43 protein-coding genes are annotated in these 54,762 nt (G+C 63.5%); 23 read left to right on the forward strand and 20 right to left on the reverse strand.

Annotated elements, in window-relative coordinates:
* Nucleotides 1-55: 55 nt before the first annotated feature.
* From VMR39_RS24065 to VMR39_RS24085, 5 genes are all read right to left on the reverse strand, one after another.
* On the reverse strand, nt 56-1,408 hold the full coding sequence (locus VMR39_RS24065) for a S41 family peptidase (RefSeq protein ID WP_325419954.1): 1,353 nt from the start codon (nt 1,406-1,408) through the stop codon (nt 56-58).
* Between the two features lie 217 nt (nt 1,409-1,625).
* Nucleotides 1,626-2,861 carry a murein hydrolase activator EnvC family protein gene (locus tag VMR39_RS24070; RefSeq protein WP_325419956.1) on the reverse strand — a complete coding sequence of 412 codons (1,236 nt, stop codon included), beginning with the start codon at nt 2,859-2,861 and terminating at the stop codon, nt 1,626-1,628.
* A 112-nt stretch (nt 2,862-2,973) separates the two neighbouring features.
* On the reverse strand, nt 2,974-3,396 hold the full coding sequence (locus VMR39_RS24075; protein WP_325419958.1) for a 23S rRNA (pseudouridine(1915)-N(3))-methyltransferase RlmH: 423 nt from the start codon (nt 3,394-3,396) through the stop codon (nt 2,974-2,976).
* 71 nt (nt 3,397-3,467) lie between these two features.
* Nucleotides 3,468-3,830, reverse strand: a complete 363-nt coding sequence (gene rsfS, locus VMR39_RS24080) for a ribosome silencing factor (RefSeq protein ID WP_325420037.1) — start codon at nt 3,828-3,830, stop codon at nt 3,468-3,470.
* Between the two features lie 39 nt (nt 3,831-3,869).
* Nucleotides 3,870-4,556: a nicotinate-nucleotide adenylyltransferase gene (locus VMR39_RS24085; protein ID WP_414712587.1), complete on the reverse strand. Its 687-nt coding sequence runs from the start codon at nt 4,554-4,556 to the stop codon at nt 3,870-3,872.
* A 435-nt stretch (nt 4,557-4,991) separates the two neighbouring features.
* Here VMR39_RS24085 and VMR39_RS24090 point away from each other — a divergent pair, with 435 nt between their 5' ends.
* From VMR39_RS24090 to VMR39_RS24110, 5 genes are all read left to right on the forward strand, one after another.
* Nucleotides 4,992-5,822, forward strand: coding sequence for a 23S rRNA (adenine(2030)-N(6))-methyltransferase RlmJ (locus VMR39_RS24090; protein ID WP_325419962.1), 831 nt, complete (start codon nt 4,992-4,994; stop codon nt 5,820-5,822).
* A gap of 171 nt (nt 5,823-5,993) precedes the next feature.
* Entirely contained in the window at nt 5,994-6,314 is a 321-nt protein-coding gene (locus VMR39_RS24095; RefSeq protein WP_084438946.1) for a hypothetical protein, read from the forward strand.
* 243 nt (nt 6,315-6,557) lie between these two features.
* Complete coding sequence (locus VMR39_RS24100; RefSeq protein ID WP_325419965.1) at nt 6,558-7,817, forward strand: TCR/Tet family MFS transporter; 1,260 nt, start codon at nt 6,558-6,560, stop codon at nt 7,815-7,817.
* An 85-nt stretch (nt 7,818-7,902) separates the two neighbouring features.
* On the forward strand, nt 7,903-9,462 hold the full coding sequence (gene guaA, locus VMR39_RS24105; RefSeq protein WP_325419967.1) for a glutamine-hydrolyzing GMP synthase: 1,560 nt from the start codon (nt 7,903-7,905) through the stop codon (nt 9,460-9,462).
* A gap of 292 nt (nt 9,463-9,754) precedes the next feature.
* The gene (locus VMR39_RS24110; protein ID WP_325420039.1) at nt 9,755-11,011 is read left to right on the forward strand and encodes a tyrosine-type recombinase/integrase; all 1,257 of its coding nucleotides are present in this window, start codon (nt 9,755-9,757) and stop codon (nt 11,009-11,011) included.
* On the opposite strand, the gene VMR39_RS24115 is transcribed toward VMR39_RS24110, so the two are convergent.
* Complete coding sequence (locus tag VMR39_RS24115) at nt 11,001-11,261, reverse strand: helix-turn-helix transcriptional regulator (protein ID WP_325420041.1); 261 nt, start codon at nt 11,259-11,261, stop codon at nt 11,001-11,003. The two genes, VMR39_RS24110 and VMR39_RS24115, sit on opposite strands and share 11 nt — an antisense overlap.
* 431 nt (nt 11,262-11,692) lie before the next feature.
* Between VMR39_RS24115 and paoC (VMR39_RS24120) the strand changes: the two genes are divergently transcribed.
* Nucleotides 11,693-13,885, forward strand: a complete 2,193-nt coding sequence (gene paoC, locus VMR39_RS24120) for an aldehyde oxidoreductase molybdenum-binding subunit PaoC (RefSeq protein WP_325419969.1) — start codon at nt 11,693-11,695, stop codon at nt 13,883-13,885.
* Between the two features lie 668 nt (nt 13,886-14,553).
* Here the strand turns inward: paoC (VMR39_RS24120) and VMR39_RS30555 are convergent.
* The 5 genes from VMR39_RS30555 to VMR39_RS24145 form a co-directional block, all read right to left on the reverse strand.
* Complete coding sequence (locus tag VMR39_RS30555; protein ID WP_414712588.1) at nt 14,554-14,859, reverse strand: ArdC-like ssDNA-binding domain-containing protein; 306 nt, start codon at nt 14,857-14,859, stop codon at nt 14,554-14,556.
* Nucleotides 14,860-15,148: 289 nt separating this feature from the next.
* Nucleotides 15,149-16,741: a carboxylesterase/lipase family protein gene (locus tag VMR39_RS24130; protein ID WP_325419971.1), complete on the reverse strand. Its 1,593-nt coding sequence runs from the start codon at nt 16,739-16,741 to the stop codon at nt 15,149-15,151.
* 240 nt (nt 16,742-16,981) lie between these two features.
* A complete protein-coding gene (locus VMR39_RS24135; protein ID WP_325419973.1) occupies nt 16,982-19,363 on the reverse strand; it encodes a TonB-dependent receptor in 2,382 nt (793 codons plus the stop codon).
* A 135-nt stretch (nt 19,364-19,498) separates the two neighbouring features.
* Nucleotides 19,499-22,573 carry an alpha-L-rhamnosidase gene (locus tag VMR39_RS24140; RefSeq protein WP_325419975.1) on the reverse strand — a complete coding sequence of 1,025 codons (3,075 nt, stop codon included), beginning with the start codon at nt 22,571-22,573 and terminating at the stop codon, nt 19,499-19,501.
* A 49-nt stretch (nt 22,574-22,622) separates the two neighbouring features.
* Entirely contained in the window at nt 22,623-26,252 is a 3,630-nt protein-coding gene (locus VMR39_RS24145; protein WP_325420043.1) for a family 1 glycosylhydrolase, read from the reverse strand.
* Nucleotides 26,253-26,475: 223 nt separating this feature from the next.
* On the opposite strand from VMR39_RS24145, the gene VMR39_RS24150 reads away from it, so the two are divergent.
* Nucleotides 26,476-27,102 (forward strand): TetR/AcrR family transcriptional regulator, encoded by a 627-nt coding sequence (locus VMR39_RS24150; protein ID WP_325419977.1) that lies wholly within the window; start codon nt 26,476-26,478, stop codon nt 27,100-27,102.
* Nucleotides 27,103-27,173: 71 nt separating this feature from the next.
* On the opposite strand, the gene VMR39_RS24155 is transcribed toward VMR39_RS24150, so the two are convergent.
* Nucleotides 27,174-29,456 carry a TonB-dependent receptor gene (locus tag VMR39_RS24155; RefSeq protein WP_325419979.1) on the reverse strand — a complete coding sequence of 761 codons (2,283 nt, stop codon included), beginning with the start codon at nt 29,454-29,456 and terminating at the stop codon, nt 27,174-27,176.
* Between the two features lie 124 nt (nt 29,457-29,580).
* Between VMR39_RS24155 and VMR39_RS24160 the strand changes: the two genes are divergently transcribed.
* From VMR39_RS24160 to VMR39_RS24190, 7 genes are all read left to right on the forward strand, one after another.
* On the forward strand, nt 29,581-30,492 hold the full coding sequence (locus tag VMR39_RS24160) for a LysR family transcriptional regulator (RefSeq protein WP_325419981.1): 912 nt from the start codon (nt 29,581-29,583) through the stop codon (nt 30,490-30,492).
* Between the two features lie 82 nt (nt 30,493-30,574).
* Entirely contained in the window at nt 30,575-31,690 is a 1,116-nt protein-coding gene (locus tag VMR39_RS24165; RefSeq protein ID WP_325419983.1) for an FAD-dependent oxidoreductase, read from the forward strand.
* Nucleotides 31,691-31,708: 18 nt separating this feature from the next.
* The gene (locus tag VMR39_RS24170; protein WP_325419985.1) at nt 31,709-32,611 is read left to right on the forward strand and encodes a VOC family protein; all 903 of its coding nucleotides are present in this window, start codon (nt 31,709-31,711) and stop codon (nt 32,609-32,611) included.
* Between the two features lie 17 nt (nt 32,612-32,628).
* A complete protein-coding gene (locus tag VMR39_RS24175; protein WP_325419987.1) occupies nt 32,629-33,786 on the forward strand; it encodes an alpha/beta hydrolase family protein in 1,158 nt (385 codons plus the stop codon).
* Complete coding sequence (locus tag VMR39_RS24180) at nt 33,783-34,262, forward strand: hypothetical protein (RefSeq protein WP_325419990.1); 480 nt, start codon at nt 33,783-33,785, stop codon at nt 34,260-34,262. Before VMR39_RS24175 ends, VMR39_RS24180 begins: the two co-directional genes overlap by 4 nt.
* A gap of 23 nt (nt 34,263-34,285) precedes the next feature.
* Nucleotides 34,286-35,065, forward strand: a complete 780-nt coding sequence (locus VMR39_RS24185) for a cyclase family protein (protein WP_325419992.1) — start codon at nt 34,286-34,288, stop codon at nt 35,063-35,065.
* Between the two features lie 4 nt (nt 35,066-35,069).
* Nucleotides 35,070-36,026, forward strand: coding sequence for a fumarylacetoacetate hydrolase family protein (locus VMR39_RS24190; RefSeq protein ID WP_325419994.1), 957 nt, complete (start codon nt 35,070-35,072; stop codon nt 36,024-36,026).
* 83 nt (nt 36,027-36,109) lie between these two features.
* Here VMR39_RS24190 and VMR39_RS24195 read toward each other — a convergent pair whose 3' ends face one another.
* From VMR39_RS24195 to VMR39_RS24220, 6 genes are all read right to left on the reverse strand, one after another.
* Complete coding sequence (locus VMR39_RS24195) at nt 36,110-36,517, reverse strand: (R)-mandelonitrile lyase (protein ID WP_325419996.1); 408 nt, start codon at nt 36,515-36,517, stop codon at nt 36,110-36,112.
* 28 nt (nt 36,518-36,545) lie between these two features.
* Nucleotides 36,546-37,538 carry an aldo/keto reductase gene (locus VMR39_RS24200; RefSeq protein WP_325419998.1) on the reverse strand — a complete coding sequence of 331 codons (993 nt, stop codon included), beginning with the start codon at nt 37,536-37,538 and terminating at the stop codon, nt 36,546-36,548.
* Nucleotides 37,539-37,542: 4 nt separating this feature from the next.
* Nucleotides 37,543-38,130 carry a flavodoxin gene (locus VMR39_RS24205; RefSeq protein WP_325420000.1) on the reverse strand — a complete coding sequence of 196 codons (588 nt, stop codon included), beginning with the start codon at nt 38,128-38,130 and terminating at the stop codon, nt 37,543-37,545.
* Nucleotides 38,127-39,278: an aldo/keto reductase gene (locus VMR39_RS24210; RefSeq protein ID WP_325420002.1), complete on the reverse strand. Its 1,152-nt coding sequence runs from the start codon at nt 39,276-39,278 to the stop codon at nt 38,127-38,129. The genes VMR39_RS24205 and VMR39_RS24210 overlap by 4 nt, the downstream gene beginning before the upstream one ends.
* Before the next feature lie 130 nt (nt 39,279-39,408).
* Nucleotides 39,409-40,245, reverse strand: a complete 837-nt coding sequence (locus tag VMR39_RS24215; protein WP_325420004.1) for an oxidoreductase — start codon at nt 40,243-40,245, stop codon at nt 39,409-39,411.
* Nucleotides 40,246-40,306: 61 nt separating this feature from the next.
* Nucleotides 40,307-41,707 carry an MFS transporter gene (locus tag VMR39_RS24220; protein ID WP_325420006.1) on the reverse strand — a complete coding sequence of 467 codons (1,401 nt, stop codon included), beginning with the start codon at nt 41,705-41,707 and terminating at the stop codon, nt 40,307-40,309.
* A 120-nt stretch (nt 41,708-41,827) separates the two neighbouring features.
* On the opposite strand from VMR39_RS24220, the gene VMR39_RS24225 reads away from it, so the two are divergent.
* Nucleotides 41,828-42,718, forward strand: a complete 891-nt coding sequence (locus tag VMR39_RS24225) for a LysR family transcriptional regulator (protein ID WP_325420009.1) — start codon at nt 41,828-41,830, stop codon at nt 42,716-42,718.
* 24 nt (nt 42,719-42,742) lie between these two features.
* Here the strand turns inward: VMR39_RS24225 and VMR39_RS24230 are convergent, their stop codons facing one another.
* Nucleotides 42,743-43,636 carry a LysR family transcriptional regulator gene (locus VMR39_RS24230; RefSeq protein ID WP_325420046.1) on the reverse strand — a complete coding sequence of 298 codons (894 nt, stop codon included), beginning with the start codon at nt 43,634-43,636 and terminating at the stop codon, nt 42,743-42,745.
* 200 nt (nt 43,637-43,836) lie between these two features.
* Here VMR39_RS24230 and VMR39_RS24235 point away from each other — a divergent pair, with 200 nt between their 5' ends.
* From VMR39_RS24235 to moaA, 8 genes are all read left to right on the forward strand, one after another.
* Nucleotides 43,837-45,036, forward strand: a complete 1,200-nt coding sequence (locus tag VMR39_RS24235) for a (R)-mandelonitrile lyase (protein ID WP_325420011.1) — start codon at nt 43,837-43,839, stop codon at nt 45,034-45,036.
* Nucleotides 45,037-45,071: 35 nt separating this feature from the next.
* Complete coding sequence (gene paoA / locus VMR39_RS24240) at nt 45,072-45,704, forward strand: aldehyde dehydrogenase iron-sulfur subunit PaoA (RefSeq protein WP_325420013.1); 633 nt, start codon at nt 45,072-45,074, stop codon at nt 45,702-45,704.
* Nucleotides 45,701-46,654, forward strand: coding sequence for a xanthine dehydrogenase family protein subunit M (locus VMR39_RS24245; RefSeq protein ID WP_325420015.1), 954 nt, complete (start codon nt 45,701-45,703; stop codon nt 46,652-46,654). Before paoA ends, VMR39_RS24245 begins: the two co-directional genes overlap by 4 nt.
* On the forward strand, nt 46,651-48,873 hold the full coding sequence (gene paoC, locus VMR39_RS24250; RefSeq protein ID WP_325420017.1) for an aldehyde oxidoreductase molybdenum-binding subunit PaoC: 2,223 nt from the start codon (nt 46,651-46,653) through the stop codon (nt 48,871-48,873). The genes VMR39_RS24245 and paoC (VMR39_RS24250) overlap by 4 nt, the downstream gene beginning before the upstream one ends.
* 19 nt (nt 48,874-48,892) lie before the next feature.
* Nucleotides 48,893-51,097 (forward strand): aldehyde oxidoreductase molybdenum-binding subunit PaoC, encoded by a 2,205-nt coding sequence (paoC, locus tag VMR39_RS24255; RefSeq protein WP_325420019.1) that lies wholly within the window; start codon nt 48,893-48,895, stop codon nt 51,095-51,097.
* Nucleotides 51,098-51,185: 88 nt separating this feature from the next.
* Entirely contained in the window at nt 51,186-52,181 is a 996-nt protein-coding gene (locus VMR39_RS24260) for an XdhC family protein (protein ID WP_325420021.1), read from the forward strand.
* An 80-nt stretch (nt 52,182-52,261) separates the two neighbouring features.
* Complete coding sequence (locus VMR39_RS24265; RefSeq protein ID WP_325420023.1) at nt 52,262-53,050, forward strand: YkgJ family cysteine cluster protein; 789 nt, start codon at nt 52,262-52,264, stop codon at nt 53,048-53,050.
* Between the two features lie 54 nt (nt 53,051-53,104).
* Nucleotides 53,105-54,106 carry a GTP 3',8-cyclase MoaA gene (gene moaA / locus VMR39_RS24270; protein WP_325420025.1) on the forward strand — a complete coding sequence of 334 codons (1,002 nt, stop codon included), beginning with the start codon at nt 53,105-53,107 and terminating at the stop codon, nt 54,104-54,106.
* A 148-nt stretch (nt 54,107-54,254) separates the two neighbouring features.
* Here the strand turns inward: moaA and moaD are convergent, their stop codons facing one another.
* Nucleotides 54,255-54,506 (reverse strand): molybdopterin converting factor subunit 1, encoded by a 252-nt coding sequence (gene moaD, locus VMR39_RS24275; RefSeq protein WP_325420027.1) that lies wholly within the window; start codon nt 54,504-54,506, stop codon nt 54,255-54,257.
* Nucleotides 54,507-54,762: the final 256 nt, after the last annotated feature.

Below are 54,762 nucleotides of genomic sequence, written 5' to 3' on the forward strand. Positions count from 1 at the left end.
CTCGCCATGCTTTCGTCATGCTGAACTTGCAGGGACTTAACGCCCTGCCGGGAGATTATTTCGCCCCCGGCTTGCGCGCCGCCACCTGCGTCTGGGCGATCGTCGCGCCGGGCGTCCCGGCCAGACGCGAAATCGTCTTGAGCGCATAGTCGAGCTGGAAATCCTCCACGCCCTTCTTCTTCAACTCCTCGGCCGACATGGCGAAGCGCGGATCGTCCTTGGCATCCTCTTCCAGCGCCTTGTCGTCGGTCTTGATCTCGTTGATCAGGTGACGGCGCAGGTCGCTTTCGCGGAACTTCGGCCGGTTCTTGTAATCCGGGTCGGACAGTTGTGGCACGCGGATGTCGGGCTGGATACCGCCTTCCTGCACGCTGCGGCCCGACGGCGTGTAATAGCGCGCGGTCGTCAGCTTCAGCGCCGTGGTGTTGCTGAGCGGCAGCATCGTCTGGACGCTGCCCTTGCCGAAGCTGCGCTCGCCCATCACCAGCGCACGATGCTGGTCCTGCAACGCGCCCGCGACGATCTCCGATGCCGACGCAGACCCCGCATCGACCAGCACGATTACCGGCAGACCCTTCGCATCGTCGCCCGGCTTGGCGTAGTAACGCTCGACATCGCCCTTGGCCCGGCCGCGCTGCGACACGATCTCGCCCCGTTCCAGGAAGCTGTCGCTGACGCTCACCGCCTCGTCCAGCAGGCCACCGGGGTTGGAGCGCAGGTCGAGGATATAGCCGGTGGGCTTGTGGCCCAGGCTCTTGTCGATGCTGCGGATCGCCGACCGCACGTCCGCCCCGGTATTGGCCGAGAAGCTGACGATGTTGATGACGCCGATATTGTTCTTCACTTCCCATTTGACGGGCTTGAGCTGAATGATCTCACGCGTCAGGGTGAGTTCGATCGGCTTGTCGCGACCGGCGCGGACCAGCGTCAGCTTCAGCGACGTGCCCGGTGCGCCGCGCATCTTGTCCACCGCCTCATCGAGCGTGCCGCCATAGATCAGTTGCCCGTCGATATGGGTGATGTAGTCGCCGGCCTTGATCCCCGCGCGCCAGGCTGGGGTATCCTGCGTCGGCGCGATCACCTTGACCGCACCATCCTCCTGCGTGACCGACAGGCCAAGGCCGCCATAGCTACCCTCGGTCTGGGTGCGCAGATTCTGGAAATCGCGCGCGTCGAGGAAGCTCGAATGCGGGTCGAGACTGGCCAGCATCCCGTCGATCGCGCCCTTGATCAGCTTTTCGTCGTCGACCTTTTCCACATAGTCGCTGCGGACTTTCTGGAACACGTCCATGAATTCATCGAGCGCCTTGTAGCTCGATGCCTCCCCATCGGCGAGCGCGGCAGTAGTGGCAGGAATGAGCGCAAGCGCCCCGAGCGCAACCGCGCCCTGGAGGAAGGTGGATTTCATGGCTGTCCTTGGAGTCCGCATCAATGCCCCGATATACGCCGATTCGCGGCCCAACGCAAAAGCGCGCTTCGACCAATGTCGCTGAGCAACGATGAGCGTCGGGTGAATGGCCGGAGGCTGTTGGCCCATGTCCGTTCGTTTCGCGCGAAGTCGAGAAACGCACCCGCCACGTTGACCACTTCTCGATGCGCTCGAAGCGAACGGAACAGGGGGCTCCTCAGCCCAGCCCCACGAGTGGCACGATATCCACCGGCCGGCCGTTGCGGCGCAGTTCCACGGTGATGTTGGGCCGTTCCGCGCCGGTGATGCCGACCGGGTCGCCCTGCCGTACGCTGTCGCCGACCTGCGCGGTCACGCGGTGCAGGCCGGTGATGAGCGTAGTCCAGCCCTGCCCATGGTCAATGATCAGGATCTGGCCATAGTCGCGATAGGGGCCGGCGAAAGCGACGCGGCCGGCTGTCGGCGCGATCGCCTGCGCGCCGGGTTGCGTCACAAGGGTCAGCCCGCGCGACCGCACACCACTGTCATTGACCTCGCCCATGCCGGTGACGAGCTGACCGATCACCGGCAGGCGATAGGGCGGCGGGCCATTGGTGGCGGCTTCGCGTTCGGGGGCGGGTGCGCCCGTCCGGTCGGGGCGGGCAGGGCGGAGTAGGGGGCCGGACAGGGCGGCCAGCCGCTCGCGCAGGTCGCCCGCTTCCTCCAGCCGGTCCATCAGGTCGACTATGTCGCGCGCCCGCTCGCCGAGCGCTAGCGCGCGCTCGCCTTCCAGTCCCGCATTGGCGCGATAGTCGCGCGCGGCGACGCGCTTCTGCGCCTCCAATGTGGCGAGCGCGGCCTGCTGCTGCCTGCGGTCGCCCTGCGCCTGGGTCAGGGCGTCGGCCGCCTGCTGGGCGGTCGCGCGCAGCTTGCGGCTCTGCTCCAGTTCGGCGCGCAGACCGGCGGTACGTTGCTGGATCACCGGCAATATCTGCCCCAGCACGGCGCGCATATGGACGGCGTCGCTCACCGATCCGGGCTGCACCAGCGCGAGCGTCAACGGCCGCCGCGCCATCATCTGGAGCGCGGCGGTCAGGCGCACGACCGGCTCCTGTTTGGCGGCAAGGCGCTCGGCCTGTGCGCGCTGCATCCGGTTGATGATGGCGATACGGGCCTGCGCCGCCTGGATATCCGCTTCCGCCTGCTGAATGCGCGCGGCGACGGCGGCGGCGCGGCGGCGGGCCTGTTCGGCCGCGTCGCGGGCGGCGCTCGCCTGCTGCTCCAGCCGGGCGGAACGGTCGCGCGCCTCGTCCGACTGGCGGCGGGCATTCTTCAGCGCCTGCTGCTCCTGCGCCAGCGTCGTGCCCGCCGTACCCGACAGGATGATCGCGTCGCCGTCCGCAGCCGGCAGGCGCGTGGCCGCAAGGGCCATCAGCCCCGCCAGTCCGCCTGCAATGAGGATGGTGCGCTTCAACCGATGCCCCGCTTCATTTGCCCCTGACTAGGCATAACCGCAGTGTGTGTCGAGCATGGTCGAAGGGTGGTGCGAAAGCTTCTCGACAGGCTCGAAGCGAACGGATCAGGGGTCAGCCTTCGCGATGATAGGGGTGGTTCGAAAGGATCGAGCAGGCGCGCCACAACTGCTCGGCCAGCATCGCGCGAGCCATCATGTGGGGCCAGGTCATCGCGCCGAAGGCGATCAGCAGGTCGGCATTGGCCCGCTCGGCATCGTCGAAGCCGTCCGCCGCGCCGATCAGGAAACGGCATTCGCGCGTGCCCGCATCGCGCCAGCCCTCGATCCGGCGGGCAAAGTCCATCGATCCGAGCTGCCTGCCCTTTTCATCCAGCATGACCGTGACGGTGCCGGGGCCGATCGGCGGCACTTTGCCGCCGCGATCGGGCATCTCGGTGATCTTGTGCGGCATGGTCAGCCGCTTGACATAGCGGTCGACCAGATCGCCTTCTGGGGAACGCCCGATCTTTCCGCGCGCGATGATGTGGAGGAGCATGGCTCCCCTCTAACCTCTCATCGCGCGTCTGTCGAAGGGGCACGTCCCCTCCGCGTCCTAACAGGCCCGGTTCAGGCGTTGCCCGCGACCGGCGCGTCGACGAAGCCCCACATCCGTTCCAGATTATAGAAGCTGCGCACTTCCGGCTTGAACAGGTGGACGATCACGTCGCCGGCATCGATCAGCACCCAGTCGGCGACCGGAAGGCCCTCGACCCGCGCGGAGCGGCCCGTTTCCTTCTTGATCCTCTCGGCAAGGTGCTGGGCCATCGCCGCAACCTGGCGCGACGAACGGCCGCTCGCGATCACCATGTGATCGGCGATGCTGCTCTTGCCTTCCAGGGGGATGGAGATGGTTTCCTGCGCCTGGTCGTCGTCGAGCGACTGCATGACAAGGGCGTGCAGGGCGGCCACGGTATCGGCATCGGGGGCCATATCGTTGGCAGGGGCGAGGTTAGTCAATTAAACTCCAATCTAGACGATCAACCGGCGCGTGAGCGGATCGCGCACACACGTTGCTTCATATTCGCGATGCCAGAGGGGGTCCGCCTGCCGCAGCAGGGTCGCCGATCTTGGATCAGGGCGAAAGCGCAATAGCACGAGCGCCGGTGGTCTCCAATTCGTCCAGTCTGCACTCTGGCGCGCGGACCGGACGAAGCGCCGCAGCCAGGCCATGGCCGTAGAGCCACGGGCAGCGTCATCATAGCCGGGACGGGCGATTACGGCAATGGGCATCTGTCGCGCAATGCCGCGCCAGTCCCTCCATTGGGCGAATTGCGCCAGATTGTCGGCGCCCATCAGCCAGACGAAGTCGTTTCGCGGATAACGCCGGACGAGCGCGCGGAGCGTGTCCACGGTATAGCGGGTGCGCAATTGCCGCTCGATCGCGGTGGCGCGAATCGGGGCGCGACGGGCGACTTTCCGGGCATGGGCGAGGCGGGTGGGGAGCGGTGCCATCCCCTTGGCGGGCTTCAATGGATTACCGGGCGAGACCAGCCACCAGATCTCATCCAGACCCAGCGCTTGCCTGGCAAACAGGGAAATGGCGCGATGCCCTCCATGTGCGGGATTGAAGGAGCCGCCAAGCAGGCCGATGCGAGTCATGGCATCGCCATGCCAGCGAGGCGGCGAAGTGGCAAGGAGTGGGAAATGGCTCGTCAATACATGGCGGAAAGAGGGGCGGAAGCGAAATAACGTTCTTCTTGCCGTCATCCCTGCGGAGGCGGGAGTCCATTTCCCCAGCCTTGTGCTTGGGGTGAGGTTAGCAGATGGGTTCCCGCGTTGGCCTGCGGCCGCCTTTCGGGGCGCGAGAATGGCGAAAAGGGTGGCGAGGCGACTAGCTGCCTTCAGTGAGACAAGCGGCAATACCTGGCACTGAGTGGTGAAAAATCACTTGGCAATATACGCGCGACGACCGACCGACAGCCAACCGCCACTTGCAATCAATACCCATGCCACAACCAGATGGACAGCTATCTGTTTCTACTGGCCAGCAAGCTGCCGTTGCGCAATCGGTCAATAGCGGCGCGGCCATAGCTTCGCTTTGCAGAACGTCCAGCACCTCGTAAAGGCAGATCGTCAGGATTTTGAATCACAATGAATTATCGCCATTCCTTCCATGCTGGCAATAGCGCCGATGTCGTAAAGCACAGCCTTTTGATCGCCTTGGTGCAGGCCTTGCAACACAAGCCGGGCCCGCTGACTCTGATCGACACCCATGCCGGCTGCGGGCTGTACGACCTTGGCGGCGACGAAGCCCAACGTACCGGCGAAGCCACGCAAGGCGTGCTACGGGCCTTTGCGGACCCGAACCCGTTGCTGGACGACTACCGCGCCACCGTGCAGGCGGTGAATGTGGGTGGCGAACCGCGCCTTTACCCCGGCTCGCCGCAGATTCTGGCGCAGCTTTTGCGTCCGCAGGACGTCCTGATCCTCAACGAAAAGCACCCGGAAGACGCTTACACACTGCGCGGCGTGATGCGGGGCACAAGCGCGGCCGTGCATGAACGCGACGCTTACGAACTTTGGCTGGCTATGGTGCCGCCCCGCACCGCGCGCGGCGTGGTGGTGGTGGACCCGCCCTACGAGCAGACGGACGAACGCGCGCGCATCACCGCCACCCTCGCCGCCGCTCACCGCAAATGGGCGCATGGCGTGACGGTGATCTGGTTTCCGCTGAAAGACCGCGGCACCCATTGGCAGTGGACGCAGAAGTTACGCAAGCTTGGCATCCCGAAATTTCTGCGGGTCGAGCATTGGCTATATGATAGCGAGCAACCCGACATCTATAACGGCGCGGGTCTCTTCATTATCAATCCGCCCTATGCTTTCACGCAGACCCTGCCGCCAATGTTGGAAGCATTGCGCGCGGCGTTAGCGCCCGAAGGGCATAAGGGCGAGATCATATCCGATTGGTTGGGCGATTAAGATAAACCCTCCCCCCCTTTTCCCAGAAGGGGGATTGCCGCGCTTAGCCTGTGCGGCGTTGGTGACGGACTCAATCATATGTCTGTTCGCACGGTATGGCGACTGAGGACGTCGAGAAAAGCCTGCGATACCATGGATGGAGTATCGCTGCTGACATGCTAAGGGGATGACATGTTTCAAGCACCCGGCCGCAGCGGCACTGTCGAGATCGACGGTTTCAAATATGATTGGGAACTCCTGAGCGAGCCTCAATTATCCTCTTCCGATGGCTGGAAGGGCATGACCGTCTCTCTGCGCCAGAGAGACATGCCGCGCCAAGCCGTGCTGGAATTTCCGGCACCCAAGCGCCTGATGAGAGGATTGCCGAAAGGACGTTTGCACATCAACGATGCGATTGCTTCGCGAGGCGTGCGGGCTGCATTATCGGCAGGATGGGAACCTGCATCGCGAGGCAAACCCACGGTTTTCATGGTCGATGCCAACGGTGACTAAGGGGGCGTAAATCGGACAACCCCGTCATCGCATATATACATGGAGTCGGGGGGGGCATCGTGCCATTCGTCCGCTCATGCACCAACTTCTGGTCGTTCCCGGACCAGCCTCCTGACACTATCGCGAAGGCCGATTCCGCCTGCAAATCCAACGTACTTCCAATGCAGGATTTTTCCTGATCTATTTTCCGCCGCAATCGGCCGAAAATGGCCAACGACAGTGTGAACTTCGGTGGCGTGACCCTTGGCAACCCCTTCCTGTCGCGATAGCCCCGCCGCCATGACCGCCGCCGCTTCCCCCCGTCGTACCGCCGCGATCCTCTTCATCCTGATCACGGCGCTGCTCGACGTCATGTCGATGGGAATCGTCATCCCGGTGCTGCCCCAGTTGATAGAAACCCTGTCCGGCTCCGATGCGGCGGCGGGCATGTGGAACGGGCTGTTTGTCGCGCTTTGGGCGGGGATGCAGTTCCTCTGTTCGCCGATCATCGGTTCCCTCTCCGACCGGTTCGGGCGGCAGCCGGTGATCCTGATCTCGGTCGCTGGGCTGGCGCTCGATTATGTGCTGATGGCGCTGGCCCCCAATCTCTGGTGGCTGGCGCTCGGCCGCATCCTGGCCGGCATCACCTCGTCCAGCTTTACCTCGACCTTCGCCTATATGGCCGACATCACCCCGCCGGAGGGGCGGGCAAAAGGCTATGGTCTGATCGGCGCGGCCTTCAGCGCCGGCTTCGTCGCCGGGCCGTTGATCGGTGGCCTGCTGGGGGAGATTTCGCACCGCGCGCCCTTCTGGGCGGCCGCCGCACTCTCTGGCCTGGCCTTCCTTTATGGTTTCTTCGTGCTGCCCGAATCCCTCGCGCCGGAAAAGCGCATGGCGTTCAGCTGGCGGCGCGCCAATCCGTTCGGCGCGCTCCGGCTGCTGCGGTCGCATCCTGAACTGTCCAGCCTCGCGGTGGTGAATTTCCTCCTCTATTTCGCCCATCACCTCTTCTCCGCCGTGTTCGTGCTCTATGCCGGCGACCGCTATGGCTGGGGGGCATGGCAGGTCGGCACGCTGCTGGCGCTCGTCGGCCTGATGGACATGGGGGTGCAGGGACTGCTGGTGGGGCCAGTGGTGAAGCGGCTGGGCGACCGCACCACCATGGTCGTCGGTCTCGCCTTCGGTGCGCTGGGCGTCGCGGCGATGGGTCTTGCGCCCACTGGCTGGCTGTTCGTCGCCGCCATGTTCCCCAACGCGCTCTGGGGGCTGGCCATGCCGACCATCCAGTCGCTGATGACCCGGCATGTGTCGGAATCCGAGCAGGGCCAACTCCAGGGCGCGAACAACAGCGTCGGCGCGATCGCGGGCATCGTCTCGCCGCTTTTTTTCGGCGCAGTCTATTCGCTCTCGGTCGGGGTCAGGCCGACCCTGCCCTTCATCGGCAGCGCCTTCGTCATCGCCGCTCTCATCCTTGCCGGCGGCGCGCTGATGGGCTGGCGCGCGGGGCGCCAATTCCAGTCATAGCCATTCACGGCTTAGCTGGACATATGGGGACGCTGCGACTAACCGGGCGCGAATCCCTTCCACCGCTCGACATAAAGGCGATTCGATGACGCTGCCCCTTCAGGATAACATCCTAATCGTGGATTTCGGCAGCCAGGTGACGCAGCTCATCGCCCGCCGCGTCCGCGAAGCCGGCGTCTATTCCGAGATCGCTCCCTTCAACACTGCCGCCGAAGCCTTCGAACGGCTGAAGCCCAGGGGCATCATCCTTTCGGGCGGCCCTTCGTCGGTGATGTGGGAAAACAGCCCGCGCGCGCCGCAGGCCTTTTTCGACGCTGGCATCCCGATCCTGGGCATCTGCTATGGCCAGCAGACGATGATGCAGCAGCTGGGCGGCAATGTCGAAGGCGGCGAAAGCGGCGAATTCGGCCGCGCCTTCATCGAAGTGAAGCAGGGCTGCGCCTTGTTCGACGGCCTGTGGACGCAAGGTGAAAAGCATCAGGTCTGGATGAGCCATGGCGACAAGGTGACGCAGCTCGCGCCGGGCTTCGAGGTCGTCGCGACCAGCGAGGGTGCGCCCTATGCCGTCACCGCGAACGAGGACAAGCGCTTCTACGCCACGCAATTCCATCCCGAAGTCGTCCACACCCCGGACGGCGCCAAACTGCTTGCCAATTTCGTCCGCCATGTCTGCGGCCTCGCCGGTGACTGGACCATGGCCGAGTTCCGCGCGACCAAGATCGCGGAAATCCGCGAACAGGTCGGCGAAGGCCGGGTCATCTGCGGCCTGTCCGGCGGCGTCGACAGCGCCGTGGCCGCCGTCCTGATCCACGAAGCGATCGGCGACCAGCTGACTTGCGTGTTCGTCGACCATGGCCTGATGCGCCTGGGCGAAGCCGAGCAGGTGGTCAGCCTGTTCCGCGAACATTATGGCATCAAGCTGGTCCATGTGAACGCGGAGGAACGTTTCCTCGGCGGCCTCGCCGGCCTCACCGACCCGGAAAAGAAGCGCAAGTTCATCGGCGGCGAATTCATCGCCGTGTTCGAGGAGGAAGCCGCGAAGATCGGCGGCGCCGACTATCTGGCGCAGGGCACCCTTTATCCCGACGTGATCGAATCGGTCTCCTTCACCGGCGGTCCCTCGGTCACGATCAAGTCCCACCATAATGTCGGCGGCCTGCCCGAACGCATGAACATGAAGCTGGTCGAGCCGCTGCGCGAGCTGTTCAAGGACGAAGTCCGCGTACTCGGCAAGGAACTGGGCCTTCCCGACATCTTCGTCGGTCGCCATCCTTTCCCCGGCCCCGGCCTTGCCATCCGCATCCCCGGCGAAGTGACCAAGGAACGCTGCGACATTCTGCGCAAGGCGGACTTCATCTATCTGGAGGAAATCCGCAACGCGGGCCTTTACGATGCGATCTGGCAGGCCTTCGCCGTGCTGCTGCCTGTCCGCACCGTTGGCGTGATGGGCGACCACCGCACCTATGACAGCGTGTGCGCCGTGCGCGCTGTCACCTCGACAGACGGCATGACCGCCGACATCTACCCCTTCGACGCCGCCTTCCTGAGCCGCGTCGCGACCCGCATCATCAACGAGGTCAAAGGCATCAACCGCGTGGTTTACGATTATACCTCGAAGCCGCCGGGCACAATCGAGTGGGAATGATTCTGAGCCCTCTAGAGGTGCTCAAAACTACACCAGAGCAGACACTAAGTATCTGATAAAAAATAATTTTCTTCCAGACACATTCGACGACAATCGGTGGGAAGGCTTCGCGTCTAACGACCACCTTGACGGTCTTGGCTGCTCTTGTGTCATACGAAAATGCTCGATACCGTCAGGGTCAACACAGCCCTGACGGTATTTTTTTCACCTTAATCACCTGAAAAGACATGCTTTTCCGGGCAGGAGAGGTGCGTTTTGGGGCTGACGGTATTTTCATAGCGGAGATATGCCGATGCTCACTGATGCAGCCATTAAATATCTGAAATCAAAAGACAAAGCCTACAAGGTTTCCGACCGCGACGGCATGTATGTTCTTGTCGGAACCAGCGGCACGATCTCGTTTCGCCTGGACTATCGAATTAACGGCCGGCGAGAGACTGTGACCTTCGGGAAATACGGGCCATCAGGGCTATCGCTGGCAAGAGCGCGCGAGAAATGCATCGACGCCCGGCGGATGATCTCCGAAGGGGTCTCACCGTCCCTTGAGAAGCAGAGGGAGAAGCGACGCCTCAAGGAAGCGAAGAACTTCGGGGAATTCGGTGAGAAATGGTTGAAAATGGCACCTATGGCCGACAGCACGCGAGCAATGCGGCGGTCAGTCTGGGAGCGCGAGTTGCTGCCTGTCTGGCGTACTCGTTTGCTCACAGAAATTACCCCCGGCGACCTGCGTGCCCACTGCTTGAAGATCGTCGACAGGGGAGCTCCTGCCACTGCCATACATGTCCGCGATATCCTCAAGCAGATATATGGTTTCGCAATCCTTCATGGCGAGAAGGTCGCCAATCCTGCAGAGGAGGTAGGCCCGTCATCGATCGCGACTTTCACACCGAAAGATCGGTCTCTCTCGCCCTCTGAAATCCGGGTTTTGTTCAAGGTCATCGAGAAAATTCCCACGCTCCCGACCATCCGGCTGGGAATGAGATTCTTCCTTCTCTCGATGGTGCGAAAGAGCGAACTTCAGGATGCGGTATGGGACGAGGTCGATTTTGAGAATGCCGTTTGGTCGATACCCAAGGAGCGGATGAAGCGGTCCAAGGCGCACAACGTCTACTTATCCACACAAATGCTCGACATCCTGATCGCGCTCAAAACATGCGCGGGTAACTCCAGATATCTCCTGCCGTCGCGCTATGATGCCGATGCGCCGATGTCTCGCGCTACATTCAATCGGGTAACCTACTCCGTTGTGGAGCAAGCAAAAAAGGATGGATTGCCGCTCGCCCCGTTCACGGTTCATGACCTTCGTCGGACCGGTTCCACCCTGCTCAACGAGCTCGGCTTCAACAGCGATTGGATCGAGAAGTGCCTCGCTCATGAGGACGGTCGCTCGTCGCGCGGGGTCTACAACAAAGCGGAATATGAGCTTCAACGCCGGCATATGATGCAAGAGTGGTCGAATACAGTCGAGGCCTGGATTTCCGGTCAACGATATGCCCCGGTCGTGCTCCCGCCTGATGCCCCACTTCTCGAGCTTGACCCTAGCCTTTGACAGGACGGGTCCGCCTATGACGGACATCAACAAGCTGGGCGCGGCGAATCGGCCGCGCCCGGCGATCCGCAAGCCAAGCCTCGACCTCCGCAAGGTTCCAGACGACGGTTCGCGGCGACAGGGCATAACGGCGGGGAAACTCGCCTCGCTGCTCCATCTCGAATATGGTGCTGTCCGCCAACGGCACCATCTCTCGCAGTTGCTGTCGCCGAATGGTGCGGGTGTATCCTGTGGGTTCCTGCTTTGGCATGCTTTCCTCCGCATTGGTCGAATGGTTTCGATAGAAATCGGAGAAACTTAAGGCTTTCAATCCCATCACGGTCCCCATCGCAGTCTGGCGCAGGAAAACAGGCTGTGGCGTAGTTTGGGGAATAGAAGGATTGCCTGGCGTTCGTCTCAAGTGGAATTCGCCAGAGCACCTCGTTTCGGCAATGCATTGTCTCATCCATTTATGAAGTTTGGTCATGAGGACATATCGCTGCGGTCATTTCTCTCATCGCGCCCTCGCGCGTTAGCCTCCACAGACTGCCATTGGAGAAATCCAATCAGTTGATCGGCGGCCGAAGCTGATCCGCGAGCCGGTCGCTGGAGGAATCGCCGGCTGGATCGGTCACCGAGCATGCAGGCTCTTTCGAGGTGAAGGCGAGCATGTGATGCCGCCAATTTGGAGACCAATCTGGCATGAAATTCGACACGCCTGCAGGTCCCAATCCGATCGATCGAATGAGGGTCGTGGGCCAACCCTACGCGCGTATCGATGGCCGGCTCAAAACGACTGGTGCCGCGCCCTATGCTTTTGAACGACATGATGTAGCCAAGAACATCGCATATGGGCATGTGGTGGGCGCCGCGATCTCAAAAGGGCGCGTCTCCCGTCTGAACGTCAGCGATGCTCTGGCAGCATCTGGCGTGCTCGCTGTCGTCACCGGCGAAAATGCCGGGAAGCTCGGCATTGGCGAATTCATCAAGGCGCCTGCTCTCGCTGCCCCGCAAGTGGCCCATTATCATCAGGCTATTGCATTGATCGTTGCGGAAACACTGGAACAGGCGCGAGCGGCAGAAACTCTGCTCCGGGTCGAATATGAAAGGTCTGCGGGCTCCTATGACCTTGCTCACGTGCCTGCTACTGGCACGTCCCGCATGGCACCAGATGCCGCCCGCGGAGATTTTGCGTCAGCGTTCGATGCAGCTCCTGTGAAGATCGATCGTCAATATACGACTCCTGATCAGAGCCATATGATGATGGAGCCCCACGCAACGATCGCGGCTTGGGACGGTGATCGACTCACATGTTGGACTTCGGTGCAGACAGTCGATTGGGGCCGGCGCGACCTTGGGCAGATATTGGGTATCCCCAAAGAGAACATCAGGATCAGTTCGCCATATATTGGTGGGGGCTTCGGTGGGAAGGCAACCGCGATGTCGGACGTGGTGCTGGCATCTTTGGGCGCGCGTGCAGCGGGAAGGCCCGTCAAGGTTGCGCTAGCGCGCACCCTCATGGTCAACAATACGGTCCACCGGCCCGCAACCATCCAGCGGGTACGCATTGGTGCCGATCAAGAAGGCAAAATACTCGCGATTGGGCATGAGACCGTGTCGGGGAATCTGCCAGGGCATTTCTTCACCGAGCCGGCGGCGATCCAGACGCCATCTTTATATGCTGGTGAGAATCGAATGGTGCGCGCTCGTCTTGGCGCGCTGGATTTACCCGAAGGAAGTTCGATGCGCGCGCCCGGCGAGGCCCCGGGTATGATGGCACTCGAGATCGCCATGGATGAACTTGCCGAGGCGCTGAACCTGGACCCAGTGGAACTTCGCATCCGGAATGATGCCAAGGTTCATCCCGGCGACGGTAAGAGGCCTTTCTCGACGAGGCAACTGGTGCCGGCATTGCGGACTGGAGCCGAACGGTTTGGATGGTCACGACGCCGTCCAAAGCCAAGCCAGCTTCGAGATGGGCGCTGGCTAGTAGGAATGGGCGTTGCCTCCGCAATTCGTGGTGCACGCACACGAACGTCCGGCGCCCGCGTCCGTCTGACCTCTAACGGTCGGATTGTGGTCGAAACGGACATGACCGATATCGGCACCGGCAGCTACACGATCATAGCCCAGACTGCTGCGGAGATGATGGGCGTGAACCTTGAGCAGGTCGACGTCCGACTTGGAGACAGCGATTTTCCGGTCACCGTCGGATCAGTAGGACAGCGTGGCGCCACCAGCTCAACTTCGGGTGTCTATGCGGCCTGCGTGAAACTGCGGGAAGCCATCGCCACACGATTGGGCTTGAACGAGAGCGACGTCTCCTATGAAGATGGTGCGGTGCTCAGCGGGAATCGTCGCATCGACCTGGCACAGGTCGGCAAAGACGGTGAACTGGTGGGCGAGGACAGCGTCGAGTTTGGCGATGCCCTGGCCAAACTCTATGCCCAGGAAGCGTTCGGTGCACATTTCGTCGAGGTTGGTGTCGATGCCAATACCTTCGAGGTGCGCATCAGGCGGATGCTGGCCGTCTGTGCCGCCGGCCGCATCCTCAATCCAAAAACTGCAAGAAGCCAGGTTATCGGCGCTATGACCATGGGGGCTGGAGCCGCTCTGATGGAAGAATTAGCCGTCGACAAACGGTTTGGATATTTCGTCAATCACGACCTCGCATCATATGAAGTGCCGGTTCATGCCGACATTCCCGATCAGCAGGTCATATTCCTGGAAGAAACTGACGGAACGATCTCCCCGATGAAAGCCAAGGGCGTAGGCGAGCTGGGGCTTTCCGGCGTGGCGCCGGCGATCGCCAATGCGGTCTACAATGCAACCGGCATCCGCGTGCGCGATTACCCGATCACGCTCGACAAGTTGATCGCGAGCCGCCGGGCATGACGGTTTTTCGAACTGCTCCTCGGTTGCTGCCGCTCGCATTTCTTAGGGAAGAAGGTTTTGCCAGAAAATTACCCTCCAGGACTCACCTGCGGGTCGCCAACGATTGTGAGAGTCGAAGGCCCTCGCCTTAACAAGAAAGGACGCATCGCGAGAACTGCAAGTTGGGAAGGCACTTGCGGTCGGGCAAAAGTAAATCATGGAGCGATACAGGCTTCTCGATAGCTTCGCGGCTTCGTTGATGGATGCTGCGAGCATCGACGTTTTAGGGGAAACGTTGGCCAAGATCGCACGAGAGATTGGCTTCTATTATTCGCAATTGCTGAGCATATCTGTTACGCTGCTTCCAAGTCGAACGGAGCCAGCCTGACCAATGCCTGTGCCTCTGGAAGGCCTTGAACCAGAATAAAAAATCACTCAATGGACATGATGGCGCCAGGGACGAAAAAGAGCGTTGGTTTCCCAACGCCCTGTAAATTCGCTCGGTCGGTACCCGATCTCCAGTAATTTCGTCCTTACGACGTGGCCACTGGCGGCGCTGCCCGATCCTGCACCCTCTTGCGAGCGTGCTTCATATTTAGGGACCGCAAGGCGTAAATACGGTCCGGATGGGGATTTTACAGCCAGCGTGCCCCGAAAAGTCAAGGTTCAGCTTAAGGGGCTCATCAGCGTTAGCCCAGCCATATCGGTTCGTCTGGAAGCCGCATCGGATGCAGCTTATGGTTGAGATTTTCCTCCGCCATCAGGAACTGCAGATTGCCCGGACGCAGCGAGAGACGTGCGGACAGCAAGCCCCGCTCGATGGCTGCGCCCCAGAGGATGAGGATATTGATGCCCGAATAGGTCCGGGCCGTCAGCGCATTGCGGGGCAAGCCGGGAGCCAGACGCCCGGCTTCGAAACCCGTCTGGCTGGAAGCCCAGGGCTGGACCCACGGAAAACGTCCCTCCTCCAGCTGCGCGATGATCCTTGCGGTCACCTCGTCATAAAGGTTGATCCGGTCGGGCTGGGCATTTTCGGCGCGATTCTTGCCCCGCGCGCGGCACGCGCGGCGTCCGCTGGCCGGACCGCAGGTGCGACATCCGCGCCAGCGATCGTCACCGCATGGACCAGACCCGTTTGGGGGGCTGGGCGACGCGCAGCGGCGTAGAGCGCGGCCGGCTCCGCCGGGGCGCCCGTATCAGCTTGGGATCTTGCCCGTCAGAAGACCGTCATGCAGGCAAGCCGCTGGCGACATCCTCATCATCTCGATGCGATCCCACTTCCCGTCAGTCCGGAATGTAGGACTGCGCCTGGAAGGTCTCGTTCACCTGCTCGGCAAGATCGAGACGATCCTTGTTGAAGTCCGTTTCGACCCGGGGCCCGTCATTGGTGAACACAAGGGCCTTTTCGTTGGGCCCAGGCTGGAACTGCGGCCAGCTCAAACCGCCAGCGCTGCCAGGGTCCGAGTTCCGGGCGAAATTGGTCCAGTAGGTCATCATCGCATCGGAGACCTGAAGGTCCATGTCCGTAGGGTCGAACCGTCGTGCGGTCGGGCTCTGGAGCGTACCGAAAATATAGGGAATATCGTCGCCATGAGCCGGAGCGCTCATTTCGCCACGCTTTGCCCTGGGGGTATAGTCGAAGACATAGCTCCAGGTGTTGCGCCCGTTCCGGGCATGATAGCGGCTGAGATAGCGGGCCGGCTCGGTATGATCGAGGTCGCTGGCAAGCTGGAGCGCCGCCTTACCGTCGTCGCCGCCATAGAGCGCGACTGCGCGCTCGCGAAGAGCCCCTGTGCGCACGAAGGTGGTTTCGGGGCGCTCCATGAGCGGCGGGACGTTACAGCGCTCGCACTTCGTGCGGCCGATGATCTGCGGGACAGGCGCCTCGCGGCCGGCCCTGTATGCGGACGCTATGGGTTCGGGAAGAAGCGTCCCGTCGATCATCGACCCAGGCAGGGACGTGACGGCGATCTTGAACTTTTCAGGCGCAATGGCGCGCAGGGCCTTCAGGGCCTCGGGCCCGGTGCCCTGCACGCCCAGCTGCTCTGCAAGGGCGAGCCCTGCCTTCTCTCCCGTCAGCGTCGCCCGCCCGCGAAGCGGCACCATCCTGTTCTGGCCTTCCAGGCCATAGTTGCGCCCGAGTCCCGATTGCGTGATGGCCTTGGCGAACAGGCCTTTCGCGCTCGGCGTGACCATCAGCGTGTTGACGATCTGCGCGCCCGCGCTGAACCCGAATATCGTCACATTGCCGGGATCCCCGCCAAAGTCTGCGACATTGGCACCCACCCATTTGAGGGCGGCAACAGCATCCATCAGCGTGAAGTTTCCGGTGAGACCGTCCGGATTTTCCGCCGAGAGGGCCGGATGGGCGAAGACGCCCAGATGACCGAGCCGGTAGTTGAGGGTGACGAGTATCACACCCTTGCGCGCCAGATAGCGGCCGTCAGTGGCGCTGCCCGACCCGAATACCATGCCCCCGCCATGATACCAGACCATTACCGGTAGCCTGGCGCCGGGCTTCGTCCCGGCCGGCCGCCAGATGTTGACGAAGAGGCAATCCTCCGAAGTGGCGGCCGATGCCGCTTCCCCGCGAGCCGGCTGGGGACATATGGCTCCGGCCTTGGTTGCATCGCGCACGCCGGACCAATGGACCGGCGCCCGCGGCTCGCGCCAGCGAAGATCGCCGACCGGGGGCGCGGCATAGGGTATGCCCATGAAATATTCGACGCCGTCTACGGCGGCGCCGCCGATCTCGCCCTGCGCGATCGACGCACGAACCGGGTCTGCGGCCCGCGCCTGTCCGACGCTGGCCGCTGCGAGCGCAAGGAGACAGCCTGACTTCAGTAGGGCGCCTGCCCCCGATCTATCTGGTCGCATTCTACACCCATCCCCTCCGCCTGCGGCGTTATATGTTCCGTATTTGGGAACATTTGATTGTAAATGCGATTTTGTTGCAGGGCTTCGATTAAGTCAATAAGGCTTTGCCATCGCACTATCAGGATCATGCATGCCCGGCAGGCGGATGGCCCTGACCGGGACGATATTGCAGGTGCCCGGATACGGCGTTTCAGTGTGACGGACGGACGATCCACGCACCGCCGTCCGCCTCTCCTGGGGCTATTGCCATGCCTTGAACGTCAGTCCGAACATCTGCGGATCCGAAGGCGTACCGAGGATAAGTCCCGAATTGCCCGCCTGGACGGTCAGATTCTGGATATAGTCGCGATCGAAGAGGTTGCGCGCGAAGATGTCGATCTCCCATCCCTTCTCGGAACGGTAGCCCACAAGCGCATTGGTCACATTATAGCCCTTGATCCAGGTATAGCGCGAAAGGCTCGGGTCGCCGAAATAGCCGCTGCGCGCGCTTGTGTCGGCATGAAGTATGAACGCACCGTCCGAACCGACCGGCAGGCGATAGTCGATGCCGACCGTGCCGGCCCAGCGTGGCAGACCCGAGAGACGCTGCCCGGTGAGGGTGCAGGCCGTCGTTCCTGCCCCCTGAAGCTCGAGCGGACAGGGACCGGCCGGATAGTCGCTATATTCGCCATGGGCATAGGTGCCCGCCGCGCGGACTGTGAGGCCCGGTGCCAGCAATGCCGTGGCATCGACCTCCACCCCCTTCACGGTCACCTTGGGGATATTCGAGAGATAGCCGCGCAATGCCACCGTCTGGGCACTGTCGACGATCGTCGCCTGGAAATCCTCGACATCCGTCCAGTAGCCGGCGAGATCGAAAACGAGACGCCGATCGAGCAGGCTCGCCTTGATGCCGGCCTCGTAGGTCGTGTTCTTCTCCGGCCTGATGACCGCAGTCGAGAGCGCCGGCTGGTTGAGATTGTCGAGGGGAAGACCCGACATGTTGATGCCGCCCGATTTGAACCCGCGCGCAAAGCTCGCATAGGCCATCAGCGCGTCCGTCAGGCTCCAGGCGAGGTTGACGCGCCCCGACAGGCTGCCGTCCTTGTCGCTCGCAGCATAGCTTTGCGGCCGCAGGACCGAGAGCTTGGCATTGATGAGAGCCATGTTGGTCGTGGCGAGACCGCCCGAGACGGTGCTGCTATACTCCCCCTCCTTCTCCTCATAGGTGTAGCGCAGTCCGCCGGTCAGGGTGAGCCGGTCGGCGAGCCTGTAGTTGAGCTCGCCAAATGCCGCATAGCTGTCCGTCACGAAGCGCGTGTGCCCGTCCGTGCCGTAACCGTCGAGCAGGTTGCCGGGCACGGGTGTATTGCCGGCCCCGGTCGTGGGCCCGATCAGCCAGTAGGCGGCCAGCGGGCCGTAGATGCTGATCGGCCGGCCGGTGATCTTCTGCCGGAAATAATAGAGTCCCAGCACATAGGAGAGGCGCCGGTCGCCGTTCGAGGCGAGGCGCAGCTCCTGGCTGTACTGATCCTGGCGTGAGGGAATATGCTGCGACATCTGGATCGGAAGGCCGGTATAGTCGCGGTCGTTTTCCGCATCCCAGTTCCAGAAGCGCCAGGCCGTGACGGATGTCAGCGTGGCACCGCCCAGATTCCAGTCGGCGATGGCGGAAATGCCCCCTTCGCTGGTCCGCACGTCGAGCGGACCGTCGATATCCGTGATCCGATCATAGGGATTGCGACTGGGCGGCGCATAATTCTGTCCGGCCGCCAGCGCGGGAAACTGACGGGACGGATTGCGCAGGCTCTCGCCCACGCGCAGGAAGACCTGGGTGCAGCAGTCGCTCTGGAAATTGGCGAAATCCGCCGAAAGCCGAAGCGAGAAGTCGGCTCCCGGCGTGAACAGCAATTGTCCTCGCACGGCCTGATTGCCGATCCCGTTATGATCCCGGCCGTCGTGCACGTTGCGGATCACGCCGTCCCTGCGGGTCACCAGTCCGGAAATGCGGCCGGCGAGAAGACCATCGATCAGCGGCCCCGATGCGGACGCCTTGGCCTGGACGAAATTTCTCTCGCCCACCGAGAGCTCCTCTCGTGCCTCGGGGACGAAGCTTGGAGCGCGGGTCGTGATGTTTATCGCGCCTGCCGTCGTATTCTTGCCGAACAGCGTTCCCTGGGGGCCGCGCAGCACCTCGATCTGTTCGATGTCGGTAAAGTCGAAGGCCGCAGTGGCCGGTCGCGCATGATAGACCTGATCGACGTAGAAGCCCACGCCCGGCTCGAGCCCGTCATTGGCCTGGCTGACCGCGACGACGCTGGAACCCAGGCCCCGGATGGTGAAGGCGGTGTTGCGGGGGTTGGCCGAACTATAGTTCAGCGTGGGCACGAGCTGGCTGAGCTGTCCGGTATTGACGGTATAGCTGCGGTCCAGATAGTCGCCGCCGACCACCGAAATGGCGGCCGGCACCTGCTGTGCATCCTCAGCGCGACGTCGCGCCGTGACGATGATGGGTGAAAGACCGCTGGCTTCGGCACGCCCGCTCTCGTCGGCCGGGGGCGTTTGAGCGATAGCCTGACCGCCGTGGAAGAGCGCTCCTGCAAGAATGATGGCGATGGAAGGCCATGTACGTATCGGCTGCATTTCGATCCCCCCTGACGACGCATTGCTATATTTCAGTGGATATAGCGCCTATCGCGTCGCGATCGAGGAGAGAAGCTCGCTTTCCCCATAGAGGTTATGACCGCAGGTCATGAATGATGGCCAGGCCGACGACCGCTAGAAGCTGATCCGGTGCACGCCTGGACCAAATAACCTGTCGCCCGAGGACAGGCGAAGCTCTGCTGTGGAATTGGCGGGGACCACGATATCGAGCGTGCCTGCACCCGACGCGACGCGCCAGCCAATCTCGATCGGCCCGCGTACCGTCTTCACCGAGGCGCGGCATCGCGATACCCGTTCATCGAACAGGGGCGCTATGCGAAACCGCTTAAAGCCCGGCTCGATCGGTTCGATGCCCGCCACACGCCGGTAAAGGAAGCCGCAGACGGCGCCCAGGGCATAATGGTTGAACGAATTCATGGCGACGTCACCGGTATCGCCATTCCACCGTTCCCAGATCGTCGTCGCCCCCTTGCGCACCATATAACCCCATGAGGGAAAGCCGGTGCGCAGCAGAAGATCCCAGGCGAGCCGGTCTTCGCCAGCCGCCGCCAGCGCGTCCAGCGCAAGCGGGGTGCCGAGGAACCCGGTCGACAGCAAGGTGCCGCGCCTGCGAATATCCCCGGCCAGAAGCGCCCCGGACTTCGTCTGCAGCCCGTCGGGCAGCAGACCGAGGCTGAGCGCGAGGATATAGCTGCAATGGCTGCCGTTGCCGACGGTGCCGTCCGGCTTGACGAAGGCGGCCGCGAAGGCAGCCGCGATCCTGGCGCGGAGCGAGCGCCATCTGGCCGCTTCGTCTGCCCGTCCCGTCCAGGCCGCCATCTGTGCAAGCTGCTGTGCCGAGCGTGCGAACATGGCAGTGCCGATCAGCGCCTTGGGGGTGGTCTCGTCCATGGGTGATTTCGCATCGAGCGCCAGCCAGTCGCCAAGATCGGCACCGCGCCCCTTGCTCCACAGGCCGTCGGGATTGGCCGCCGCTATGCCCTCGACATAGGCCGTCATCGCGGCCCAGTTTTCATCGACGATCGTGCGATCGCCGCTGTGTAGATAGGCGATATAGGGCAGCATCACGCCCGCGTCGGACCAACCCGGCGTGGCGCTGTCGGTGCCCCAGCCCAGTCCGTCCGGGGATGGCGCCCAGAGCGGATAGGCACCGTTCGCGCCCTGCGCCTCACGCAGGATGCGACCATAGGATCGGGTGAAGGCGCCCACATCCATGTTGAAGCTGGCAGCATCCCAGAAGATCTGCGCGTCGCCGGTCCAGCCCAGTCGCTCGTCGCGCTGGGGACAATCGGTCGGGATGCCCATGAAGTTGGAACGCTGGCTCCAGAGCGTGTTGAGCCAGAGCTTCTGGATGTCGGGTGCATCGATCTCGAACGTCCCCGTCTCCGCCATCGCGCTCGAGAGCCTGATGCCCGTGACCATATCTGCCGTCAGGACGGGAAGACCATCGACCTGCGCATAGCGGAAGCCCTGATAGCTGAAGACGGGTTCGAGGATTTCGGCCGCGCCTGCACCGCGCAACCGATATCGGTCCTCGGCCCGGGCAGCGCGCAGGTTTCGGCGATCAGGCTCGCCGTTCGCCGCCAGGATTTCGGCATGGCGCACGACGATTTCCTGGCCGGCTGCGCCCTTGACCTGCAACCGGACGCGGCCGGCGAAATTCTGGCCGAAATCGACGATATGGCGCGTGGGACCGAGCCTGCGGATGGTGACAGGCGCGAGCGTGCCCATCACCCGAACCGGATCGGCCAGTGCGGCTGCGCAAGGCGCATCGGGCACCGGCGCTTTCCAGCCATGGTCCCAGCCTGCCTCATCGAAGCCGGGCCCGTCCCAGCCCGCTGGCCACAGGCGCAGATCCTGGTCCTCGCCCGCATAGATTTCGGACATCTGCACCGGAGCCTCGGCATGGCGCCATTCCGGACCGGTCGAGACATGTTCGACCTGACCGTCGGGCCGGACAATCTCCAGCATCATCCGCACCCGCCGCGGTGCGCCGCCAAAGGCATAGCGACCGTTGGGGGCCTGATAGCTGGCATAATAGCCATCCCCTACCATCGCCCCGATCGCATTGGCGCCATCACGCAGCAGCGCGGTAACGTCATAGGTGCGATAGGGAATGCGCACCGTATAGTTGGCCGGTTCGCACTGGAGTTCGTCGTCATTGACCCGGCGGCCATTGAGCCAGATCCGATAGCCCCCGAGCGCCGCGACATGGAGCCGCGCACGGGCGACCTTCCCCGGAAGCGAAAAGCCCCGGCGCAGCAGCCGCGCAGGCGCGGGCGGCCAGGGAAATACCGGCTGCTTTTCCAGCGGAGCAGCCGGCGCCCACTCTTCCACGGTCCCCAGGCGCGTTTCCCATCCGCCGGAGATGCGCTCGGCTTCGGCCGCTCCCTCGAGACGGATCTGCGCAGCGAGCGAGACGAAGGGCTTGACGAAAAAGCCGGGCGTCGGTGCCATCTCGACGGTCAGGCTATGATTGCCTGCCGAAAGACGCAGGGGCAGACGTGTGGCAGGCGCTCCACCAAAGGCGTTGGGATCGCGCGTCGGCAGGGCCAGCGGTTCGCCATCCAGCATCAGCACGGACATGACGCCATCGCCCACGATCGTGAGAAGCGCGTCGCCCGCCTTGCTGCGGAAGCCGAGCCGGAACGACCGCGGCTCGCTCGGCGAAGGCGCCGGGCCACCCACCCATTGCGCACCGGCGATCCGGTCGTCCCTCTCGGTCGCGCTTTCGACCGCAAGCCAGTCCCCGGTCCAGTCGCCCGGCGCGAGAAGGCCCATTTCCCACGTCGCAGGCGCGCTCCGGGCGGGCGTTCCTGCCTGGTTCCAGACCTCCACCATCCAGTGGCAGACCTGTCCCGACACCAGCGGTCGACCCGAATAGGCTATGCCGGCGCAGTCAGCGCTTTCCACCCGGCCGCTATCCCACAGATCGCCGCGACCTTGTGCCAGCGTCGCCGCCGTGGACGCAACGAGGATGCGATAGGCCGTCTGTCGCGCGCCGGTTCCACCTGCCATGTGCCAGGACAGGGCCGGACGGCGATCGTCGATACCGATCGGGGCCTCGCGCATGGCAACGCGCAATCCGGTAACGCCTTGCCCCGCCGACGGCGCGGACACTGCCTTCTGGGCGCCAAGCCCGAGGATCGCACCTGTGGCCAGGAAAGAACGGCGATCTAGAGCGGGCATGGGGCGATCCTTGGCACGAGCGGGAAAGAGGGGAAGACGGGCAGCGAATTCAGATCGCGTTTTCGCGGGCGTAGCGGCCCAGATGCAAGCCGCTTGGCTTCATGGTGCGGCGGAAAGTCGTGCGATCGACCGACACGAGGCCGAATTGGGCGGTGTAGGCCCGGTTCCATTCGAAATTGTCGAGAAGCGCCCAATGGATATAGCCGCGAACGTCGACGCCGTCCGTGATCGCCCGGGCAAGTCCGGCCAGCGCGCGGTCGATATAGACGATGCGCCGGCTGTCATCGGCCGTCGCCACGCCATTTTCAGTGACGATGACCGGACGGCCGGTCGCCTTGGCAACCCATCGCACAGTTGCCTCCAGCGCCTGTGGATAGAATTCCATCTCGGTCTGCGTCAGCTCCACGCCCGCTGGCGGGGGCAGATCGATGTCCTTGCCGACGATCGCCCGGCCATAGGTCTGTACTCCGATGAAATCGTCCCCCGCGACCGCCGCGAACCAGGGTGCATAGACCTGTTCGATCTTGCGCTTGAGGCCGGCGGGATCCGGTCCGGCCTGTTCATCCGCGACCGCGAGGCTGAGACCCAGTTGCAGGTCGGGCCGCACGGACTTGATTGCCTCGACGGCGCGTCGATGCGCATCGGCCTGGATCGGGCCTGCGCGTGGCGCATCGAAGATCGGCGTGGACGAGAAGCGGTCGCTTCCCACCGCCCTTGCAGCCGCAGCAGCTGCCTGGGCGAAATAGGGCATGGTCGCGCGGAAGCCCGGCTGCCAGGCCAGCTGTGCCGCCAGATTGGGTTCGTTGAACGTCAGGGCATGGCTGTAGCCGGTTCCGAGTGCCTTGGCGGTCCGTTCGCAAAAGCGCAGGAAATGGTCGACATTGGCTGCCTCTTCCCAGCCGCCCCTGGCCGCGAACCAGCGCGGAACGGTGAAATGGGAATAGGTGACGAAGGGCTTCAGGCCAAGTTCCGCGCATCCATCCACCATGCGCCGGTAGTGATCGAGCGCGGCGAGGGAATATTCGCCCGCCTCCGGCTCGATCCGCGACCACTCGATACCGAACCGGTAGCAGTTGAGGCCCATCTGCCGAACCAGTGCGATATCCTCGCGCCAGCGATGATAGCTGTCGCAGGCGTCCGCCGAAGGTTCGGCATAGGCGCTGGGCTTGAGATGCTCGAGCACCCAGCTGTCGCTGTTGACGTTGCCGCCTTCGACCTGGTGGCCGGCGGTCGCCGCGCCCCAGATGAAATCGGAGCGGAGCCTCGAACGGGCGGCCAGGGCCGGCCCCGCCAGGGTGGCTGCCAGCGTGGCGCCGCCGATCTGGAGCATCGAGCGGCGCGACATGGTATCGGGCATGGCGTCCATCCCTTTCTTAGAAACGGAACTGGACGGTCGCGCCGATCGTGCGGACCGAGTCGAAGCCGAACTGCTGCTGATAGGTGGCGACGTTCGCGATCGCGTCGCCGGAATCGAGGCCGATGAAGTTGGATTATATTCGTTCGTGCAATTCTTGCAGAAGACCGACAGCCGCATGCCGTTGTCGAGCCGCACGCCCGCGCTGGCACCGATGAGGTCGAGCGTGGGGACGCTTGCCCCCGGAGCCTGGTTCACCAGATAGTTGATCGTGGTGCGGTGATACCAGTTGCCCTCGATGAAGGGATGGATCGCCCCTCCGGTCTGGAACTCGTACATCGCCTGGACCGAGGACGCGAATTTGGGCGCGGTCGGGGTCCGCTTGCCCGCTGCATTGAAGGAGCCCGTCGCAGCGCAACTCGCATCGGCCTGACCGGGATAGCATTGCGCGCCGGCAAAGTCGTCGAACCGGGAGTTCAGGAAGGTGGCCGACCCGTTGATCGACAGGCCCCTTAGCGGGTTGGCGTTGACCGTCAGTTCGACGCCCTTGCTTGTCACCGACGCGGCATTCTGCACGATGAAGCTCTGGAGCTGCGTATCGAGCGATTGCGTCTGGTAATTGTCGAACTTGGTATGGAAGGCCGAAGCGTTCACCACCAGGCGGCGATTGAACCAGCTGGTCTTGAAACCGATCTCGGCGGTGTTGGACTTTTCGGGCCGGACCAGGAGCGGCGCATTCGCGGTGGCGCCGGTATCGTTGAAGCCGGGGCCCTTGTAGCCGCGTCCGTAGGAGCCGTAGATCATGGCGTCGCGTGTCAGCTGATACTGGGCGCCAGCACGCCAGCTGAAATCCGTATGGCGATAGGATTCCGCGATGGCGCCCGGAACGCCCAGCGTCACGAAATAGGCGCCGCGATTCTGGTCGAGATCGATGCTGATCTCGTCGCGGGTCACGCGGCCGCCCGCGAAGAGCTTGAACTGGTCGGTCAGGGCGAAGGTCAGCTGGCCAAAGCCGGCATAGCTGTCGGTCTTCATGCGATAGCTGTTGTCGCGGCCCAGGAAATAGTCGTTGCTGGCCGAGCAGGTGGGCGGGAAGGCACCCGGCACCGCTGTCGCTCCGACACAGAAGGGGAAGGTCGGCAGCAGGAAGTCGGGCAGATAGTTGTTGCCTGCGATCTGGCTACGCTGTGCGATCGTGGAGTGGAAATAATAGAGGCCGGCCTGGCCCGTCAGCCGGCTGTCGGCCGGAAGCGCCACGCGCAGTTCGTTGGAGAACTGATCATAATCCGCGTGGGTATAATTGATGTTGGCGCCGTTGCTGTTGGTGAAGTCGGTATCGAGCTGGGAATCAAAATTGTAGAATTTCCAGGCGAAGATGTTGCTGACGACGATCCCGCTGTCGGCCGTGTAGCTGAGCGAGGCCTGCGCGCCGCCGAGCTTCAGGTCGCGCCAATAGCCGCCATCGCCAGCGAATGTGAAGTTCCGGTCGCCTGCCACGATGCCCGAGGCAGCCAGCGGCGCGGCATTGGTGCTGCCCTCGCCCAGTTCGCGATAGGTGCGATCATAGATGCCCGCGACGCCATGCGATTCGGCATATTCGCCGACGACGTACAGTTCGAGCGCGGGCGTGATTTCCTGCAGATATTTGGCCCGCACGCCATATTGCTTGCGATCCAGATCGTTGCGCGCGCCGCCGCTGCCGGCGAAGTGCGTGCCGGGCTCCTCGATCGAATAGGTGCCGTTAACCCGAAGCGCGCCGGTTTCGCCGACCGGGATATTCACCGTCTGGCGCGCGATGGCCGACCAGGCCTGTTCGTCGCTGCCGGGCGTATCCCGATTGTTCAGCTCCAGATTGGTCTCGCTTTCGAACTTGCCGAGCTTCGGGCGGGTCGAGACGACGTTGAGCAGCCCGGCCGATGCGTTCTTGCCGAAGAGCAGGCCCTGCGGTCCGTTGAGCACCTCGACCCGCTCGACATCGTTGAACAGGCCCTGTGCGAGGAAGGGTCGTCCGAGATTGACCTCGTCGAGCGCCGTCGCAACGCTCGAATCGATCGTGGTCGCGAACGCCTGGGTGCCGACCCCGCGGATCGCGAAACTATTGTCGTTGCCGACCTGGAGGCTGGGCGCCGCGAGCGCGACCTGGCTGAGATCGTTGAGGTTGCGCGACTTGAGCGTATCGGCGCCAAGCGCGGTCACGCTGACCGGGACATCCTGCAGGCGCTCGGCCCGGCGCTGGGCGGTAACCACGATTTCAGCCACGCCTTCGCTGGGCTGCTGGGTCTGCGCATAGGCCGGATGGGTCACTGCGATCAGGCTCGCTCCCACCAAGAAAACTGTCCTGCCCATCATATCCTCCCTTTTCGATCGTGCAGCTGCTCTGCCCTTGCCTGTCGCAATGGTCTGATACATACAAACAGTCAACACTGTTTGTATGTATCGATATCGATCGATTTTAGTTATGGATAGCTTGGGTTTGCCGAGCCTATACGAAGTCGAGAACGATCGGAGCGGATCGCATGAAGGCAGAGACTGAATGAAAGACCGGGCCATGGCCAAAAACCGCCGAACGCAGGAAGAGAGGACGGCGCAGACCAGACTGGCGCTGATCGATGCGACGATCGCGGCGATCAGCGACCTGGGCTATACCGGAGCCAGCACGACGCTGATCGCCGAAAAAGCCGGGGTCAGCCGCGGGGCGATGATGCATCATTTCCCTACAAGAGCAGCATTGATGGCGGACGTCGTGCGGCATGTCTTCGACCATGAGATGGCCGAATATGAGGAAACGCGGGTGAGAACCGGCTTCGGCGACCGGCTTTACGATTGGCCCAGGCTTCTCTGGGCGGTGTTGAGCCGCCCATCGGGCATGGCGGTTCTCGAAATTCTCCAGGCGACACGTAGCGACCGCGATCTGGCAGCGCTCGTCGTGCCGATGCAGGAAGCGGTCGAGCAATCCGCGCTGGGGGCCGTGCGGGGTGCCTTTGGCGGCGACGAGAAGCTGGCGCTTTCCGTCATGCGATTGATGGTATGGTCGGTGCGGGGGCTTTCCATCGCCGAACGCTATCTGCCCCATCGCGCCGAAACCGAAGATGCCGTCGAACTGCTGAGCCGGCTCCTGCGTCAGGCGGCGCCCGATGGGCAGATGGCTCCATTGAAGACGCTGATGGAGCCCTGAGGCCGGCGGAAGCATGGATGCTCCCGCCGTCCCACTCGCGCGCCGATCCCCCGCGCGATGATCGCACGCCTCTAGAAGCGGACGCCGGCGCGAATGCCGTAGGTGCGGGGCGGACGCAGCTGATTATAGATGACGCCAGGCTTGGCCGGACTTTGCAACGAGTTGGCGAACACCAGTTCATTTTCGATATTGTTGATAAAGCCGGTGACGGAAAGCTTGCCAGAAGGCGTTTCATAGGTCAGCCGGGCGTTCGACATCATATAGGATCCCTGTCTGCCCAGCTCGAGGAAATCGAGCGAGAGATAGCGCGACGTCTCGATCCGGGTATCGACGCCGGCCGTGAGCCGGCCATGGTCTCCCAGGACAAAACCATGTTCATAGCCCAGGTTGAAAACCCATTTGGGCGCGTTGACGAGCGGACGACCAGAGCAGTCGACATCGTAGATGCGGGCTGCAGCCGAGGCCCCGGTCTGGCTGGTGGGCGTCACCGCGCAGCCGATCACAGGCGCGGTGCCCGTCGTCGAATAGGCCTGATAGGTCAGCTCGTCATATTTGCTGTGTAGATACTGGATATTTGCAGACAGCTGGTCGTTCGGCGTCGGCTGGAACAGGGCTTCGAGTTCGATGCCGTAGATCGTCGACCGCCCCGCATTCTCGGTGGTGAAGACGGGGCCGTAGATCGGACCTCCGGGCGTGCTGGCGACCTGGACCGGGCCGAGATGGGAAATCTGCTGGTCCTTATACTTCCAGTAGAAGGCTTCGGCATTGAGCTGCACCTTGTTGTCGAAGAAGCGGTTCTTCGACCCGATCGTGTAGGCGGTCATGTTTTCCGGAGCCGAATAATTGCGGCCGGTCGCCGCAAACAGCGCGCCCGATTTGAACCCGGTCGCGGCCGAGGCGTACAGCAGCGAGCGCGGGCCTGCGTCGAACTCCACGCCCGCCTTCCAGGTCAGCTTGTTGAAATTCACATCGCTGCGCGGATTGCTCACGATATCGAGGATGATCGGTGTGAAATTGCCCTGGGCCGGATTGACGAAGCCGACGAACGGCAGGGTATGCGCCTCGGTTGCCTGCCGCTTGCCGTCCGTGGTGTAGCGCAATCCGCCCGTGACCCGGAGCTGCTGCGAAAGCGAAAGGGTCGCCTGGCCGAAGGCAGCGAGGCTTTCGGTGTCGAGCTGGGAATTGATCCTCGTGCCGTTGCTGGCCTGATCGAAGCGCTGCCGCGCGCTCACATCCTCGGCGAAATAGAAGCCGCCTACCACCCATTCCAACGGACCCGACCGACTTGCAAGGCGGGTCTCGAGCGACATCTGGCTCGACTTTTCCTGAATATCGATGAGGAAGCTCGACGCATAGGAGCGGAAGTCGAGGTCGGTCTTGCGGTAGGCCGGAACGACCGTCAGCGTCGCAAAGCCCAGGTCGGCATTGACCGTCAGGGCCGCACCGAAGAAGCCGTTATCCTGATATCCGTCGTTACGCGCGATCGCCTGGGGTACGGGCGCCGTCGGCGAACGCGAGACATAGGCGGCGATCACGCGCGGGTCGCTCGGTCCGAGCCGATGCTTGCCATCAAGAAGCGGCATGATCGTTCCGCCAGATCCCATGCCGCCGACATGCGCATAATCGACCGAGAGGGTGGCATCGAGGCCCGTGCCGGTTTCGCCCCTCAGCTGCGCGCGGATCGCCTGCGTATCCTCATCGTCATAGCCGTCGCTATAATAGCCGTCGCGCTTCACATATTGGCCGGCGATCCGGAATGCGGCGCTATCGCCGATGGGCAGGTTGAGTGCCGCCGATCCCTTGATCGCGTCATAATTGCCATATTCCGCGTTGATATAGCCGCTCGTCTCGCCAAGCTTGGGCTTGGCCGTGATGACGTTGACCGCGCCGCCCGTGGCATTGCGACCATATAGCGTACCCTGGGGGCCCTTGAGCACTTCCACCCGCTCCAGATCGTAGAAGAGGCCGGCAGGCGCAGCGGGGCGCGAAAGATAGACGCCGTCCAGATTGAAGGCGACGCCCTGCTCGGCAAAGGCGTTGGCGCCGAATGTTCCGACGCCGCGAAGGTAGATCTGGGTGAAGGAAGCGGCCGGAGCGACCTGCAGGGCCGGCACGACACGGGTCAGATCGTTCGCTTGGGTGATACTCTGCTGCACCAGAGCATCGCCGGTCACCGCGCTGACGGCAATGGCCGCTTTCTGGAGATTCTCGGTTCGCCGCTGCGCTGTGACGATGATGTCGGCAATGCCAGATGCGCCTGCTTCGCGGGGCGCATCGCCACCTGCATCCTGCGCATGCGCGCCGACAGTCGAGATCGATATCGCCGCTACGGTGGCCAGCAATACTGTCTTCAATTCCCTCTCCTCTCCGGTTTCGCGTACCTGATCCGGCACGTCTGCGAGGAAAGAGTAGAACAGCCGGGGGTCATAGGTTAAATCGTTTGATCTTATCGATATCCAATCATGAAATGGATTGTTCATGCGGTTCCGCGGTCTCGATCTCAATCTTCTGGGCGTGTTCGAGGGGCTGATGCAGACGCGTTCGGTCTCAGGCGCCGCGAGGCAGATGAACCTTAGCCAGCCGGCAATGAGCGCGGCTCTCTCGCGCCTGCGCGACTATTTCGGAGACCAGCTCCTCGTCACTCATGGGAAACGGATGTATCCGACCGCCTTTGCCGAAAGCCTCGCGCCCCAGGTCCGCGAATGCCTCGCGACCATCGAGTCGATGCTCGCCACCTCGGCCTCCTTCGACCCTTTGACCTCGCAAAGACGCTTCCGGCTGATCGCATCGGACTATGTGGTGGCAGCCATCATTGCGCCCCTGCTGGAACGACTTGCAGAACAGGCGCCCGGCGTCACCATCCAGCTCATATCGCCGGACGATCACAGCTCCCAGCTCATTGTCGACGGCAAGGCCGACGTCATGATCGCACCCGAGCAGTTCATGTCCACGGACCATCCCAGCGAACTATTGTTCGAGGAAGAACATGTCGTGGTCGGGTGGAGCGGCAACGGCCTGTTCGAGCAGCCGATCGACGAGGCTGGATTTCTCAGCGCGGGCCATGTGGCCGTTGCGATCGGTTCCAGATCCAACGCCGCTTTTGCCGATCGCCATCTGGCCATCCTCGGCAAGGTCCGCCGGATCGAGGTCTCCGCATCCTCGTTCACGACCGTTCCCTGGCTGCTGATCGGAACGCCTCGCCTCGCCGTGATGCACAAGCGGCTCGCACAGGCTGCCGCACGCATGTTTCCGATTGCGAGCGCCCCGCTTCCCTTCGACTTTCCGCTGATGCGCGAGATGGTCCAGTTCCATCATACCCGGGCGCAGGACGAGGGACTGAAATGGCTGCGGTCGCGTCTGCGAGACATGGCTTACGATCAAAAAATCTGATCGTTATCGATCCAAACAATCGAATTTCGAAATTCGAAAGAGTCGCTAGTTTCACCGTCGAGACAATGGTGGAGAGCGACGTTTGGAACCGCACAGGATACTTGTCGTAGGCGCTGGCATCGGTGGCCTGTCGTCGGCGATCGCGCTGCGGCGGAGCGGGCATGACGTGACCGTCATCGAGCGTGATCCCGACTGGTCGGTCTATGGCGTGGGCATCATCCAGCAGGCCAATGTCGTGCGGGCGATGGAGCAGCTGGGCGTGCTGGACGCCTTTCTCGATGCGGCCTGCGGCTTCGACGCGGTGGAAATCTATATTCCCAGCGGCGACCGGGTTGCGCGGCTGCCGTCGCCGAGGCTGGTGCCGGGCAAGCCCGCCAATGTCGGCATCGGCCGCCGCGCGCTTCAGAAGGTGCTGGGCGACAGCGCGCAGGCTCTGGGCGCGAAGATCCGGCTGGGGCTGACGGTCGAGGCGCTGGAGGATGACGGCGCGGGTGTCGACGTGCGCTTTTCCGACGGCAGCGCGGATCGCTATGATGTCGTCGTCGGCGCGGACGGCGTCTATTCGCAGACGCGGGGCATGATCCTGCCCGAAGCGGAAAAGCCGGAGTTCACCGGGCAGGGCGTGTGGCGCTATAATTTCCCGCGGCCTGACGGGCTGGATGCGCTGCATGTCTATAATGGCCCGATCGGCGTTGGGCTGGTGCCGATGAGCGCGGAGCAGATCTATCTCTTCGCCACCAGCGCCGAGCCGGGCAATCCCCATTATGCCCGCGCCGATCTGGCCGCGACGATGCGCGCCAAGCTGGCCAACACCGCCCCGCAGATTCAGGCGCTCGCCGCGCAGATCAGCGACAATGACGGGGTCGTCTATCGCCCGCTCGAAGCGATGATGGTGCATGGTCCCTGGTCGAAGGGCCGGGTCGTGCTGCTGGGCGATGCCGTCCATGCGACCACGCCGCATCTGGGGCAGGGCGCGGGCATGGCGATCGAGGATGCGATCGTGCTGGCCGAGGAACTGGACAAGGCGGAGAGTCCGCAAGCCGCTTTCGCCGCCTATCGCGACCGTCGCTACGAACGCTGCCGCTACATCGTCGAACAGTCGCTGGCCATCTGCCACGGCCAGATCGGCAAGGGGCCGCAGGTCGATAATCACAAGGCCACCGCAGAGATGTTCGCGGTCGTCTCCCAACCCATCTGACAATCAAGGATAGCCGCCATGAGCCGCGTCACCGAAATCCGTTATGTCGGCTATGCCGTCCCCGATCTGGAGGCTGAGCGCGCCTTCTATCATGACCAGTGGAAACTGGTCGAGGCCGGCGAGCAGGATGGCATGGTCCATTTCGCCGCCGATGGGGGCGAGGAACTTTATGTCGTGCGCCTGCGCGCGGCGGCGGAGAAGCGGATCGATGTGATCGCGCTGGCCGCCGACAGCCGCGCCGATGTCGACGCGCTGCATGACAAGGTCGCGGCATCGGGCGCGCGGATCATCTTCGCACCGAAGGAACTGACGACGCTGGGCGGCGGCTATGGTTTCCGCTTCTTCTCGCCCGAGGGGCTGACCTTCGAGATTTCGAGCGATGTTGCCCGCCGCACCCCGCGCGACATGGTCCGCTGGGAAGGCGTGCCGCAGAAGATCAGCCATATCGTGCTGCACGCGCCCGATCATAAGGCGCTGGTGCAATGGTTTTGCGATGTGCTGGGCTTCAAGATTTCCGACTGGCTGGGCGACTTCATGTGCTTCCTGCGCTGTAATGGCGCGCACCACCGCATCGCCATCCTGCCCGGACCGCCCTGCCTGAACCATGTCGCCTATGACATGCTGAGCGTCGACGACATGATGGTGGGCGTGAACCGCCTCCGCCAAAAGGGCACCGATATCCGCTGGGGGCCGGGCCGACACACCGCCGGCAACAACACTTTCAGCTATTTCACCACGCCGGCCGGCTTCGCGGTCGAATATACGTCCGAGCTGGAATATGTGGATTTCGAGAGCCATGAGCCGAAAGTCCATGTGCCCGGCCCCAAGGTGATGGATCAGTGGGGCATCGGCGTCGGCGGCCCGCAGACCATGCCGCATCCCGAACCCGACACGGGCCTGTTCCAGGCGGCGGAAGTTTAAGGGGGGAGGCCTGAGCCATGGCGCTGTTCGAATATTTTCCCAATTATATCTGGAACCTGTCGGTCGCGATCGCGATGGAGAGCGGTGGGCAGATCGGCGAGATCGTCGACATGTGCCAGCCGATCAAGGACGCGACCGCAAACGGTGGCGACGCAGGCACGCCGATGTTCATGAAGGCCTGGGCAGCGATGGGCGACAAGCTGGTCGATCTTGCCGCCGAGGATGCGGCGAAAGGGCGTAATTTCTCGGCCTCCAACAAGCTGGAGCGCGCATCGCTTTACCTGATTACCGCCGAGCGGATGCAGGGGCATGGCGCACCGGGGCGCGAGGCGACCTATGCCAAAGCGCGCAACGCCTTCGATCGGTCGACTGCCTTGGGCAAGATCAACCGCGAGCGGGTGGAGATCCCGCTTGAAACCGGCACCATGCCCGCGCTGTTCACCCGCGCGCCCGGCGAAGGGAAGAAGCCCGTCGTGGTGTTCTGCAACGGCCTCGATAGCTGCAAGGAACTACTCTACTGGACTCGCCTGCCTGAACAACTGGCGCGGCGCGGCATTTCGACCCTTTGCGTGGATCAGCCCGGATCGGGTGAGGCGCTCCGCCTCCAGAACCTCCCCGTCGATCCACATAGCGAAAGCTGGGCGAGCAAGGCGGTCGACTGGCTGGAACAGCAGCCCGAAGTCGATCCCGCCCGCATCGGCATGACCGGCATTTCGCTGGGCGGCCATTTTGCGCCACGCGCCGTCGCCTATGAACCGCGCTTCGCCAGCGGCGCGGTATGGGGCGCGAACCATAATTGGCGCGAGGTGCAGAACAAGCGCATGGCGCGCGAGGGCGAGAATCCGGTTCCGCATTATTGGGCGCATGTCCATTGGGCCTTCGGCGCCAGGGATCAGGAGGATTTCCTTCGCCGGTCCGAGGCGATGAACCTCAACGGCCATATGGGTTCGATCAAGGTGCCCTTCCTCGTCACCCATGGCGCCAACGACCGGCAGATCAGCGTCGCCTATGCCGATGATCTCTACGATCAGCTGGTGAACTCACCGCGACGCGAGAAGGTCATCTTCACGCCGCGCGAGGGTGGCGTCGAGCATGTCGGTGCCGACAACATGGCCTATGGTCGCGACCTCATTTCCGACTGGTTCGCCGAAACGCTGGCGGGCCACGCGGCGTGACCCCCTCCACCGGCGATCTGGACGCCTATGTCCGCCGGGAAACCGCGATCAGCATTGCGATCAACGCAGCTCTGTCGCTCGCCTTCTTCCTGGCGATCTTCGGGCTGGACCGGCCAATCCCGCCATGGGGCGTCGGGGGCTGGGTGTTCGACTTCATGCCCCAGGGCTTCATGATCGCCCTCATGAGCGTCCTCGTTCCGGGCATTATCGCAGGCAGAAAATTACGGTCAGGCCGGCTGGTCGCTACGCCCTCTTCGTCCCTTCTGCCACGGCATCTGGTCGCGCGCGCAATCCTTCTGGCAATTACATCGGCCCTCGCGGGATCGGCGCTCGTCGCGACTTTTGTCTGGATCGGCGGCGTGCAGATGCTGACGCCACTCGCCGCCCTTCTCTTCAAGGTCGGATATGGCGCAGGCCTGGCCGCGATCATCACCCCGCCATCCCTGCGAACAGCCCTTTCCGCCCCGCGCCCGTAAATTCTCCGCGAAGGACCAAGAGCATGACCCGTCGCTTCGTCGACCTATCGATCACCCTCGACAATGACGTCGTCTCCGACCCGCCCTTCATGCGGCCCAAGATCACCTATGAGACGCATCAGGACACGGTGAAGGAACTCCAGCATTTCTTCCCAGGCGTGACAGCGGAACAGACGCCCGGCGGCGAAGGCTTTGCGGCGGCGGAATGGGTGACGCTGACAACGCATAACGGCACGCATCTGGACGCGCCCTGGCACTTTTCCCCCACCATGGATGGCGGGGAAAGGGCGATCACCATCGATGAAGTGCCGCTGGACTGGTGCTTCCGCCCAGGCGTGAAGCTGGATTTCCGGCACTTCCCCGACGGCTACGTCGTGACGGCGGCGGATGTCGAGGCGGAGCTTCAGCGCATCGGCCACGACCTGCAACCGCTCGACATCGTGCTGGTGAACACGGCAGCGGGCAAGGCGCTGGGCCGCCCCGATTTCGTCAATGTCGGCTGCGGCATGGGCTATGAGGCAACCATGTATCTGACGTCCCGCGGCGTCCGCGTGACCGGCACCGATGCGTGGAGCTGGGACGCGCCCTTCGCCTATACGGCGGAGAAGGTGAAGGAGACCGGCAACACTTCGCTCATCTGGGAAGGGCATAAGGCTGGCCGCGACATCGGCTATTGCCACCTCGAAAAGCTGCACAATCTGGAGAGCCTGCCCGGCGCCGGCTTCACCGTCAGTTGCTTCCCTCACAAGATCAAGGGCGCGTCCGCCGGCTGGACCCGCGCCGTCGCCATCTTCGAGGATTGAGCGCGTGCGTCTTGCAACATTGTCCCACGGGACGCCCGATGGCGCCCTGATCCTCGCCTCCCGTGACGCGCAACGCTGCCTGGCTGCGACCGGCATCGCCGACACGCTGCAACAGGCGATCGAGCACTGGGACGCTGTCGAGGCGCCGTTGCGTGCGCTGGCGAGCCGGCTGGAGCAGGGCGAAGGCGAACCGCTCGACCACGGCCACCTGCTCGCCCCGCTGCCCCGCGCCTGGCAATGGCTCGACGGATCCGCCTTCCCGCAACATGGCGAACTGATGCAGAAGGCGTTTGGCCTCCCGCCGATCGAGACGGACCGGCCGCTCATGTATCAGGGACTGTCCGACCGCTTTCTGCCCGGCCATGCCGACGTACCGCTGCCCAGCGAAGCCGACGGCATCGATTTCGAGGGCGAATATGGCATTATCACCGACGCCGTGCCGATGGGCACGCCGGCCGGCCATGCGCTGCGCCATGTGAAGCTCGTTCTCCTCATCAACGACTGGTCTTTGCGCGCCATCGCGCCTGTCGAAATGAAAACCGGTTTCGGCTGGGTGCAGGCCAAGCCCGCCTGCTCGGTCGCCCCTTTTGCCGTGACGCCCGACGAACTGGGCGAGGCGTGGAAGGATGGCCGCGTCCATCTGCCGCTGGAAGTTACGTTGAATGGCCAATGGTTCGGTCATCCCCATGGCAGCGAAATGGCGTTCGGCTTCCACGATCTCATCGCCCATGCCGCCCGCACGCGCGATCTCGTCGCGGGCACCATCATCGGCTCGGGCACCGTGTCGAACGCTGGTTACGCCAGCGTCGGCTCCTGCTGCCTCTCGGAACGGCGCGCCATCGAAATGATCGCGAGCGGCAAGCCGGCCACGCCCTTCCTCCGGTTCAATGATCGGATCAGAATGGAGGCGCGCGGCGGACCTTTTGGCAGTATCGATCAACAGGTCACCGCCGTGCGCTGACATGCCCGCTATCGAAAGCGTCGGGGGCCAGGCTTCTCATCGAGCACCTGTTGCCTCGCCGCAACGGCACCCAGCCATTCGGGTCAGGTGGCTGGACCCTTGCAATATTGCGCGTCGGTCACCGCTTCCATCCATTCGACGGCAGATCCGTCCAGCGCTTCCTGAATTGCTATATGGGTCATTGCCGTCGTGGCTGTCGCTCCATGCCAGTGCCGATGACCGGGCGGACACCAGATCACGTCGCCTGCGCGGATTTCGACGATCTCCTCTCCTTCACACTGCGTCCAGCCGCACCCAGCGGTCACGATCAGCGTCTGCCCAAGCGGATGCGTGTGCCAGTGCGAGCGCGCGCCCGGCTCGAAAGTGACCGCAGCGCAGCTGTGGCGCGCGGGGGGCGGAGGCGCGTTGAGCGGATCGAGCCGCACTGTTCCGGTGAAATACTGGGCCGGAGCGGCCTGGGAGGGCTGTGAGCCCGCGCGCTTCAATTCCATTTCCGTTTCTCCTGAATCTACTGGATATTCAAAGACCGCTCATCTTGAGCACCGCCTCGGGCAACCGCTCGCCCTGGACCAGGATGCTCGACGTTCCCGCATCGATTTCGGCCAGGTCGGCCGGGGTCAGTTCCAGCTCGAGGGCACCCAGATTCTCACGCAGGCGATGCAGCCTGGTGGTGCCGGGGATCGGAACGATCCAAGGGCGCTGCGCGAGCAGCCAGGCCAGTGCGACCTGCGCCGGCGTCGCCTCCTTGCGATCGGCAACGGTCCGGACGATGTTGACGAGCGCCATGTTGGCCTTGCGCGCTTCCGGCGAGAACCGGGGCACGAAGTTGCGGAAATCGCCGTCGTCGAACTTGGTGTTCTCGTCGATCTGGCCGGTAAGGAAGCCGGCTCCCAACGGACTGAAGGGCACGAAGCCTATGCCCAGCGCCTCCAGGGCGGGCAGCAGCGCTTTTTCCGGCTCGCGCCAGAACAGCGAATATTCGCTTTGAACGGCCGTCACCGGCTGCACGGCATGGGCGCGCCGGATCGTATCCACCCCGGCCTCCGACATGCCGAAATGCTTGACCTTGCCCTGGGCAATCAGATCCTTCACGGCACCCGCGACATCCTCGATCGGTACGGCCGGATCGACGCGATGCTGATAGAGGATGTCGATCCGGTCTGTGCGCAGACGCCGCAATGCCGCTTCCGTGACCGCCTTGATATGCTCCGGCCGGCTGTTCGTGCCACCCCTGCGCTCGCCGGTTTCCAGATCGATGTCGAAGCCGAATTTGGTCGCAATCGCCACGTCGTCGCGGATCGGCGCCAGCGCCTCGCCGACCAGGGCCTCGTTGGCGAACGGGCCATAGGCCTCGGCGGTGTCGAAAAAGGTCACGCCATCCTCGCGCGCAACGCGGATCATGGCGATCATCTCGGTCTTGTCCGCCGCCGGTCCGTAGACTTGCGTCATGCTCATACAGCCAAGGCCAAGGGCCGAAACTTCCAGGCCATTGCCCAGGATACGCGTCTTCATGGGGTCATCCTTCTATCTGGCCAAGCCAGCTTCTGATCTGGTCGAGGGTCCTGCGCTCCTGATCGCACTCCAGCACGAACGGTTTCTCGATCCGTGCGCCAGGAGCAAGGCTGGCAAGGACATCGGTCGCATCGCCCGGTCCATATCCCCCATGCGTGATGAACGGCCGTACCGTCTTGCCGGTCAGCTGATGCGCACGCAGGAAGGAGCGCAGCGGCGCCGGCGCCGTTTCGCCCCAGATGGGGAAGCCGAGGAACAGCTCCTCATATTTGGCGATCTCCTCGACCCTGGCGTCGAGCGGTGGCTCGATACCGCCGTCCCGCTCGCGCGTTGCCTGCGCGACATGCTGCTCATAATCCTCGGGATAGGGCCGTGCCGTGCGAATCTCGAAAAGGTCTGCCCGCAGTTCCCGCTGGAGCGTCTTCGCTATTACCCGGGTGTTTCCCGAGCGTGTGAGATAGGCAACGAGCGTCCTGCCTGCACCCGCCCGTCTGGCTCCGCCTTCCTGCGCGCACGCCGCCGTGCCGGCGAAGGCGAGAAGCGCTGGCGTCGCGAGCAGCGTGCGCCGCGACAGGGCATCCTGCTCGCTCATGACGCCCTGGGCGGAGCTTCGACTCCGGAAAAAGCCTGGACCGGCGCTGGCAGGCGCTCGCCCTGTACTTTGATCGCGGCGACGGCGGCGTTAAGCTCGCGAACCTCGTCGGGCGTGAACCGGACCGCCATGGCGTTGCTGTTCTCGACCATATGGGCCATCTGGGTCGTGCCCGGAATGGGAGCGATCCAGGGCTTCTGCGCGAGAAGCCAGGCAAGCGCGATCTGGGCAGCCGTCGCCTGCTTGCGCGTCGCCCAGTCCCGGAGCAGCGTCACAAGCGCGAGGTTCGCGGGCAGATTTTCGCGCGAGAAGCGACTCTCCCCCTTGCGAATGTCGCCGTCGGCATAGGCCGTCTGCATATCGATGGCTCCGGTGAGGAAGCCGACGCCCAGCGGACTCCAGGGAACAAAGCCGATCCCCAGTTCCTCGCAGAGAGGCAGAACCTGCTCTTCGGGACCGCGCCACAGCATCGAATATTCGCTCTGCACGGCGGTCACGGGCAGCTCGGCATGCGCGCGGCGCAATGTGTTGAGGCCCATCTCGCACAGCCCCCAGTGCAGGACCTTGCCCTCGCTCCTGAGCGCCTTGATCGTGCCTGCCACATCCTCGATCGGGACATTGGGATCGACGCGGTGCTGGTAGAGCAGGTCGATCCGGTCGGTCCGAAGACGCCTGAGCATGGCCTCGACGGCAGTCCTGATATGCTCGGGCCGGCTGTTGAGGCCGGGACCGCGACGCCCGGTCTCGGGGTCGATGTTCCAGCCAAATTTGGTGGCGATCACCACCTTGTCGCGAAAGGGCTGCACCCCCTCGCCCAGAATGCGCTCTACCTCCAGCGGACCATAGGCCTCTGCCGAGTCGAAGAAGCTGATCCCGCGATCATGGGCCGCCCGGATGATGTTGATCATCTCGGGCCGGCTCGGCACGGTGGTCTGGTAGGTGCGGCTCATATTCTGGACGCCAAGGCCAATGGCGGAAACCTCCAGCCCGCCAAGCCTGCGGCGGGCATTGTCGGCAGTCGTGCTATCCCCATGTTGCCGGGCCTGCGCCTTGCCGTTCCCGATCAGCGGAGCAGCTGCCAGTGCGCCGCCCGCCGCAAGAAAGCCGCGGCGTCCGATGCCCGGACCGTTGATATCCCTGTCTGTCATTCCACTGCTCCTGCGCCATCGAACCCGATCCGATGTCGGGATATCGCCACAGTCCAATATGCCTTCCCCGATGCTCTTCGATTAGATGGGATAATGTGGATGTCGCGATAAGCTCGCCTAATGAATGATCTCACGCCTCATGGCCGAAATCGGTCGTGATGCTGACAGCAGCCCATTCCTCCAGCTCCCGGCGTTGACGATCAATCTCTTCCCCGACGATCGCCACGGCGTCGCTGCCAAGCAACAGCCGGACCGGCAGCACGGGTCTTGCGACCGTTTCGAGGATGACCCGGGCGGCGCGTTCGGGATCGCCGGGCTGCGTGCCATCGGAGCTGTCGCTGCCCTTGCGGCGCGGTCCTGCCGTCCCGTCATAGGCCGGGAGACCTTCGCTGGCGCCGCGCAGCGAACGGCCGGCAAAGTCGGTGCGAAAGGCGCCCGGCTCGACGATCAGCACATGAATGCCCAGGGGCGCCAGCTCCCTGCGCAAGGCATCGGACATGCCTTCGAGCGCGAATTTGCTGGCCGAATAGAAAGCCGATCCGGGCATGGCGAGGCGCCCGGCAATCGAACTTATGTTGACGATGGTCCCGCTGCCGCGCGCGCGCATGTCCGGCAATGCCGCCTTGATGAGGGAGACGGGACCGAAGAAGTTCGTTTCGAACAGGCCAGCCACTTCCGCATCGTCGGCTTCCTCGACCGCCGCCCGATAGCCATAGCCCGCATTGTTCACCAATATGTCGATGCCGCCAAATCGGCTTCGGGCAAGGGCAAGCGCCGCGTTCACGCCGGATGGGTCGGTAACGTCGAGCCCGACGGCGAGAGCGCGCTCGGGATAGTGAGCCACGATATCAGCGACGGCCGAGGGATCGCGCGCAGTCACGACCGCATTGAAGCCGGCCACGAGCACCGCTTGCGCAAGGCTTCGACCCAGACCGGTCGAACATCCCGTGATGAACCATGTGGTCATGTCATTCTCCTTTGGACATTTGGGGAATTCGGTCGCTTCGCAAAGCCCGCAGTCGGGAAAATCAGGCAGGCGACTTCGCGGCCGGGCGGACGATCGCCAGAAATATGATCAGGAAGGCGAGGAGCAGCATGACGGTTGCCGCTTCGAGCGCCTGGGTCACGCGATGCGCCGTCAGGGCGGGGCCGGCGACGGAGCCCGTTCCGATCGCCGCGATCGCGACAAGGATGCTCAATCCTACCGAGCTTCCGATCTGGTGGGCGGCATTGACCGCTCCCGATGCCGCGCCGGCATGGCGCGGATCGACCCCCGCCACACCTGCCGAGGTCAACGGGCTCAGGGTCAGCCCCTGGCTGATCCCGATCAGCAACATGGGGAAAGCGACCGACCAGATATAGCCGCTTTCCACAGAAGCACAGCTCAACCACCCCATGCCGACCACGCCGATCGGCACGCCTGCCATCAGCAGTTTCTCCGGGCTGAAGCGGCGAACCAGACGCGGCACCGCGAGGGCGAAGGGGAAATGCAGAACGGTGGCGGGGAGAAACGCCATGCCCGACAAGGCGGGGCCATAGCCCACGACTTCCTGGAGATAGATTGTCGTGAAGAAGAAAAACCCGACCATCGCGCCCAGATAGAGGATCCGCGCTGCATAGGCGCCCGAACGCTCCGCACTGGCGAAGAGCCACAATGGCAGGATGGGCTGCTCGGCCCGGCGCTCCACCGCCACGAATGCGGCAAGGCAGAGGATCGCACCCACGACGGTCGCCAGCGTCACAGGATCGTCCCAGCCGCTATGGGCCGAGTGGATGAAGCCGAAGACCAGACCGCCCATCCCCAGGGTCGAGGTAAACGCCCCTGCAAGGTCGAACCGGCCGGTGTGGCGCGGGGTTTCCTCGACATAGCGCAGGGCCGCGACGATCAGCCCGATACCGATCGGCAGATTGACGTAGAAGCCTGCGCGCCAGGATATCCACTCCGCCAGAACGCCGCCTAGGACGAGGCCGACAGTCGCCGACAGGCCTGCGGCCGCGCTGTACCAGGAGACCGCATGCGTGCGTGCCTCGCCTTCCGGGAAATTGGTCTGAAGAAGCGCCAGCGTCGAGGGGGCAAGCACAGCGGCGCCCACGCCCTGTATCGCGCGCCAGGACAGCATCCAGGCCGCCGACTGGGACGCGCCGATCGCAAGGGAGGCGATCGTGAAGATCATAAGGCCCGCGATGAACATCGCCCGCCGGCCCAATATGTCGCCCGCACGGGCGCCCAGCAGCAGGAAGCCGCCGAAGGTAAGCGTATAGGCGCTTTGCACCCAGGCAAGGTTCGCCTCGGAAAAGCCGAGCTGGTGATGGATCATCGGCAACCCGGTCAGCACCACGGAAATGTCCAGGACGATCATTACATAGCTAATGAGGATGATCGCCAGGATCGCTGCTTGATGCGGGTGTGCGCCGCTTGGTCGTTCCATGGTCCAGTTCCCGGATGGATGAACCGAAATGCGTCCGGCTCTTCGACAATCCAGATAGCGCTCGCGCGGCTGAACAATTAGACGCTATAATCGACATGACGCGATAAGATGAGCTAATCAATGTCGACCGAGAATTTCAATAATCTGGCGGCCTTCGTCGCCGTTGCCCAGGAACGCAGCTTCACCCGGGCGGCGGCCAAGCTGGGTGTTTCCCAATCCGCGTTGAGCCAGACGATCAAGGGCCTCGAAGAGCGCCTCGGGATCCGTCTTCTGACGCGCAGCACGCGCAGCGTCTCGCCGACCGAGGCAGGCGACAGGCTGCTCGCGACGCTGGCGCCCAGATTCGAGGAGATAGAGCAGGAATTGGGCGCGCTGAGCGCCCTGCGGGAAAAGCCGGCCGGAACGATACGGATAACCGCGGGCGAGCATCCGGCGACCTCGGTGCTGCAGCCTGCGCTCAAGCGCTTTCTTCCCGACCATCCCGACATCCACGTCGAGATCGTCGTGGATTATGGCCTGACCGACATCGTCGCGCAGGGCTATGACGCGGGCGTGCGCATGGGTGAACAGGTCGCGAAGGACATGATCGCCATGCGCATCGGTCCGGACATGCGGATGGCCGTGGTGGGAACGCCAGACTATTTCGCAAATCGCGGCATGCCCCGCCAGCCCCAGGATCTGACGGGCCATAACTGCATCAATATCCGCCTGCCGACCTATGGCGGCCTCTATGCCTGGGAATTCGAAAAAGGCGGTCAGGAACTGAGAGTACGCGTCGAGGGTCAGGTCGTGGTCAACCAGGCCGTGGTAAGGCTTGCCTCGGTCCTCGACGGGCTGGGACTGGCTTATGTTCCCGAAGACCAGATCCTGGAGCATGTCGCGGCCGGACGGTTGATCCGCGTGCTTGAAGACTGGTGCGAACCCTTTCCGGGCTATCACCTCTATTATCCGAGCCGGCGGCATGCGTCCCCGGCCTTCGCGCTGTTGCTGGAGGCGCTGCGCTACCGGTAGCGTCCCCCAGGATCCTGCCTGGGCTCAGTCCTTGTAGCGCAGTGCCTCGAGCACTGCGCGGAAAGCGGTCGAGGGCTGGCGCCGACTGGGATAGTATAGATAATATCCATCGAACGGATCGCACCAGTCCTCCAGGACGCGCTCGAGCCGGCCTGCTTTTATCTCTTCAAGAAAATGATCCTCCACGAGGAAGGCGATGCCGCGTCCGGCCACCGCCGCGCTCGTCACCAGATCGACGTCGTTGAGGATGAGTTGCCCTTCCACCTTCACCCGGATTTCCCGGCCCTCATGATCGAATTCCCAGACGTAGAGGCTTCCGGCGGTCACGAAGCGCAGGTTGATGCAACTATGTTGCGCGAGATCATAAGGCGTCTTGGGCACGCCTTTCTCGGCGAAATAGGCGGGCGAGGCGACGGCCGCCATTCTCAGCTTGGGACCGATGCGCATGGCGATCATGTCCTTTTCGAGCCGCTCTCCCAGTCTTACACCAGCGTCAAAACGCCCCGCAACGATATCGGTAAGGCCGGCATCTACGTTCATCTCGATAATGATATCGGGATTGTCGGCCATGACCTTATCAAGTGCAGGCATCAAAACCGTTTGCGCGGCGTGTTTGGATGTCGATATCCGCACTGTTCCAGCCGGGCGTTCACGAAATTCCGTGAGAAGACCCAGCTTATCGTCGATTTCCTCCAGTGCCGGGCGCAAGGTTTCGATCAGCCTTTCCCCGGCTTCGGTCGGCGCCACACTCCTTGTGGTGCGGGTTAGCAATCGAAGGCCGAGCTTTGCTTCGAGACGCCGCATGGAGTGGCTCAGAGCCGACTGCGAGATACCGAGCTTGGCTGCAGCCCGGGTAAAGCTCTGTTCCTCGGCGACCGTCACGAACATTGCCAGACTGCTCAGTTCCTGCCGCATAATCCGTTACGCACTCCAGTTTCATGACTTCCTGTCATAGGCTTAAACGATTTCCATCCTCTAATCGATAGCCCCGATCTGCGGTAGGATCGGTTCTCTCCGGGACTGCGCCTGATGGTCCCACGTCTTGCCGAGGAAACCATCGATGATGACGCGCACCGCCCGCCGGCTTAGCCCGCCCCAATCCCCGCGGCTCTGAAGACATGCGTATTGAAGGTAGCAGGCGGGGTTCCCTCCAGGGTGCGCTGACCGTGGCCGCACTGGCAATGTCCTCCTCGGCGATTGCCGAGGAGCGCCCTTCGGTCGCGCCCAGGAACATGCAGGAAATGGCTCCTGGTCTGGCGGCCTATACCGACGGCGTCCTTTTCGGCGACATCTGGGAGCGGCCCGAACTTTCGCCGCGGGACCGCAGCGTCGTGACGCTGACCACGCTCATCGCGACGGGGAAGTCCGCGCAGATCGCGAGCCATCTCAACAGGGGATTGTCCAATGGCGTAAAGCCTTCGGAAGTGTCCGCGATCGTGACCCACCTGGCCTTCTATACGGGCTGGCCCAATGCGGTTTCGGCGATCAACGTCATCGCACCGGTCTTTGCCGAACGGAAGATCGACAGCTCGGTGCTGCAAGGTCTCAAGGACGCCCCGTCGCTGCCGGCACTGGATCCTGCAACAGGTGCGGACGAGCGGCGTCTTGCAGGCGTCGCGCCGAAATTCGCCGAGCTTACCGACCGCGTGATCTTCGGCGACCTGTGGCGCCGGCCGGACCTGTCGCGCCGCGATCGCAGCCTCGTCACGCTCATCGCGCTGGCGGCGAACGGCGATACGGGCCAGTTGCCCTTCCATATCCGTCTCGGCCTCGAAAACGGTCTCGAAAAGGCACAGATCATCGAGGCATTCACCCATCTCGCTTTCTATGCAGGTCTCCCCAAGGCGTCCGACGCGATTGGAATCGCGGAACGTGCCTTCGCCTCCGGGCAGGTTGCGGCAAGCGGAGAAACCCCGCCACTGACGCTCTTCGCACCCGGCCAGAAGCCGCAGACGGCACCCGCCTCCAATTTCACCGGAACTGCGACGCTTACCTCGCCGTTCAAGGGAAGCGGCGAGGCGCGCCTGGGCGGAGCGACCGTGACCTTCCAGCCAGGCGCGCGCACCAACTGGCATGTGCACCCCATGGGACAACTTCTCGTGGTCACCAAGGGTGCGGGCTGGGTCCAGGCCGAGGGTGAGCCGGTGCGGGTGATAAAAGCCGGGTACGTCGTGTGGACGGCACCGGGCGTGAAACACTGGCATGGCGCGCAGCCGACCGGGGAGATGACCCATGTGGCTGTTTCCGAGGTGGTCGCGGGCCGAAGCGTGACTTGGCTCGAACCGGTATCGGACGAACAATATCGAGGTCCCCGATGACGGGGGGCGGCATGAAGAGGGAAGGGACTGCGATAATGGCCACAGAGCTGCATATCTCGAGGCGCAACATGCTGGCCGGTAGCGCTGCGACGGCGGCTGTCGCTGCCGTGCCGCCCGCCGAAGCCCAGCTTCAGCCCAAGCCCCAGGTCGCGCCGACGACCATGCCGCTGTCCATCAAGGTGAACGGCAAGCGCCATGAGCTGCAGGTCGATACGCGCACCACGCTGCTCGACGCCCTGCGCGAGAATATCAGGCTTACGGGTACGAAGAAGGGATGCGATCACGGTCAATGCGGTGCGTGCACCGTTATCGTGGACGGTGTGCGCATCAACTCCTGCCTCAGCCTTGCGGTGATGCACCAGGGTGACGAGGTCATAACGATCGAAGGCCTGGGCTCTCCCGACGACCTGCATCCGATGCAGGCCGCCTTCATCAAGCATGACGGCTATCAGTGCGGCTATTGCACGCCAGGCCAGATCTGTTCGGCGGTCGCCGTGCTCGAGGAGATGAAGGCAGGGGTGCCAAGCCATGTCACCCGCGATCTCACGAGCGGCATCCAAGCCAGCAACATGGAGATGCGCGAGCGCATGAGCGGGAACATCTGTCGTTGCGGCGCCTATTCCAACATCGCCGAGGCGATGGCCGAAGTCGCGGAGGCACAGGCATGAAACCCTTCACTTATGAACGCGCCAAGTCTCCGGCCGATGCCGCCGCCGCTGTCGCGCGGCGGCCCGGCGCCAAGTTCATCGCCGGCGGCACCAATCTGCTCGACCTGATGAAGCTGGAGATCGAGGCACCTGCCCATCTCGTGGATGTCCAGGATCTCAAACTGGACAGGATCGAGCCCACCGCGCAGGACGGGCTGAGAATCGGCGCCCTCGTCACCAATACCAGGCTCGCTTCAGACGAGCGTGTGCGCAAGGACTATGGCCTGGTGACGCGCGCCATCGTTGCAGGCGCCAGCGGTCAGCTTCGCAACAAGGCGACGACGGCGGGGAACCTGCTGCAGCGCACGCGCTGCCCCTATTTCTACGATACCAACCAGCCCTGCAACAAGCGCAGGCCCGGCTCGGGCTGTGCCGCCATCGGCGGCTATTCGCGCCAGCTCGCGGTGATCGGCGTCAGCGACAAATGCATCGCAACCTATCCAGGCGACATGGCGGTGGCGCTGCGTGCTCTGGATGCCACCGTGGAAACCGTTCGGCCCGATGGCACCACCCGATCCATCGCCATTGCCGATTTCCATCGACTTCCGGGCGATACGCCCCACATCGAGACGGACCTCGCCAAGGGCGAGCTCATCACATCCGTGACGCTGCCCAGGCCGATCGGGGGAACGCATGTCTACCATAAGGTCCGCGATCGCGCCTCCTACGCCTTCGCGCTGGTTTCGGTCGCGGCGGTGCTGCACGAGGATGGAACCGGCCGGGTGGCGGTGGGGGGCATCGCGCATCGCCCCTGGCGTGACGAAACGGCCGATGCGGCAATGCCGCAGGGCGCGGCAGCCGTGGCCGGCCGCCTGCTCGCGGGTGCCAAACCTACTGCCGACAATGCGTTCAAGGTCGAACTGGTCGAACGCACGCTCGCCGGCATCCTGGCCGAAGCGAGAGCCGCGTGAAATTCGAAGCGCCGGCGGGACCGAATCCTCTCGACCGCCTGCGGGTGGTCGGGAAACCGCATCCCCGCATCGAGGGGCCGCTCAAGACGTCGGGGACGGCGACCTACGCCTATGAGCACAAGGATGTCGCCGACAACATCGCCTATGGATATGTCGTGGGTTCCGCGATCGCCAAGGGCCGCGTATCAGCGATCGACACCGAGCGGGCGCAGGCCGCAGCCGGCGTGCTGGCGATCGTCACGGCGCAGAATGCCGGTCCTCTCAAGAGCGAGGGCTTCTATGTGGCGAGGCCGCTCGCGGGCCCTGAGATCGAGCATTATCATCAGGCCGTGGCGCTGGTCGTGGCGGAAACGTTCGAACAGGCGCGGGCGGCCGCTGGTCTCGTACAGGCCAGTTATGATCGGGAGGCGGGCGCTTTCGATCTCGCCCGCGCCCGTGCCGGCGCGGTCCCGCATCGCCGCCAGCCCGATGTCATGATCGGCGACTTCGACGCTGCGTTCGCGTCAGCGCCGATCAGGATCGACGAGACATATGCCACGCCCGATCATAGCCATTGCATGATGGAGCCCCACGCCACCATCGCCCGCTGGGACGGTGACGCGCTCACGATCTGGTCTGCGCAACAGATCATCGGCTGGGCGCAACGGGACATGGCGACCAAGCTCGGCATTCCGCGCGACAAGGTCCGCGTGGTGTCTCCCTTCATCGGCGGCGGCTTCGGCGGCAAGGGCAGCATCGCATCGGACGCGGTTCTCGCGGCTCTTGGTGCAAAGGCCGCGGGCCGACCTGTGAAAGTCGCCCTGCCCCGCCCCCTGATGGCCAACAATACCACCCACCGCCCGGCCACTATCCAGCGCGTTCGACTGGCCGCCGACAGGGACGGCCGCTTGCAGGCGATCGGTCATGAGACGCTGTCGGGCAATTTGCCGGGGGGCGGCCCCGAGATCGCTGCAGCCCAGACCAGTGTTCTTTATGCCGGCGCCAACAGGCTGTGCCAGACGCGCCTTGCCCGCCTCGACCTGCCCGAAGGCAATGCGATGCGCGCACCGGGCGAAGCCTCCGGCATGATGGCGCTCGAAGTCGCCATGGACGAACTGGCCGAACGCCTCGGCCTCGATCCGGTCGAGCTGCGGATCATCAACGACACCCAGGTCGTCCCCGGCGCAGCGTCCCAGGCCACACCGGACGGCCAGTCTCCCAAGCCTTTCTCGGGACGGCAACTGATCGCGTGCCTTCGCCTCGGCGCTGACCGCTTCGACTGGAAGGCACGCAGCCCGAAGCCTGGTTCGCGCAGGGACGGTCGCTGGCTTGTCGGAATGGGCATGGCCGCGGCCATCAGGGGCGCGCCGATCCTGCCAGCGGGCGCACGCATGACGCTCGATCGCGACGGCATGGTCGCCGTCGAGTGCAACATGACGGACATGGGCACGGGCAGCTATACGATCATCGGACAGATTGCGGCGGAGATGATGGGCGTCGAGCTCGATCGCGTCGTGGTCCGTCTTGCCGATTCTCTCTTTCCGGATGCCTTTGGCGGCGGCGGACAGGGCGGGGCCGCGTCGGCGACTGCCGGCGTATATGCTGCCTGTGTGAAACTACGCGAGGCGGCCGCCCGGGCGGTTGGTTTCGATCCTGCAGATGCGCAATTTTCCGATGGCGCGATCCGGTCCGGCGATCGCAGCGTGCCCCTCGCGCAGGCGGCGGCGGCCGGCACCCTCGCGGCGCAGGATGCCATGACCTTCGGAGACCTGTCCCGAAAATATGAGCAGCAGACGTTCGGCGCCCATTTCTGCGAAGTGGGGGTCGATGCCTATACCGGAGAAATCCGGGTGCGCCGCATGCTTGCGGTCTGCGCCGCAGGTCGCATCCTCAACCCGATCACCGCCAGGAGCCAGGTGATCGGCGGCATGACCATGGGTGCGGGCGCTGCCCTGATGGAGGAGTTGGCGGTCGACAGGCGCTTCGGCTTCTTCGTCAACCATGACCTGGCCGGCTATGAGGTGCCTGTTCACGCCGACATTCCCCACCAGGACGTCGTCTTCCTGGACGAGGTCGACCCGACCATGTCGCCGGTCAAGGCCAAGGGCGTGGGCGAACTGGGCATATCGGGCGTCGCCCCGGCCATCGCCAACGCGGTCTACAACGCCACTGGCGTTCGCATCCGGGAATATCCCATCACTCTCGACAAGCATCTCGGCAAGCTGCCCCGATCTGCCTGACGCAGGAGAGAAGAAAGCCATGAAGTTCGACACACCGGCAGGCCCCAACCCGATCGACCAGATGAAGGTCGTCGGCCGTGCCCATGATCGGATCGAGGGGCCGCTCAAGGTTTCGGGCACGGCGCCCTATGCCTATGAACGCCATGACGTCGCCTCCGACGCCGCTTATGGCTTCATGATCGGAAGCGCCATCGCCAAGGGCAAGGTGACGCGGATCGATAGCGACGATGCGGCGCGCGCCGCCGGCGTTCTGGCCGTGGTGACGACGCTCGATAGCCCCGAGCCGATCCGGGGTGCGATGAACACCGCCAATCTCTTTGGCGGCGCAGCGATCGATCATTATCATCAGGCCGTGGCGGTCGTGGTCGCCGAGACCTTCGAACAGGCACGCGCTGCTGCCGCGCTGGTTCGCGTCCATTATGAGCGGTCGCCCGGCCGATTCGAACTGGCAAAGGAGGCGACCGACGCCGCCATGGCCATGGCGCAAGGCAAACCCAAATCGCATGAAGTGGGCGATTTCGCCACGGCGTTCGCCTCTGCCCCGGTGAAGATCGACCGGACCTATACGACCCCCGATGAAAGCCATGCGATGATGGAGCCGCACTCCACCATCGCATCATGGGCAGAGGGCAAGCTGACAATCTGGACATCCAACCAGATGATCGCCTGGAACAGAAACGAACTCGCCAAGGGGCTCAAGCTCAAGCCAGAGGACGTGCGGGTGGATTCGCCCTATATCGGGGGAGGCTTTGGCGCCAAGCTGTTCCTTCGGGCCGATGCCGTCCTTGCCGCGCTGGCGTCGAAGGCCTGCGGTCAACCGGTGAAGCTTGCACTGACGCGCCCGCAGGTCGCCAACAATACTACCCATCGCCCCGCCACGATCCAGCGCGTCAGGCTGGCAGCCGGAAAGGACGGTCGCCTTACCGCGATCGGCCATGAAAGCGTGTCGGGCAATCTTCCCGATGGCAAGCCCGAAGCGGCGGTGGACCAGACCAACCTCCTCTACGCCGGCAGCAATCGGCTGACCGCGACCCGCCTTGCCGTGCTCGACCTTCCCGAAGGCAATGCGATGCGCGCGCCGGGCGAGGCCCCCGGGCTGATGGTGCTCGAAATGGCGATGGACGAGATGGCGCAAGCCCTGGGGATGGACCCGGTCGAGTTTCGCATCCTCAACGATACGCAGGTCGATCCCGAAAACCCCGACCGCCCCTTTTCCAAGCGCCGACTCGTCGAATGTCTGCGTGTTGGCGCGCAGCGGTTCGGCTGGTCGAAACGCAACGCGCAACCGGGACAGTCCCGCGAGGGTCGGTGGCTCGTCGGCATGGGCGTGGCCGCCGGTTTCCGCAACAACATCTCGATGAGGTCTGGCGCGCGCGTCAGGCTGGACGGGCGGGGCACCGTCACGGTCGAGACCGACATGACCGATATCGGAACCGGTAGCTATACGATCATCGCGCAAACCGCCGCCGAGATGATGGGCGTCGCGCTCGAACAGGTGAAAGTCCGCCTCGGCGACTCCGCCTTTCCCGTCTCGGCGGGATCAGGCGGGCAATGGGGTGGCAACAGCGCAACCGCCGGTGTCTATGCGGCATGTGTGAAATTGCGGGAAGCCGTCGCGCAGAAGCTGGGTTTCGACGTTTCGGCCTGCGAATTTGCCGACGGCATGGTCAAGGCCGATGGCTCGAGCGCCGCCCTTGGGCAGGCCGCACGCACCGGAGAGATCGTCGTGGAGGACACGATCGACTATGGCGACCTGGCGCGGAAATTCCAGCAATCGACCTTCGCCGCCCATTTCGTGGAGGTGGCGGTCGACGCCTTTACGGGTGAAGCGCGGATTCACCGGATGCTCGCGGTCTGCGATGCAGGCCGCATTCTCAATCCCAAGACGGCCCGCAGCCAGGTGATCGGCGCCATGACCATGGGCGTCGGCGCTGCCCTGATGGAGGAACTGGCTGTGGACAAACGCTTCGGTTATTTCGTGAACCATGACCTGGCGGGCTACGAAGTTCCCGTCCATGCCGACATCCCCCATCAGGAGGTCATCTTCCTGGAAGGGGTCGATGACAAGAGTTCACCGATGAAGGCGAAGGGCGTGGGCGAGCTGGGTCTGTGCGGCGTCGCCGCCGCCATCGCCAATGCGATCCACAATGCCACCGGGGTCAGGGTTCGCGATTACCCCATCACCCTCGACAAGCATCTCATGGACATGCCCCGCTTCGCATGAGCGTTGCGGCGTCAGGAAGGACGGGTGCCGTGGAAGTTTCCCATAAGAATCGTACCGGTTCGCATTTGCCCGCCGGGGTTCCCGACAGATGAAGAATGCCGCGGAGATATTCCGCTTCGTGCGCGATCGACAGATGCTGGGCCAGCGATGTGCTCTGGTGACGATCACCGACGTCACCGGTCGTTCGACGCGCATGCCCGGAACCCATATGGCCGTCTGCGAGAATGGAGACTGGATGGGATCCTTTTCGGGCGGCTGCATCGAGGCGGCGGTGGTTGCCGAGGCGCAGCGCGTGATCGCCCAGGGACAAGCCGAACTGGTCCGGTTCGGAGCCGGGTCACGCTATATCGATATCCGTCTTCCCTGCGGGGGCGGAATAGATCTTCTCTTCACGCCGGAGCCCGACAGCAATGCCGTGAAACACGCCCTGATGGAACTCGACGCCAGGCGCCCGGTCGCGCTGTCGCTGGGCGCCGACGGGACCAGCGGCATCCAGCATGAAGGGGCAGGCTGTAGCCAATGGCATGGCCGGCATTTCATTGCTTCGCATCATCCTGATCTGCGCATTTCGATCATCGGGCATGGTGAGGAAGTGCTGGCCCTGTCACGCCTCGGCCGGGCCTATAACGCCGATATCGAAGTGCTCACGCCAGACCCGAAGATCGTTCGACATTGTCTTGCCATGGGCGTGGCTGCCACCATCCTCAAGACGCCTCGCGACACGACCGGCGTCCGGTCCGATCCGTGGACCGCGCACGTCTTTCTTTTCCACGATCATGACTGGGAGCCGGCACTTCTCGAAGCAGCGCTAGAGGGCGAGGCATTCTATGTCGGCGCGATGGGGAGCCGTGCGACCCAGCAGGCCCGCCTCGCCTCGCTGCTCGAACGCGGCATCCCGGCTGCGCGGCTTTCGCGCCTGGTGGGCCCGATCGGAACGATCCACACCGCGCGCGATCCCGACACCCTGGCACTGTCGGTTCTCGCACAGGTTGCCGACCGGCTCCGCGAGAATGGCGAACGGCAGCAGCCTGCTCCTTGCGAGCAGGATCGTCGTGCCGCCGTCGAGCCTGCGCATCGGAACTAGCGACAGCCATCCCGGCCGGCGCGATTTGCCGCCCGATTTCAACTGGCGATCGGACGATCGCAAAATTCAGGGGGATTTTCTTGCCATCTGCGGGCCCGGACCAACCGCCTTCGACGCGACTGACCTTTTCCTGTACGGCCTGCGGCCGGTGCTGCCACGACCTGCGACTGCCCTTGAGCGTGGGCGAGGCGATCGGATGGATCGAGAGAGGCGGGAAGGTCGAAATCCTCTGCGATGCAGCGCCTGCGCTGGATGCCGCAGAAGCGGAGCGGGATTATCGCGCGACGCGTTCCTTGCCGGCGCGCAGCGGCGCGCTTCCCATATCGCTGGGCGTAACCCTCACGGCGGTATTCGAAGGCGCCTGTCCGCATCTGCTCGAGAACCTCTATTGTGGTGCCTATGAGGAGCGACCGAACGTCTGCCGCATCTATCCGGCCGAGTTGCGCCCGGACCGTCCTGTCGTTGCGGCCCAGAAGCTATGTCCGCCCGAAGCCTGGAGCGATCAGCATCCGCTGTTCGTGAATGACGAGGGAGGCGTCGAGGATCAGGAGACGGCAAGCGCCATCGCTTCGAGCCGGGTACAGGGCCCCAGGGACGTGGTCCCCAAGCGACGGCTGGTCGGCGCACTGCGCCTGAACGCCGCCGCCCTCGCCAATGAAGGATATGCCGTCTGGAAACCCGATCAGCCGTCCCTTCTGGCCGCGCTGCGTTCGGCGAGCCTGACCGGCGCGGCAAGCCCGGCGGATACGGAATTGCAGATACGCATCGTCTCCAAACGGCCAGAAACGCTCAGGCTGATCGGCGAAGCGGAGGCAAACGCGGAGGAAGTCGGGCCGCAAGGCCCCTATGACTATATTGCGCTATACTGAGCGTCCGTCCGGATTCCACGATCGGGACTGCGCCGCGAGAGGAATTGAGAGAGTATGTCGGCGGTTCGACAATTGCAGGATAATTTGGGGCGCAGGATCACTTATCTGCGCGTTTCGGTGACCGACCGTTGCGATCTGCGATGCCGCTACTGCATGCCCGAAACGATGCGCTTCATGCCGCCTCGCGACTTGCTGAAGCTCGACGAACTGGCTCTTGTCGCGGAGCGCTTCGTAGAGCGGGGTGTCCGCAAGATACGCCTGACGGGCGGCGAACCTCTCATGCGTGCGGGCGTCCTTGATCTGGCGGCCAGGCTCGGTGCTCTGGATCCCGGACGGCTCGACGAACTGACTCTGACCACCAACGGCACTCGCCTTGCGGAATGCGCACAGGCTTTGGTCGATGCGGGAATGAAGCGCGTCAACGTCAGTCTCGACACGCTTGTCCCGGAAACCTACCGCGCCATAACCAGGACGGGCTCTCTCTCCAAAGTCGTTGAAGGCATTGCGGCAGCTTCCCGCACCGGCCTCCAGATCAAGATCAACATGGTCGCGCTGAAGGGGATCAACGAAGCCGAGATTTTCGCGATGATCGACTGGTGCGATGAACGCGGCCATGATCTGACGCTGATAGAAACCATGCCTCTGGGCGACACGGGGGAAGATCGGACTGATCATTATCTACCTCTCGACGGCGTTAGACGCCGCCTGGAAGAGCATTATGACCTTTTTCCAGACCCGCATCGTTCCGGCGGTCCGGCGCGCTATTACCGCATTGCGGGAAAGCGCGTGCGGCTCGGCTTCATCACGCCCATGACGCATAATTTTTGCGAAAGCTGCAATCGCGTGCGCCTTGCAGCCGACGGGAAGCTGTACATGTGCCTTGGTCATGAAGACCATGTCGACCTGCGCGCCGCCTTGCGTTCCGGCGGCATCGAAGCTCTCGACGCGGCACTGGACGCTGCACTCATCTCAAAACATGCCAGGCATGATTTCCTGATCGGTAGCGCAGAACCGCGAGCTTCGATTTCAAGGCATATGAGCGTCACGGGCGGCTGATCGACCGCGTCATCGCCGCGGATATGCCCGACGAAACCGGAAGACCGCTCCCCGCCCGGTGCCGTCAGGCGATCCAGGTAGGCTCCCGGATCGATCATGTCTTGCCGGACGTCGACGGATGTCATGGAAATTTACGCCGTCGGCCTCCTCAGCCACCCGTTACGGGCGGAAAGAAAGCCACCTCGCTACCGGTCGAAAGGGGCGCATCCGTATGGGCGAAGGACTGGTCGACCGCACAGCGCACCTTGTTACCCAGAAGGATGCCATATTTCTCGTGCCTGCCCTGAAGCCAGATCGCGAGGCCCCGCACATCGATGACAGTGTCGGGAAGGTCGAAGCTTTCCGCATCGACCCCGATCGCCTCGCGGATCCAGGAAAAATAATGGATCGAAATTTTCATGGATGCCAGGTCGAATATTCGCGCGCGCAGATCAGGCCAGTCGCTCGGGATCGCAGGCCCCGCGGCCCGGGGCCGAGCAAGGTCGACCGATCTGCGCGCATTCGACGTTTCGCGACTTCAGGCGACAGGGGCCGCAATCTGGGAGAGGATTGCCGCCTTGTCGATCTTGCCCGTCTGATTGACCGGAAGCGGCTCGTGCTGCAGCCACCAGCGCGTGGGCACCGCAAAGGAAGCCAGACGCTGTCGAAGCGCGGTC

The sequence above is a fragment of the Sphingobium sp. genome (assembly GCF_035511395.1).
Classification (GTDB): Bacteria; Pseudomonadota; Alphaproteobacteria; order Sphingomonadales; family Sphingomonadaceae; genus Sphingobium.

Coding starts and splice junctions, on each gene's coding strand:
- VMR39_RS24185 (WP_325419992.1), top strand. CDS start 34,286: ATGACCCGTCGCTTCGTCGACCTATCGATCACCCTCGACAATGACGTC.
- paoC (WP_325419969.1), top strand. CDS start 11,693: ATGAAATTCGACACGCCTGCAGGTCCCAATCCGATCGATCGAATGAGG.
- VMR39_RS24075 (WP_325419958.1), bottom strand. CDS start 3,396: ATGCTCCTCCACATCATCGCGCGCGGAAAGATCGGGCGTTCCCCAGAA.
- VMR39_RS24115 (WP_325420041.1), bottom strand. CDS start 11,261: ATGCCAAAGCAGGAACCCACAGGATACACCCGCACCATTCGGCGACAG.
- VMR39_RS24130 (WP_325419971.1), bottom strand. CDS start 16,741: ATGCGACCAGATAGATCGGGGGCAGGCGCCCTACTGAAGTCAGGCTGT.
- VMR39_RS24200 (WP_325419998.1), bottom strand. CDS start 37,538: ATGAAGACGCGTATCCTGGGCAATGGCCTGGAAGTTTCGGCCCTTGGC.
- moaA (WP_325420025.1), top strand. CDS start 53,105: ATGTCGGCGGTTCGACAATTGCAGGATAATTTGGGGCGCAGGATCACT.
- VMR39_RS24245 (WP_325420015.1), top strand. CDS start 45,701: ATGAAACCCTTCACTTATGAACGCGCCAAGTCTCCGGCCGATGCCGCC.
- VMR39_RS24150 (WP_325419977.1), top strand. CDS start 26,476: ATGGCCAAAAACCGCCGAACGCAGGAAGAGAGGACGGCGCAGACCAGA.
- guaA (WP_325419967.1), top strand. CDS start 7,903: ATGACGCTGCCCCTTCAGGATAACATCCTAATCGTGGATTTCGGCAGC.
- VMR39_RS24195 (WP_325419996.1), bottom strand. CDS start 36,517: ATGGAATTGAAGCGCGCGGGCTCACAGCCCTCCCAGGCCGCTCCGGCC.
- VMR39_RS24210 (WP_325420002.1), bottom strand. CDS start 39,278: ATGACAGACAGGGATATCAACGGTCCGGGCATCGGACGCCGCGGCTTT.
- VMR39_RS24110 (WP_325420039.1), top strand. CDS start 9,755: ATGCTCACTGATGCAGCCATTAAATATCTGAAATCAAAAGACAAAGCC.
- VMR39_RS24095 (WP_084438946.1), top strand. CDS start 5,994: ATGTTTCAAGCACCCGGCCGCAGCGGCACTGTCGAGATCGACGGTTTC.
- paoA (WP_325420013.1), top strand. CDS start 45,072: ATGGCCACAGAGCTGCATATCTCGAGGCGCAACATGCTGGCCGGTAGC.
- VMR39_RS24220 (WP_325420006.1), bottom strand. CDS start 41,707: ATGGAACGACCAAGCGGCGCACACCCGCATCAAGCAGCGATCCTGGCG.
- VMR39_RS24170 (WP_325419985.1), top strand. CDS start 31,709: ATGAGCCGCGTCACCGAAATCCGTTATGTCGGCTATGCCGTCCCCGAT.
- VMR39_RS24140 (WP_325419975.1), bottom strand. CDS start 22,573: ATGCCCGCTCTAGATCGCCGTTCTTTCCTGGCCACAGGTGCGATCCTC.
- VMR39_RS24260 (WP_325420021.1), top strand. CDS start 51,186: ATGAAGAATGCCGCGGAGATATTCCGCTTCGTGCGCGATCGACAGATG.
- VMR39_RS24065 (WP_325419954.1), bottom strand. CDS start 1,408: ATGAAATCCACCTTCCTCCAGGGCGCGGTTGCGCTCGGGGCGCTTGCG.
- moaD (WP_325420027.1), bottom strand. CDS start 54,506: ATGAAAATTTCGATCCATTATTTTTCCTGGATCCGCGAGGCGATCGGG.
- VMR39_RS24215 (WP_325420004.1), bottom strand. CDS start 40,245: ATGACCACATGGTTCATCACGGGATGTTCGACCGGTCTGGGTCGAAGC.
- VMR39_RS24090 (WP_325419962.1), top strand. CDS start 4,992: ATGAATTATCGCCATTCCTTCCATGCTGGCAATAGCGCCGATGTCGTA.
- rsfS (WP_325420037.1), bottom strand. CDS start 3,830: ATGGCCCCCGATGCCGATACCGTGGCCGCCCTGCACGCCCTTGTCATG.
- paoC (WP_325420019.1), top strand. CDS start 48,893: ATGAAGTTCGACACACCGGCAGGCCCCAACCCGATCGACCAGATGAAG.
- VMR39_RS24160 (WP_325419981.1), top strand. CDS start 29,581: ATGCGGTTCCGCGGTCTCGATCTCAATCTTCTGGGCGTGTTCGAGGGG.
- VMR39_RS24135 (WP_325419973.1), bottom strand. CDS start 19,363: ATGCAGCCGATACGTACATGGCCTTCCATCGCCATCATTCTTGCAGGA.
- VMR39_RS24175 (WP_325419987.1), top strand. CDS start 32,629: ATGGCGCTGTTCGAATATTTTCCCAATTATATCTGGAACCTGTCGGTC.
- VMR39_RS24225 (WP_325420009.1), top strand. CDS start 41,828: ATGTCGACCGAGAATTTCAATAATCTGGCGGCCTTCGTCGCCGTTGCC.
- VMR39_RS24205 (WP_325420000.1), bottom strand. CDS start 38,130: ATGAGCGAGCAGGATGCCCTGTCGCGGCGCACGCTGCTCGCGACGCCA.
- VMR39_RS24235 (WP_325420011.1), top strand. CDS start 43,837: ATGCGTATTGAAGGTAGCAGGCGGGGTTCCCTCCAGGGTGCGCTGACC.